Consider the following 57671-nt stretch of genomic DNA (forward strand, 5'->3'; position numbering starts at 1 on the left):
AATATGACGCTAACTGTGTTAAAAATTTCTCATTTAGAACAACTAAATAGCAAAATTTTTGCCTGGTTATCGAACATATTTTCTCGCCTCAAAATAGAACACTTAATTAAGCAAATTGGTATTAGCTATGCGCAAATCAGCCACAAAGGTACAACAATTTCGCCTATCAGGCGCAGGGTTCATGACAAAAGAGGGGTCCGTTTGACTAACGGATAACAGATACACAAAAGCCAGCATAACGCTGGCTTTTTTAAGTTTTTGTTGCGCAAAGCAATTATGCTGTTTTAGCGCGCTGCGCTTCTTTCTTTGCTTGCTTTTGCTCTTTGCGGGCACGCAACGTTTCTTGCGCTTCATGGCCAATGTGGCCTTCACCCCGTTGCTTTGCCAGTTCAATTTGCTTCTGGCGCTCGGCAAAACGGGCTTTTTGCTCTTCAGTCACGCTCTCATAACAGTGATGGCATGATACCCCTTCCATGTATTCAGGACGCTGCATTTCTTCTGCGGTAATTGGCATACGACAAGCATGGCACTGCTCGTAAGATCCCTTGTTCAGGTCATGATCAACGGCAACGCGGTTATCGAATACAAAGCACTCGCCTTCCCACATGGTCTCTTCTTTTGGCACGTCTTCCAGGTATTTAAGAATGCCGCCCTCAAGGTGATAGACTTCTTCGAAACCCTGCTCTTTCATATACGCCGTTGATTTTTCACAGCGAATACCACCGGTGCAGAACATGGCTACTTTCTTGTGTTTTGCCGGATCAAGGTTTTTCTCAGCCCACGCGGGGAACTCACGGAAAGTTTTAGTATTTGGGTCAATGGCGTTTTTGAACGTCCCGATCTCGATTTCGTAATCGTTACGGGTATCAACCAGCACCACGTCTGGGTCAGAGATCAGTGCGTTCCAATCCTGTGGCTTAACATAAGTACCCACCACTTCTTTAGGGTCAATGCCCTGCACACCCATGGTAACGATTTCTTTTTTCAGTTTAACCTTAGTGCGGTAAAACGGGCAGGTTTCGTCGTATGACTCTTTATATACAATGTTATCCAGACCAGGCTGCTTATCGAGCCAAGCCAGCAAGGCATCAATCCCTTCGCGCTTGGCCGCAACCGTGCCATTGATCCCTTCTTCTGCCAGTAATAAAGTACCACGCACTTCATTGGCTTCCATCACATCGAGTAAAGGCTGACGGATGGCTTGATAATTTGGCAAAGACACAAACTTGTACATTGCACATACAACAAAATGGTTATTCATAACTTTCTCTTCGATAAGCTTTAAAACAGCCTACACTTAAGCACGACGTGTAAGCACATAACCGGATCGTAAATCCGGCGCCAGGCGCGATATTTTACGGATTTTAAGGATAATTGCAAAACCGTTTGCCTGCGCCCGTTACAGAACCGACATTAAGCGCCGTAAAGTTATGGTTCTTAGGAGAGTTAGTTTGTTATAATGCTGCGTTTTAGAAAATAATTACTGGAGAAGAGTACCTTGAGATTTTCCGAACTGGGTCTTGACCTGCGCTTTGAAAAACAATTAGAACACCAGGGGATCACCACCCCTACCGAGATCCAGGCTCAGGCCATCCCAACCGCCCTTGCCGGGCACGATACCTTTGCTCAGTCAAAAACCGGCTCAGGAAAAACTCTGGCATTTTTGCTCCCTGCTGTTCAGCGCGTGATGAAACAAAAAGCGCTTAGCAAGCGAGACCCTCGCGTGCTGATCGTTGCACCTACGCGAGAACTGGCTACTCAGGTTTTTAACCAGTGCCGCTTGCTTATTGCCGGTACTGCTATGTCGTGCACAAAAGTACTCGGTGGTGAGAACTTTAATGACCAAGTAAAAGCGCTGCGTAAAGATCCCCACTTTGTGATTGGTACACCGGGCCGGATCACGGACCATATAGAACAACGTAGCTTGCAGCTTCATGGTCTTGAACTGCTAATTTTTGATGAAGCCGACCGTATGCTGGATCTGGGTTTTGAAAAGCAGTTGTCGACCATTAACCAGGCGGCCGATCACCGACTTCGTCAGACCTTACTCTTCTCTGCCACGCTTGAACATGCGCAGATTGAAATTACCTCAAGAGATCTGTTGAAGTCACCCAAGCGCATCTTGCTTAGTGGCAGCAACGAAAAGCATGATGATATTCGTCAGGCGATGTATTTCGCCGATCACCTGGATCACAAAGAAGCCCTGCTGAAACACTTTGTACAACAAGGGGATGTAAAGCAGTGCATTATCTTTACTGCTACGCGCCAGGACACCAACCGATTCAGCGACATGCTCAATGACATGGAGATTAAAGCCGTTGCACTGGCGGGCGATTTGCCACAAAGCAAACGGCTGGAGATTATGGATGCGTTCAGCCGCGGTCTCTATAAGGTGTTAGTTACCACAGACGTTGCGTCTCGCGGTCTGGACTTACTTAATGTTTCTCATGTCATCAATTTCGACTTGCCAAAACAAGCGGAAGAATATGTTCACCGGATCGGACGTACTGGCCGAGCCGGGTTTAAAGGCGATGCGATTTCATTTGTCGGACCCAAAGACTGGAAAAGCTACGAAGCCATTGCCGCCTATCTTAAGGAGTCAGTGCAGTTTCAGTCAGTCGAAGGGCTTGAAGCAAAATTTAAAGGCTTTAAACCCAAGGTAGCTAAACCTAAGCCTGGCACCAAGCGTAAACCTACAGAAACAAAAGCAAAGGCAAAACGGCCACTTAAACGTAAGCCACAGCAAGCGAAAAAAGCCATTCCGGCACCGTTTGATGTCGACGGGCACGCACCACTAAGAAGAAAACCTAAAAAGCCAACCGAGGAATAAACATGCTAGGTACTACTCAATTTTTAATGATCGAAGAGATTTGTGCCGAAGGTGCATACCTGGATGGCAAAGAGCATGGCGACGTTTTTTTGCCACTGAAAGAGCTGCCTGATCATCTTGAAGCCGGCGACAATGTTGAAGTGTTTGTGTACAGCGACAACCAGGGGCACCCTTGCGCGACCACCCAAAAGCCACTTGCTCAATTGGGTGACTTTGCCCTGCTGCGTGCGAAACAAATCAATAAGGTCGGTGCGTTTTTAGATCTTGGGATCAGTAAAGATGTACTAGCGCCCTATAACGAGCAGAAGCCAAAAATGCGCGAAGGCTACAGCTACCTGGTAAAGTTGTATCTGGACAACGCCAGCAAGCGTTTATGTGCCTCCAGTAACCTTGGAAAATTTTTAAACAAGACGCCAGCACAGTACAAGAAGTTTGAACAGGTTGAGTTAATTGTCGCCGCTAAAACCGATCTGGGCTATAAGGTCATCGTCAACGAACAACACTTTGGCATGGTATTTTTTAATACGGTGTTTAAACGTATGTACATAGGCCAGCGTATGACTGGCTATATAAAGCAGGTTCATGAAGACGACAAAATTGACGTGTTACTCGAAAAGCCTGGCATGGATAAGATCTCAGACTTAGGTGAACAGATCCTTAAAAAGCTTGAGGAGAACAACGGCTTTTTACCTTTGGGTGATAAGTCAGATCCGGAGCTTATCAAAAAAACCTTCTCCACCAGCAAGGCCAACTTTAAAAAGGCCATCGGTGGTTTGTTCAAGCAGGAAAAAATCCAGATTGAAGCTACATCAATTTCACTTTTAAAATCAAAAAAGTAAATTAATATAATTTTAATTTTACATTCAACTTGAATTTCCCTAATATGCAGACGCGCTTGTCATTTAGACACAAGCGCGTTTGACATACATAAGGAAATTAATAATGAAAGTTTTAAAAACATCGCTAATTCTTGCAACTCTTGCTCTTACTGGTGCAGCGCAGGCCGCTTCTTTGGGAGTCAGTATCGAAGAGCAACCTCGTCCGGGCGTACCGCAGGCACGCTGGACAACGGTTAACATTGGTGATGCTTATTCACAAAACCAGAACGCGAAGTTTAATTACAGTGTTTCTAACTACACCATTAACTTTTCGTGGACGACCAATGACGGTGCAACGGGTGGCTGCAACATCTATTACGATGTTAACAAAGATAGCTCGACCAACTTCAACGATCAGGTTGCTAAACGTCGTTATGACACAACGAAAGCGATCCTGACGAATCTTAAGCAAGGTGATGAGTTGTTCATTCAGTCAGCGTTCGGACGCGATGGCGATCCGTGTGAAGTAACGTTACGACACAGCATCAGCCTGTGATCTGGTATAATGGCGCACTGATGTGCGCCATTTCGGTTTCGATTAACCTATTTCAAATGATGTTACGCCAAATGTTTTGTCTATGGCTATCTCTGGCATCTCTTGTGTATACATACGAGCCGTATCAAACACCGGGGTCATATCGAGCTTTTGGGCAAGCTCGACCGCCGCTGAATGACATGCAGGCACATCCAGAAACACCGCACAATCATCCGCAACTTGTGAGCTCAATGCGCCAATTATAGCCTCAGCCTGCTGCGTGTTTTGGGCAAATAAAGGGCCTATTTTGTAGCCTTCCCTGCACTGCCTGATAACCCCAATCCCCTGTAATTCTCCGCCAACCAACACACCAACAGACTTTGCATTACTCTGCGTCAGCCAGGCATGCCAAAACTCGGTTCTTTGTACCGGGAAAAACGGCTTAAGAAATTGCTCTATTGTTTTGAGCGGCACAGCGTCCAGCTTAGTCAGTTCTAACGCACTTTGAACGGCCAGTTTGTGACTGCTACCCTGATAGCGACGATTTGAATAAGCCAGCAAAAAACCGGATTTTTTATAGTTTTCCTGCTGTTCAACCACACCGTCCAGGCCAATATTACATCCGGCCAGTCTGGTCATAGCAGCCTGCCAGATTTTCAATCCAAAACCCTGTCCTCTATAGTCAGGCTTTACTATGTAAAACCCGATAAATCCAAACGTGCTGTCGTACTTTACCGCCGAAATCACTGCGATTGGTTCATCATTCAACAAGCCTATTAAAAATCCTTCTGGATCGGCCTGATAGTAGCTATGTGCATCTTCAAGTCCCGGGTTCCATCCTTCCTTTGCGGCCCACTCGATTGCCAGGTCGACCTCGTCACGAGTCATAGTGCGGATTGTATAGGTGTTACTCATAAATTAGCTCCTTGATGTGAACCCACATCTGACTTACGGATATACCCGCACTATAGCGGGCCTGAAAGGAAAAAGAAGTCCGATTAGCTGGGAGTGCATTCTTTTCCAGCTCGACCAGGCTAGCAGTTCCTTAATTATGTAACCTGGTCCGCCCAATGTCTGTGCTCCTACGCCCTAGTGACTGGCCGATAACAAAATACAACCATCAAATGAGGTCATCAAGCGCTTTTGCGTATTAGCTGTGTTGCGTCCTGTTGGTTTGTAACCCAGGGCAAGGAAAGCAAAGCAACCATAAGCAGCAGGCCGAGCGTTATATTGGTCAACATGCCGCCTATGATAACAACAGCCAAACCTTGGTATATTTCAGAACTGGTCGCGCCTGGCAGTAGCAAGGGCATCATGCCCAAAATACTGGTCAGCGTACTTAACAGAATCGCTCTTTTTCGATGTGAAATAGCGCTGCTAATGGCTTCAACTCGGGATGCGGACAAAGCCAAATTATCCATAAAGGAAGACACCAATAGTATGCCATTATTGATCACTAACCCCATTAACATGATGAAGCCAATGATGGTGATCATATCCAGGTTTTGATAGCGAATTAGGCCAAATAAATACACGGCTAACAGGCCACCCGCCATTGAAATTGGCAGGCTGAGCATCACCACAAGCGTTGCTTTAGCGGACTTAATAAACCACCAAATCAGACCGAATAAGATCACGATTGAGATAGCCAGTATCTGCGCAAACTCGCTCATGAAAGTGCCCATATCATCGGTGCTGCCTCGGTATTGTACAGCGACATCAAAAACTTGTTTTTGCTCGAAAAAGTCTGCAACGTGGCCTTTTAGAATGGTGATAAACTTGCCAATTGGCATTGTCTCTGGCGCTTCAATGTACAGCGAAGCAACCTGCTCACTGTTAACACGCATAATCAAAGAATCACTGGGCTTCATCGCCCCTTGCGTTAATTCACCCAGGCTTCTTACATTGCCATCCGGGGTAATGATCTCGCGGCTCAGCAAGTCATCAACTGACGTTACTTCATGACCCTTAACATACGCTGCAACCGCCCGGCCTTCGTTAAAATAATCGCCAATGTAATAACCATAGCTCATGGCGACCAAGTAATTATTAAGTTGTTGAACACTCATGTCTACAAATGCCAGTTTCTCTTTTTCTGGCGTGAACTCAATCACCACATCGCTTTTGACAATTTCACTATTCTCAAAGACTTCGGCACCTTGCAACTTTTCAGTTAAGTACGCCATGAGCTCAACACCGACACGGGTTAAGGTTGACAGCTCAGGGCCAATTAAATCAACTTCTATGGCTCTATGGTTAGGTAAAGCAAGTTCAAGTAGCGCTTCTTTTTCCGCGCTACCACTGACCCCAACAATCGATGCGAGGATCGTGCTGTTTAACCATTCATCATAAATCTCAACGGGAATATTCTTATTTGTGGCAAAATTTAAGAAGCATCCTCTGGCAACACAGCGTTGCGTGAAATAATCAAATTCCGGTGCCGTATTATTTTCGATGGAGGTCAGAATGGCTTTGTTGATAGGGTCTGCCACTTGGCGTTCGATAGCTCTGGCCGATAAGTTTTTTTCAAATCGAACAAACGCAGTTACATCTCTCACCTGCGGGTTTGGCAGAACATCGAGTTCAGGCCTGAAAAACATCACCGAACACACAGTAAAAAGCACACCAAGTACAATATACCCCATCGCCAGAGCGGGATTGCTAAATAAGGTCACAAACCGGTATGACTTTGCCTCTTGCGATTTAATTTCATATCGATTCTCAATATTGAATGCGGTGCACAGAGCAGGCAGTACATAGAGTGAATATACCAGAGAAGCCATTAACGCGATTGAAATCACAAAAGCGAGATCTTCAAACAACTGCCCCTCTTTCGAGCTCATCAGCACGATGGGGATAAAGATTAAAACACTGGTCAATGTTGAAGAGATCAGTGCAGAGCGCACTCTCATCAAGCCTTTGTACATATATTCAAAACTGAATTTTCGCTTTAATTCTCGTTGAATGCTTTCGATGGTGATAATGGAGGCATCCACTATCAACCCCACGGATAGGGAGATCCCAGCTAACGAGATCAAATGCAATTGTTTATCCGCAATCCACATCGCAATGAAGACTATCGACAGGGAGAATGGCACACTGGCAAACACCAATCCAATCGACGGCACATTGCGAATAAACGCAAAGATAGCGATGCAAGCCAACGCCAGGCCAAGCATAGAACTGAACGAAATGAACTTGAGCGAATCGATAATAGCCAGTGAGTTATCCATGCGCAGATCCACTCTAAAGCCATTTCTTTTTTCGAGTTTTCGGTTCATTTCCACCAGCTTCTCTTTCACCAAACTGATCGTTTCAAGTACATCAACGTCGTTAGTCGGCTGGATAAAGAAAAACATGGCAGATCTGCCGTTATAAGAAGTAGGCAGCCACTCTTCGTCCTCGATGATCTCCGTGGTGGCAACGTCTTTGACGCGTACTAGCTGTTGCCCGTTTGCTTTGATGATCACTTCACCAAGTTGATTTAGTTTTTCTTCACCTTTAAACACCATCTGATAAGCGCGTTTACCAAGGTGGAGCTTGTCTCCCGACTGGTCATACAAATCATCCAGTGCGGTGATGACCTCATCGATCGTCACATTGTTGTGTACTAATTTTTTTTCATCAAACAGGATATTTAAGCGCAAGCGAGTGCTTTGGTTCGGGACCTTGACCGCTGCAACACCTTTAATTCCGATAAGTGCTGGCTCTACTTCATCTTTGAAGACTTCAATAAAGTCTACGGTAGGCACATCGTCGCGAGCATGAAGAAAAAACGACGCCAAAGTTGAACTGGCACCGTTACTAAAGTCAAAAATCAAAGGCTTAGGGGCTTCCAAAGGCCAATTGGGCACTTGGTTTACTTTAGTCTGGATCTCCGAATAGGCTTTGGTCATATCCGTGTTACTGTGAAAAGTGACGCTTGTCCAGGATTGACCCTTTTCGACCCAAGACACGGTACTCTTCACGTTCGCAATACCTGCTAACTCTCTTTCTAGTGGTATGATTAGAGATTTCTCAACTTCACTGATCGACTTTCCGGGCCAAGTGACTGCCAGGCCAATCTCTGGTAACTTCATTTCAGGCAATAGAACTTTAGAAACCCGCTGTGAGCTCATAATGCCAATGACTAAGCACAGGGCCGCAATAAATAAGATCGGCACCTGATATTTTTTTAACGCATTCATTAACTAATTAGCCCTACTACAAAGTACTGTTCACAAGTTCAACCGTTTCGCCGTCAGACAACATGTTGGCGCCCCGCACGACTAAACGCATACCATGAGTTAAGGCACCAGAAACCGTTGTCCTGGCATTAAATGACGTACCTTGGATCATGTTTACTTCAACGCGCGATGCAGACTTGTTATCGTCAATCGCCCAAACATAGGCACTGCCATCCAAGTCAAAATTCAAGGCGTCGGCTGAGATGCGAAATAACTTCTGCTGCGTGGTATGCACCATTTCAACACTTATGCGCTGACCAACATCGAGCGCTGAACCGTCTGGCTCGTTAAGGTAAATCCGCTTACTCTGGGTGTTTGTATTGACCACGTTACTTACTCTCTTGAGCGTGAGCGGTTGGCGGTTATATGAGAAGCTAGCCTGCTCATAAGAGCCATGAGCAGCAAATGAAAGGGGCATATCACATACAACTTCGTTTCCACTTAATGGACTCAATTGCGCAACTGGCTCTCCGCGACTCACAAACTGGCCCAATTTGCTTAAGTGACGTTCTACTTCGAAATCCCCAGGTGCGCGCAATTGTGCTTTTTTGCTATCCCGGGATAGCCTTGCAATTTCACTCTCTGCTAAGGCGATTTCCGACATACTGGTTCTGACCTGCCATTTAAGCCGATGTAACTCTGAAGGAGAAACATGTTCACCCTGGTTTTTACGGCGATCATACTCACTTTGGTGGAATGCCAGGTCGTGTTGTCGTTGCGCTAGTTTAATTTTGTTTTTTTGTAGTTCATTTTGTACGTAGAAATTGTCCTGGCTCGCGACCAGTTGGTTTTTTTTGACCTGGCTGCCAACGGGCAAAATTGACGTTAACTCAGCATCGACCGCAGCAGATAACACAAAGATACGCTGTGACATAAATTCACATGACAGAGACGATACCGCCCCGTTTGCAACTTCTTCTGCTTGTTCAACAAAGACAGCCACCTCCTTGCTTTCTTCGGCATAGCTATTTATTGCGCTAAACAAACAGCAAAACACTGCGATGCTTTGAAATCTCACGGTTACAACTCCTTTTAAAATAGGGCAGGTAGACATAGTTCAATTCCGTACTTTTAGTAAGTAGGCTTATCAGTCAGTCGTTGAGCAATCGTCAACATATGACTGTTAAATTAACTTCGCGCAGTCGCTTTTATATGTGAGATGACTGATCATCCGACTGCACTTCAGTTACTCGCTCTGAACAGTGGTAGCAAGTTCACTAACGCTTTGCGACTACCAACAAATAACCAAATTCAGCCATGATGGTGTAAATTGATGAAAATGGGTGAGAAAGTTTGACCATTAAATACCTCTATACTTGTTGTTTTTATACTTTAACGGTGCGTGAACTATACACAAACAAAATGATAAGTACATATTTAGACTAGTAAAAACTCGTTCCCGTAAAAAAGCTGGCACGCTTAATACCATCACGATAATTGCAGGGGCTGGAAAAGAATAAGGCTGCCCCTACATGCGATTAAGCTTTGGTCTAACATTGCAAACTTGTGTTTAACTGATAAGCACCCTAAGCCAACTTCAACCCAGAACACTGACAGGCTTAATTGCCTTATATTCAAGTCACTACTGGCTGCGTGCCCCGCTTGGTGAAATTATATAGGCAATAGAGTTTACACTATTATCTTGAGCTTTTTGGCCCATCCTAAACTCGAGCGTTGTTCCCGTTGCCTGAGCACTCAAGATGGCTGAGTAAAGAAACTCATCGGAGCTTTTAAAGCTTAGATAGTAGTGGTTCTTCGTTGTTGAAGCCAAGGTAACATCGCCAGATTTGGACGCACTGCAGCTTGCTTTGTCAAGAATGACATAATGTAGCTGGTCTTCTCCATCATAATCGGGATGGACATAAAGTCCACGCACTTTCGACATGACTGTGTTTGAAGTTGTCAGGCCGTCAAAGCAACCCGCATGCGCTGTGCCTGAGATTGCTATGAATAGCGTTAATATAGATGTTCTCATATTTCATTAGTTCCTATTTGTTAAACGGTCAATACTATCACCGAGCTGTTCAAATCACAAACAGACTACACAAAGGCCTGTTGGGGTATGTAACTTTCAACTAGCTCAATCAGCTTGGTTTTTGTCGGCACTGTCACCTCCTGAGTTAGTATGAAGTAACCTTTGTTCACTAGCCCCCTCCTCGACTACCTATATTTAGTGCCATTATCATTTTCCACTGATGTTGATATATCTTACATTGGCCACCAAATTCAAAGCTGCATACTAAAACTTTCAGCTGTAATCCCCGGTAATGGTAACTTGTTAAAATTGCTCTAGAGTTAGGGTGACCGTCTCGATATTGAAAGGAATTGTTATGCGCCCCCTAAAGTTTACTCTGCTCAGCGCAGCCATCACAACATTACTGGCCTGCTCTAGCGAGCCTTCAGGCTCAGCTGACTCAAGTAACACCGCCTCTAGCCAGGACCCGATGTTTTGCCCGGCTAATATTAATTGGGTTACTAACCCAAATAGTCCGCCCAGTGAAATTCCAGGCGGCGGGCAGAATTTGTGTCAGTTTTACCAGTTTTCCTGGCAATGGTTTATTTCTTTATTGAATGCGCCCGATGGTAAAGAGCGCACTTTTTTAAACGAAGACCGCTATGCCATCTATATTGGTGGTGGTCAGGATTCCTGTGCCCCCAATACCTTGCAGTCTAAATTGTTTGTCAGAGGCCCCAAAGACCCGCATACCACAAAGGAAGATTTCACTGCACCCCATGAGATGAATCAGGCTCTAAACAATGCCGTATTGTACGACCAGAACGGTAATATTGTTTTGTATGAAACCCGTTTTGATCGGGGCATGTGTGATGTCGCTCAAGGCTCAGCAACGCTGCCTGCGGGTACAACCGAAATTAAGACATCCTGGCGCAAGATCAGTGAAAAAGACAAACCAAACTATGTTTGGGTGCGCTCCGATACCAATAATAATGGCGAACTGGATGCTGATGAAGTGTATGGCATGGTTGGCTTTCATTTAGTGATTAGTACCCCGAGTCACCCTGAGTTTATCTGGGCCACCTTTGAGCACAAATACAATGCGCCGGATTGTCAAAAATCAAATCAGCCCGTCTCGGACTGGAGTTTTGCCAGCGAGCAATGCACAGCTTCTTTACCTTATCCGGCCACGGGTTGTAACTTTAATCAAACCTTAGATCCAGACTCGAAAGGCGACTCACCACTTGAAGGCCCTCCGACTGAGGTTTGTCAGGTATACGCGCAAGGCACCGCAGAGGGAGATAATCAGGCCGAGCACAACCGGGCCAATATTATCTCACTTAACGAGCAGCTGAATAAAGTGTTCAAGCGCATGCCTACTTATAATTCATTGCGAGTGCTGGCTAAGTATGAATTAGTCGGTGGACTATGGCTGAATGATGTGGCCCTGCCCTCCAGCAATCGCGATAATCAACGCGGCTCTATCCAGCTTGCCAACACCACCATGGAAACCAATGCTCAGCAAGGACGCAAGTTTAAGGAAGTGACCTATACAGGCCCGGAAAATCTCACACCTGCAACAAACTGCTTTGATTGCCATGCGTACTCGGGCCCAACTGAGAATGCCGGCGTTAGTCATATCTTTAACTACATACATGGTTCAAGTAAGTAGCCTGCCAAAACTGCTGGTAGCCTGAGTCATTCAGGCTACTTATGTTAAATCAAACATACTTATAAAAACATCGATTAACCTTGCGTTTTGTCTGTGTTTAAACTGAGGTTTTATGTCTAAAATAGGGTAAATCTCATAACATCCAATTGAGGAAAATCATGATTGAACAAGGACAAGCCTTACCCCAAGCGACATTAAGTGAACTGACTGCAGATGGCATGGTGACGCACCAAAGCGACACCCTGTTCGCAGGCAAGAAAGTTGTGCTGTTTGCGGTCCCCGGTGCTTTCACGCCAACCTGCTCTGCGGCTCATTTACCGGGCTTCGTAACACTGGCCGATAAAATCAAAGCCAAAGGCGTGGATATCATCGCGTGTGTGTCTGTGAATGATGCTTTCGTGATGAAAGCCTGGGGAGAGGCACACAATGCCAGCGAAATAATGATGCTGGGTGATGGCGACGCCAGCTTTACCAAAGCCCTTGGGTTGGAAATGGACACAGAAGGATTCGGCGGGATCCGCTCACAGCGCTATGCCATGATAGTCGACAATGGTGTTGTTACCACCCTGCTGGTTGAAGCGCCTAAAACCTTTGAGGTCAGCAAAGCAGAAGTGATCCTGGAAAAACTATAAGCCTGGTTTTTAACCAAGGGAGTGTGAACTCAGCGAGTATGAACTCAAAAAGTATTCTGCTCCCTCATTCTTGTCTTGCGAACAAGCCAATCTGCTGCCTCATTGTTTGTATCAGCTAATTCACATGTAAGGGAGTAACCTCGTGACAGTCAAATTTGAACGAGGATGGGATATCAAACACGCTCAGTCAATCGCCATGCTCTACGACCAAGCGTTTGGTAGTAAGTTTTCTCATGCCATCCCCGACAAAGTAAAGCGACTTGCCGTTCTGCAGAGTTGTTTTATACCCGGGTACTCGTTCGTCGCACTGAATAATGACACGCCGATTGGGATCGCGGGATTTAGTAATGGCCATGGTGCGTTAACAAGCGGTCTGGGTATAACCGGGTTAATGAAACATTTAGGTCTACCCGGTGGTATACGTGCTGGCCTGCTGTTCAGCCTGTATGAACGCCAGCCCGATTTGAATGAACTGGTTATGGACGGAATCGCCGTTCAGGAGGCCTATCATGGCCAGGGAATAGGTGCTCAGCTATTGGACTGTATTGTTACACATGCCCAGAGACACAAGTATTCGTCTGTGCGCCTGGATGTCATAGACCGTAATGCCAGGGCAAGAAAACTCTATGAAGCTAAAGGGTTTGTCGCGGTTAAAACAGAGCACTTTCCTTATTTAAACTGGTTGCTTGGTTTTTCAGGCTCAACAACAATGCAGTTGAACCTGTCATCTGGTTGATATTAACCGACTAACATTCCTTGCCAATCAAAGACAGCAGCTGCTCCCCAGCCATAATGGCATTACTTTCACCCGCAAAGACGTTATCGGCTTGTTTCTCTACAAAAACCTCATTCAGCCAGCTACTGATGTCTTTGTTAAACATCAGCAAAAATTCGATTGGAAACGAAGAGTTCGTAGCCTGAGCGTCAAGGCGTTCGGCGACTTCGTCTATCATCAAGGCACCATCGTTGAATTCAATACAAAAATAGAGGGTGTTAGCGAGCTCTTTGTATAGCCTGGCAACATTTTTAAAGCGCGCCTCTGAATAACCGTTGAGCTCTATCAGACCTGTTTCTGATTCCAGCTCACTGAGTGCTCCGACGATTGACTCAACATCATCTTCTTCAATCGGACTGTCTGCCCAAAACTCCTCTGCACTCAGCGCCTGTTTGTTAAGGCGTTGATCGGCCTCACCTGCGGACGCTTCATCCAGGTCAAAAAACAGTTCGTCAAACTTGTCTTCTTCCGGCTCCTGATAAGGAAAGGCGTCCTGAAAAAGTTCAACATTGTCTTTCAGCTTCAATCTGCCATTGAGCAATTTAGCACTTCTTTTTAGTGCTTTGAGCACCGAATCAGAGCCGCTGCCAAAGCGACTTCCTTTGCCCAAAGAATCCAGATAAAACTGTTTGAACACTTCAGTAGAGTCGCGAATTTGCCTGACCAGGCGACGCATGTTGGTCAGATCTTTCTGTAGTGAAATATAATGAGTGACCTCACCTGCGTCGTTGGTTATCGCCGAGATGTTCCACTCTACCGGATACATGGAGCCGTCTTTACGGTAATTAACCGATGAGCCGTAAAAATAGCCGTTTTTTTCCAGCGCCGGGCTTAGGCGAGCCAGTACCCTGCGGTTACTCTTTGGACCCTGTAATATTGACGTCGACTGCCCTATCAGTTCAGCAAGCTCATATCCGGTTTGTCTGCAGAACACCTGATTTGCGTACACAACGCGATAACCATGGTCTCGATCTGCATCGGTTACTACAATGGCGTGCTGAGAATTCATCAGGATTTGTTTGAGTAATTCAATTGGAGAGGAGCTCTCCATTAGCTGACCGAAAAACAAGGTTTCTTCCATTGAAGGATCATGGGTATTCATTGGCAACTCAACTCTTATTTAATCTTAGATACGTAACCCGAACTAGGGTGCTATCAGGTATTTACGATATCTGCGTGTGAGTATAACTATAGTGCACAATACGCACTGCCATGAACTTTTGATCAGACGAATAAAGGCACCACCGTTAGGGTGACTGCCAGCCTAAAAGCCGTGCCTTTATTCAAACTCCCTTTAGTTACTGCGCCTGGCAAAGCTAAAGGATTGCTCCGCTTCTAACCGACCACTGCGATCATGTGGCGTGGTATAAAAAGACACATTCAATCTGTCTTGCTGGTTATCTAATTCAATGTGCGCAAAGCCCCAGATAAAACTTTTCGACCACACCAGATCGTATTCCGGATAGCGCTTTTCTTGCTGCTGAGCAAAGGGCGTATGAGTGCCACGCATTTTTGCAGCCGCGCCGCTGATGATCAGCGGAAGTTTAGGTTTAGTATTGCCCGGCATGACGCGGCTGCAATCATCCGTCAATAATTCCAAATCATGTTCATGTCCGGCAATGTACGCATCAGCATACTGGCACAGCTCAGGTAAAATAAGCCGTCGTAACACATGGCCTTCGTCATATTTGGTGCCACCAATCGACCACAATATATGGTGTCCGTACACCAGTTTCCATTTTGCTTTGGAATTTTTCAGCCCGTTGGCCAGCCATGCCAGCTGACGATGATCCTCACCGTTAACGGGCACTTCATGACGTTCAATGTCTTCTACCTCAGCCTGGCCGGATGCCAGTGCACTGGCCAACCCCTGCTCGCTACCATCGGGCCGTAATGGCACCTCGTAGTAGTGCTGGCCTGAAAGCAGCATATTGGTATCCAGTACGAACAGCTCCACATCATTGCCCGGCTCCCCAATTGTGTAGCTGTAGTAGCCCCGGGGCGACATGGTAAAGTTTGGCTGCTTTGCCATCCATTCAGCTTGTAGCTTGACCCCTTTGCGTGAGGTTTTCCAGTCGTGGTTGCCCAGCGCAGAATACACAACCAGATCAGGCTGTTGGGCAAATAAGGGCTGTAATGGTTTTAAGATCAAATCATTCATACGTTGTTGATCATCTTTTCCATCGTTGGCGCCCGCCCCGTCAGGGTAGATGTTATCGCCCAGCTGAATGGCAAAGTCACAGCGTTTTTGCTGACACAAGGTTGCCATAGCCTTACCCGTCGCAATCGCCCCGGTCTGCTCTGTGGCAATGTCGGTATCGGGATAAACGTAGATCGGCGCATGATTAAACTCATCAAGCGGACGGTGCTCTTGCAACCAGTCGGCTTTTTCGGCGGCAATAAACTGCGCCTTATTTTTTGGCTTTTCGATATGTTTTAGTTTTGGATAATCAGGGTGATAGCCGCCATCGCCAAATGCCAGGAAAGAAATAGTGTCAGCTGACATCGCAGAGCCGCAAAGCACGCTCAGGCAGCAAAGAACAAGTGGTTTTAAAGTCATAAGATATACGCAGTGCCGGGTTACCCCGGCACACTCCGGCAAAAGTTCAAAATGAGGTATAGGTAAAGCCGAGCTCAAACGAGCGGCCGTATTGCTCATACTGGAAGTTATATTTTTGCTCACCGTGATAAATATAAAGCGGCTCGTCGGTCAGGTTAATGGCATTGAAATACAGCTGCATTTGCTCGGTAAAGTAGTATTTCACGCTCAAATCTAACTGTATGTGGTCGTCCTGATAAACACGTGCCTCATTTTCTGTACTCAGGTAGGCCTTACTTTTGTAGTTACCGCTGATACGCGCGCTGAGTTCGTTGTCTTCATAGCCAAACATCAGATTTGCCACGGTATCGGATTGGCGGGTCAACTTATCATCAGCATCTATCAAGGTGGTGTTTGCCGAAAACATCAGGCCATTTTTGAAGTTTTTACTGTAAGCCAGCTCAATCCCCGTCAGATCCGCTTCGCCACCGTTGACGTATTGCATGACTTTTTTATAGCCCGCCCACTGGGGTTTCCCTTGTACTTCCTGCTCAGTGATAAAGTTGTCGATTTGCTTGTGGAACACACCCGCAGACATAACGCCAATGTTCCCGGTGTAGTACTCAATCGACAGGTCTAGGTTTTGCGACTCATAAGGGTCCAGGTCAGGGTTACCAACCTCGCCTTCACGTTCAGTCACAACCTGACCATCGTCTTCATCCGTTTCACTTTCCAGTAGCTGATAAGCAGCCGCCTCTTCAAAGCCGGGACGAGCAAGTGTCTGGGTATAAGCAAAGCGGGAGATCAGGTCGTCTGCCAGCTCGTAACGCAAGGTCAGGTTTGGCATTAAATGGTCATAAGATTTATCCACCTCCCAAGGTGTAATGTTAACTTGCTCACTGTCTGTCAGGTTGTCTTTTTCGAGTGCCACCCGATAGCCTCTGGTGGTGTAGTCTGTATCCTCATACCGCACACCCGTGATGAGATTGAGTTTGCCAAAATCAATGTTGATCATCGCATACAGTGCACTGACCGTTTCATCAGAGCGGTAACTGCGCCCTTTTGATTCTATGCTGGTTTCCTGTTCGTTACGCTTAAAGCTGCCCTGATTTTGTGCAAAATAGGCTTGCAGCCCGTGCTGCGACAAGCCCGGACCAAAATCACCCGGATCGTATTCTGGTGCAGGCGTTTTAAACTGCTCTGCCGTAACGTCACCAAACCCGCCGTCATACACCACAGCATTAACTGAATTAAACTTCTCGCGGTCGCGGTACTTAGCACCAAACTTCAGCTCCGCGTTATGCCCCGCGATCAACAGATCTTTGCTCAGATCCAGCTTAAAGCTGGTTGCTTCGTCTTCACTGAGGTTGTTTTCGTAAACAATTTCATCCAGTTCAAAACCACTTAACTGATGCGCGGCCTCGCTACGAGACAGTACCGGGGTATCGCCCAGGCTGGCATATCCCAGCATCAGGTCTTCCCCGGCAAAGGCAATATCCAGGCGCTCCGGCTCTCGCTCATCTGATTTTGAGTACACCAAACTGTATTCAATAAACCAGTCGCTGATCAGATGCTCACCGCCAGCCACCACAGACAGAATACTTTGCTCTTCGTAGCGGTCTTTGGTGTCCCGGTCCATTTCTGCGCCGCTAAAATAGGCCATGGTATCGCCCGACTGCGCGCTCAGATACTCGCCTTTATCAAACTTGTACTCATTACGCAGGCGAAACTCATCGTCTGAGAACTCACTGTACATAGTTCTGAGGTAATATTTGTTGAACAACCCCTGATGCAGATCTAAGTTTAATGCCGCACCCAGTCGCTCTCGGGTAATGCTATAGTGACGCTGCTCAATTTCCTCAGCACCAAAAAATGCCACTTCCTCTCCTGTATTGGCATCGTCCATTTCAAGTGCCATCCAGCCACCATCGGTTTCCATATTATGCGAGCCAAACTTGCGCTCGAACCAGGAAACCGCGGTTGCAACACCCAGCTGTGTCTGGCTGCTGATCTCATAAATATCACTGTAACTTGCCGACAGTTTCGGGCTGCTCTTCTCGACCTGCTCATTGTAGGCCCCCTGCACTGTATAGCTGTAGCTCTCCCCTTCGCGGTCAAAGGCACTTAAGCTTTTCACTTCGATGCTGCCGCCAATGGCATTGGCATCCATATCCGGCGTGACCGTTTTGCTGACTTCCAGGCTCTGGATAATTTCACTCGGCAGCACATCCATCGCCACACTGCGCACACCGCCTTCTGGAGACGGCACGGCAGCACCGTTAATAGTCACATTGTTAAGGTTCGGATCTATGCCCCGAATGCCCACAAAGCGGCCTTCACCCTGGTCGCGCTCGATAAATAACCCCGGTAAACGTTGCAGCGCTTCAGCAGCATTTTGATCCGGTAACTGACCAATGCTATCAGCGCTGACCACAGATTTAATACCATCGGCATTTTTTTGTCTGTTCAGGGCACCTGCCTGCCCAGCACGCTGCCCTTTGACTATGATGTTGTCCATTTCCCCCTGATAAGCACTGAGCTGAACTCGTGTTTGAGTCACCTGGTTGTCTTTAATCACAACTTGCTGGGTAACAGATTGCGCACCAATGTAACGCACTTCCAGCGTATAGGTGCCAGCCGGTAGATTGATGAATCTGAATTCACCATTTCGCTCTGAGCTGACTTCGCGGCCCAACTCCTTGATGATGACTTTGGCGCCTTCAAAACGGGCTTTGTTTTGCTGATCGGTCAGTTCACCTTGCAACGTATTGGCAAACGCAGGTGCACTTAACACGCCAAGTGCCATAGCAACGCCAACACAGGCTTTGGATATCACGGAAGGTAGAGTATTTCTCATATTTTTCTCGCACAGAAAGAGTCGTTTATAAAATCCGCGAAGACCTTAACCGTGCTCAATGACCAAATTATTGCAGCCAGCGTCGGTACAGGGCTTAACCCCCTTGAAACCAAGCCGTTTTCACGCTGGGTGAGCCAAAATGCCCCCTTCTATAGCAGTAACCTATGGGATTCGAAGAGAAAAAAGCGCTACATACGCTCAGGAGTGCAATTATATGAGCTGTTTTGACCCCGCCTGATAAAGGAGCCAATTAAAACACTGGTGATTAAGACGTTGACTAAGGCTCTGAAAAACGAAAAAAGCCGCGGCACGGGCGTGCTCACGGCTTTAACAACCAGAATTTGTTGTTACAGGGCTTGTTCGAGCTGAGGTAATACGTCGAACAAATCAGCCACCAGACCGTAGTCAGCCACCTGGAAAATAGGCGCTTCCGGATCTTTGTTGATGGCAACGATGACTTTAGAATCTTTCATACCTGCCAGATGCTGAATCGCACCGCTAATACCAACGGCAATGTATAAGTCTGGCGCTACGATTTTACCCGTCTGACCGACCTGCATATCATTTGGTACAAAACCTGCATCAACCGCAGCACGTGATGCACCAATAGCGGCCCCTAGTTTGTCTGCAATGCCTTCCAGCAGTGAGAAGTTCTCCCCGTTTTGCATGCCGCGACCACCAGAAATAACCACAGGTGCCGCCGTCAGTTCTGGGCGCTCAGACTCAGTTTGCTCAACACCGACAAAGCTGCTGCTGGTGTTTTCAACCGATGCAGTCAGTGTTTCGACAGCAACAGGTGCTTGTTCACCGGCCGCATCAAACGCACTGGCACGCACGGTGATAACTTTTTGTGCTTCTAATGATTTAACCGTAGCAATGGCGTTACCAGCATAGATAGGACGCATAAAGGTATCCGCATCTACCACATCTACAATTTCAGAGATTTGTGATTTATCCAGCAATGCCGCAACGCGAGGCATGATATTTTTGCCTGTGGTCGATGCCGCAGCCAGAATATGGCTGTAACCTTGTGCAAGTGTGATAACCAAATCCGCAGTGCTTTCGGCCAACTGATGATCCAGCGCGCCGTCGTCCGCCAGCTTAACAGCCGTAACGCCTGCGATTTGTGCCGCGGCCTCAGCCACCGCTCCAACGTTATGACCCGCAACCAGAACATGGATCTCTGCGCCAAGCTTGCTCGCCGCATGAACCACTTTTGCAGTTTCTGGCTTTAATACACCATTTTCGTGTTCAGCAATGACTAGTACGCTCATGAGATCACCTTAGCTTCAGTTTTTAGTTTATTAACCAGTTCTTCTACACTTTCAACAACGATACCCGCTTCACGTTTGGCAGGCTCTGCCACACGGATCAGCTCAACACGCGGCGCCAGATCAACGCCCAGCGTATCTGCTGCAATCACATCAAGTGGTTTACGTTTGGCTTTCATAATGTTGGGCAAAGATGCATAGCGCGGCTCATTCAGGCGCAGATCTGTGGTTACAACCGCAGGCAGGTTAAGTGCTACCGTTTGCAGACCACCGTCTACTTCACGGGTGACAACCGCTTTACCGTCTGCAATTTCGACTTTAGACGCAAACGTGCCCTGAGGACGTTTAGTCAGTGCAGCTAACATCTGACCAGTTTGATTGTTGTCAGAATCGATAGATTGTTTGCCCAGAATAACCAACTCGGGGCTCTCTTGCTCAACCAGCTTTGCCAGTAGTTTAGCAACATGAAGCGACTCCAGTTTGGCGTCAGTTTCAATATGAATGGCTTTGTCAGCGCCCAGCGCCAGTGCGGTGCGTAGCTGCTCCTGACAGGCCTTGTCGCCTATCGACACAGCAATGACTTCGCTGGCTGTACCGGCTTCCTTAAGGCGGATTGCTTCTTCTACCGCTATCTCGCAGAACGGGTTCATTGCCATTTTCACATTGGTCAGATCAACATCACTGTTGTCGGCCTTGACTCTTGCCTTGACATTGTAGTCAATCACGCGTTTGATTGGCACAAGTACTTTCATGGTTACTCCATCATCTGGTTATTCTATAGGGCTGACGTAAACGTCAACAAAACAATTTAATGAATCCAGACTACTTCCTGTTGACGTAAACGTCAACCTAAAATAACCTTAGCTTAACCTTAACAAAACTAAAGCCTCGTTTTAGTTAAACTACCGTCAATCTATGTGAGGTAAAAATGGTCGAACGCGAAACCATGGAATTTGATGTTGTAATCGTTGGCGCGGGCCCTGCGGGCTTATCGTGCGCGATCCGACTTGCACAACAGGCACAGGAAAAACAACAAGAACTGATGATCTGTGTCGTTGAAAAAGGCTCAGAGGTCGGAGCACATATATTGTCTGGTGCTGTCTTTGAAACTAAAGCGCTGGATGAATTGATCCCGGATTGGGCTGAAAAAAATGCCCCTGTCACCACAAAAGTGACCGAGGACGAAATCTATCTGTTTAAAGATCAGGACAAGGCAACCAGTATTCCCCACTTTGCCGTGCCAAAAACCTTTAAAAACGACGGCAACTACATTGTCTCTATGGGCAATGTCTGCCGCTGGCTGGCTGAACAAGCTGAACAACTGGGTGTGGAGGTATTCCCCGGATTCAGCGCGCACTCGCTGATAATCGAAGATGATGAGGTGAAAGGCATCATCACCGGTGATATGGGTGTTGGCAAAGATGGCGAGCCAAAAGACAGTTACATGCCCGGTATGGAACTGAGAGCCAAATACACCGTATTTGCAGAGGGTTGTCGTGGCCACCTGGGTAAACAGCTGATCAGCCAGTTTGCACTGGACAAAGATGCAACCCCTCAGCACTACGGTATTGGCTTTAAAGAGATCTGGCAAATTGACCCGGCAAAACATCAGGAAGGTAAAGTTGTCCATGGTACGGGCTGGCCGCTCGATAACGAAACCCACGGTGGTTCGTTTATGTACCATGCCGAGAACAATCAGGTCGTAGTCGGATTAATCATAGATCTTAACTACAAAAACCCCTACCTGAGCCCGTTTGACGAATTTCAGCGCATGAAACATCAGCAAGTCTTTAAAGACACGCTGGAAGGCGGTGAGCGTATTGCTTACGGTGCGCGTGCGATTGCCAAGGGTGGCCTTCATGCCTTACCTAAAATGCACTTCCCTGGCGGACTGCTGGTGGGCTGTGACGCAGGCACCCTGAATTTTGCCAAAATCAAAGGTAACCACACCGCGATGAAATCGGGCATCATTGCCGCAGATACCATTGTGGCGGCCCTGAGCGAGGAAGCCCATCGCGCAGACTTAAGCGAATTTGCCGATAACTTCAAAAGCAGCTGGCTATATGACGAGCTTTATCAGTCACGTAACTTTGGCCCGGCCATGCATAAGTTTGGCCGCATCTTAGGCGGTGCTTACAACATGGTTGACCAGAACCTGTTTTCTGGCTCACTGCCCTTTACACTCAAAGATACCACGCTCGACCATGCATCTCTCAGACTGGCAAAAGACTCTCAGGAAATTAACTATCCCAAACCGGATGGTAAACTGAGCTTTGATAAGTTGTCGTCGGTGTTTTTATCCAACACCAACCACGAAGAAGAGCAGCCCTGTCATTTGCAACTTAAAGATGCCTCTATTCCTATTCAGGTAAATCTTGAGCAGTATGCAGAGCCCGCACAGCGTTACTGTCCGGCAGGTGTATATGAGGTCAACGAAGATGAAAACGGCGATAAACAGTTTGTGATCAATGGACAAAACTGTGTTCACTGTAAGACCTGTGACATCAAAGATCCGAGTCAGAATATCACCTGGGTGACGCCAGAAGGCGCAGGTGGTCCTAACTATCCCAACATGTAATTTATGCTGGCAGGTGTCCCTGACCTGCCACAAACACTTTTTATCCTAAATTGCCGGGGCAAAATGCCCCTTTTTTTCTATACTTAAGCAAACGTTTTTTGGAATATGAGGTGCCCTATGGCGCAGCAATCTGAAGTGGTGTTTCGCTTTTTAGCCGAGCCAACCGACGTAAACTTTGGTGGTAAAGTCCACGGTGGCGTTGTAATGAAATGGATAGATCAGGCGGGCTATGCCTGTGCTGCGGGCTGGAGCGGCGCCTATTGTGTTACTGTTTCTGTCGCGGGCGTGCGTTTTCATCGCCCTATTTTGGTTGGCCAGATTGTTGAAGTCTCTGCACGCATTGCCCATACCGGCAAAACCAGTATGCAGATTTTTATTCAGGTGCGCTGTGGCGACCCACAAAAGCAACACATGGTCGAAACCAATCATTGCATCATCAGCTTTATTGCCATGGACCAGGCAGGCTACCCTATTCCAGTTGCCAAGTATGAAGCGAAAACCCAGGAGCAAAAAGCGCTGGAGCAATATGCCATTAAGATGAAAGAAATTGCGATTCAGACTGAGTCGTTATTACAAAACACGCTGGATCAGGACGACTGAGCCAGCGTGGACATGAGCAAAAACAGTATGACAATTAAAATTGGTAAAGCGCACCAATAAAGGCAACATCCATGGTGTCATCACCGACCAGTGGGCTTTTGCTGATCTCATCATCCAGCTCCGTTCTGCTGATACTACCGATTAAAGTGATTTCTGGTGTCAGCTGATAATAAGCATTTAGACCAAAGGTTACGTTTAATGCATTGTCATCAGTGTGATAGGCCGTCCGCCCAACTGAAGCATTGATATTTTTGCCGCTGATCCCATAGACGGTATTTACGTAATCTGCATCCAGCCAGCGTACCTGCGCCTGTGCAGAAATGCCAAATCCATAAGCACTTTCATACAAAGGGACTTCTGCACTGAACGTAAAATTGGTGGCGTCTGATTCATCAGACAAGTCGGTATGTCCCGACAGCCCAAACCACAAAAATTTGGCCCCATAGTTTAAAACCAGCTCTCCATCCGGGGCATCGTAGCCTTCAAACACTTTACTGTTGGAGCTGTTATCGCCGAACAGGCTGTCGTAGCCCTCATTGCGATAGCCAAGACCCGCGTAGGCACTAAAAACATCCTTAATATTCAGAAACTGATAACCAATTGTCGCGTCTTCATTAGAAAACCAGTTGCCTTTTTTAATGTCGGCCATAGGTATCAATGCAAATTCGTTGTCAACGCCTTGCCAGGGCAGATCAGCCACCAATACGCCAGCCCCTACTTTGACCTCCCAGTCATCTTGCCCGGGTTCAGAGGCGTAGCTATTCACGCTTGCCAGACCCAAAAATAAGCCACCTACAGTGGCCGCTAACGTGTGTTTAGTAATCCCGATCATAATGAGCTCCTTTGTCTCTAAAAGTGTTATTGCGCTGAGATTGAAAATGCGGGAAGGTCGTGAGTAGCCATGTTGAGCAACACCGAGACTGTCCCTGAATCTGTGGCTCAATAATGCGCTGAATAAATGCAAAACTCAGTGGGAGCCTTGTGAGCAAGTGTAACTTTGCGCACCTTTTCACAACAATTACTCACATATTCAGCAGCAGCCTGTGATTAAGTCACTCATATTGGAACGGTTTAAAATTATCCAATGGAACTCTTACCTACTGGTATGAGCTGTGCTATGATTGCCGCCGGCTTAAAATGTGGTCAAATGTAGAGCAAGTAGTAGTGAGAAATGTCCGGTTTTTGGTGGTCGATGACTGTACCACTGTGCGCAATGTTGTGCGCAACATCATTAAAACGCGTCTGGGGTCTGAGCAGGTACTGATGGCCACCAATGGCAAGCAGGCGCTGCAGATCCTCGAATCACAATCGGTCGACATTATTATTTCTGACTGGCAGATGCCTGAGCTCAATGGCGAGGAGCTGCTCTATCGGGTGCGCAACAGCGCCAGATTCAAAGACATCCCTTTCATTATGATGACCTCAAATGGCGAGCGGGACTTTGTCATTACTGCTATTCAAAACGGCGTCAGTCATTTTGTTGTCAAACCGTTTCGGGCAGACAAACTGGAAGCCGCTGTTAATAAATCCTGGAATGGTGCGAGTAAGCGTGACTCTGTGCGTCACTCAGCCCTGCCTTCACACGCAATGCGGATCATTGCATCCGATGCTTTGCTTGAGGGCAAAGTGCAAAATATCAGTCACACCGGTATGCAGGTTTATACCGACTATGTCGATGCCCTAAAACTCTATAAAGTCACAGAGTTTAATCTCAGCTTTAACAATTTTGACGGGCCTCACGCACTCAGTATCTCGCCTTTGTATGGCACCATAGTACGTATTGAGGCCAATGAGGGCCCGGAACAGGACTGCTTGTTAGGGGTTAGGTTTGAGCTGGATAAATGCGCGGCACCGGTACGTCAGAACCTGGATAAACTGATGCAAAAGCTCAACAACGCTGTGCCGGATATCGTCGATAATCACTAGATTGCCTGTCTGGCAAGCTCAAACAGAGTTTTATTTGTGTGCCTAACCAGTTCATGACGCGGCATATCGCACTGCGACATGACCTTGCTGACGACCAGCTCAATTTCACACTGTAATGCCGTATTAAGCTGTGTGGCGCGAATAGTGCCGTCCCCAACACCGGCAAATAACGGCTGTAAGAACACGCGCCGTTTACGTAATTGCTCAACCACTAATGGCATGACCGGCGATTGCTCGGAAAAGACCTTGCGACAAATATGGCTGACCAGACGACTATAGGTCGGCTCTATCATGTTGGATACCATCTCGCTTTGCTGCGCAGCCTTGGGTGAACTCTCGATACTAAACATTTTACAAACCAATACATCATGTAATAACCCGATCCTAGCTACAAACCTGAGTCTGTGGAATTACACCTGATTACAGCACGTTGCAGTTGCATTTGTTCCGCAGGCATTACACCGTTACAATACGCGCAAAATTACTTGCCGGAACAACGCGTGCATTTCGACATACAGCCCATAGGGGTGATCCACTCACCCTATAAACAAAAATTTGCCATTCCAAGACAACCCCGACTGGTGCCAGAGGCCAAAGCCAAACTGGTATTTTGTGATGCGTTTAATCGCGAGGAGTTTGTTCGTGGCATCGAGGAATTCAGCCACCTTTGGCTGTTATTTCGCTTCCATGAGACCGCGGACAAAGGCTACTCCGCGTTAGTGCGCCCACCCCGTTTAGGCGGTAACGAGCGCAAGGGCGTGTTTGCAACCCGTGCAACCTTTCGGCCCAATGGTATCGGCATGAGCGCGGTAAAGCTCGAAGGAGTCGAGTACAAAAACGGTCAACTGGCCCTATTGTTATCCGGGATTGACCTGCTCGATGGCACACCAATTGTGGATATCAAGCCCTATCTGCCCTATTCCGACGCGCTCAGCGATGCTGCTGCCGGTTTTGCCGATACCCGCCCCCAGACAGCGATGACAGTGGCATTTAGTGAACAGGCTGAGGCTTTTATTAACGCCCAGCACGCCTATCCGGAACTAAAAGCCTTCATCACCAATGTGCTTAAACAAGACCCGCGCCCGGCCTATAAGAAAAAACAGGCCAATACTCAAAGTTATGGTATGAACCTGTACGATTTTAACATTCGCTGGCAAGTCGATGGCGAACACAATTATGTGCTGGAAGTCGCTCATATCCGGGCGGATTGAGTAAAAATACTCCAGCCATTTAAACAGTCGCTTTTTCGCGATAAATAAAGCTTTTTAAGCGGTTTTAGCACTGTTAAACTAACCCGACAAAAATACTACAACAACGTATGGTTGCCCGGGCAAACGGCCTGAACAATCATCAATTGAACGGAACAAGTATGCGTACCAGTCAATATATTTTAGCGACTCAAAAAGAGACGCCTGCAGATGCAGAAGTGATCAGCCATCAGCTGATGTTACGCGCGGGTATGATCCGCAAACTGGCCTCGGGTTTATACACCTGGTTACCTTCGGGCCTGAAAGTGCTGCGTAAAGTAGAAAAAATTGTCCGTGAAGAAATGGACAAAGCCGGCGCCATTGAAATGCTGATGCCCATTATCCAGCCCGCCGATCTGTGGCAGGAATCGGGTCGTTGGGAGCAATTTGGTCCTGAGCTGCTGCGCATCAATGACAGACACAGTCGTCCGTTTGCACTGGGTCCAACTCACGAAGAAGTGATCACCGATCTGGTACGCCGTGAAGTCAGCAGTTACAAGCAATTGCCTCTGACTTTGTATCAGGTTCAGACTAAAGTGCGTGATGAAGTGCGTCCGCGTTTTGGTGTAATGCGTGCCCGTGAATTCACCATGAAAGATGCTTATTCTTTCCACCTGGATGAAGCCTGTCTGGAAAAAACCTACCAGGCTATGCATCAGGCTTACTGTAATATCTTTGAGCGCCTGGGACTGGATTACCGCCCGGTTATCGCAGATACCGGCTCAATTGGTGGTAGCGTGTCACACGAGTTCCACGTTTTGGCCGAATCGGGTGAAGATGCCATCGCATTCAGCACTGAAAGTGACTACGCAGCCAACATCGAAAAAGCGGAAGCCGTTGCGCCTTCTGAGCCTCGCCCGGAGCCAGCTAAAGCACTTAACACCTTTGACACACCAGAAGCCAACACCATTGCTGAGCTAAAAGAAAAACACGGTGTTAAACCACATCGTGGCGTTAAAACGCTGATAGTTTATGGTGCACCTGACGAAAACGAACAGCGTGGTCTGGTGGCCCTGATCTTACGTGGCGACCATGAACTAAACGAGCTAAAAGCCGAGAAACTACCTTTGGTTGATGCTCCGCTGGAAATGGCCAAAGAAGAAGACATAGTCGCGGCGATTGGTGCAAAGCCTGGCTCTTTGGGTCCGGTTGGCCTGAACATGCCAATCATTGTTGATCGCAGCGCTGCGGTAATGGCTGACTTCGTTGCGGGTGCCAATAAAGATGGTGTTCACTACAGTGGCATTAACTGGGACCGCGATGTAACAGATTACACAGTTGCGGATCTGCGCAACGTGGTTGAAGGCGATCCCAGCCCTTGCGGTCAGGGCACACTTCAGATCAAACGTGGTATCGAAGTCGGTCATATCTTCCAGCTGGGCACTAAGTACTCAGAAGCGATGAATGCCGGCGTACTTGGCGAAAGCGGTAAAAACCAGGTAATGACCATGGGTTGTTACGGCATTGGCGTATCTCGTATTGTTGCCGCTGCAATTGAGCAGAACAATGATGACTACGGCATTAAGTGGCCACAAGCCATTGCCCCATTTGAGCTGGCTATTGTACCAATGAACATGCACAAGTCTCACCGTATCCCGGACATTGCACAGAAGTTTTACACTGATCTGCAAGCGGCGGGGGTTGAAGTGCTGTTTGACGACCGTAAAGAGCGCCCGGGTGTGATGTTTAACGACATGGAGCTACTTGGTGTACCTTTTACCCTGGTCATTGGCGAGCGCAACCTGGATAACAATCAGGTTGAGCTGAAAAACCGCCATACCGGTGAAAAGCTAATGCTGGACATTGATTCAGCGGTTGCAGAAATCGCCAAAGCACTGGGCAAGTAACGCCCCACAGGAGCGCCTCCGTGCGCTCCTTACTCTTTTGCAGTGTCATAATAGCTTCTCTTAACTGCCCTGCTTTTGTCATCCGCTATCTCTAACTTGGGGTTTATTACGCTCGAGAGCATGGCTATGACACACACCTACTATCCGACGATTTGGATCTCCGATGTCCACCTCGGCTATAAAGACTGTAAAGCCGAATTTCTGTTAGATTTTCTCAACAGCACCCGCTGCGATACCTTGTACCTGGTCGGTGACATTGTTGATCTTTGGTCTTTGAAGCGCCAGTTTTTCTGGCACCCGAGCCACTACCAGGTGCTGGAGTGCATTCAGCGCAAAGCAGAAAACGGTACTCGGGTCATTTATATTCCCGGCAACCATGACGAAACGTTTCGTAACTATGTCGGCAAAACCCTGTTTCATGTTGAAGTACATAAAACCTATATCCACACCACCTCGGCTGGTAAGCGGTTTTTGCTGTTGCACGGTGACGATTTTGACTCCGCCACCCGCTATAACAAACTTATCAGCATCATAGGTGATGCGGCGTATGACTTTTTACTCTTCCTCAATCGCTGGACCAACCGGGTACGCAGGTTATACGGCGGCCACTATTGGTCTTTGGCATCCTGGCTCAAAAACCGGGTGCACAAAGCCCGCGAGGCCATTCATGCCTTTGAGCAAGCCGCCGTTCACGAGGCGAAAAAGCGCGGTGTGGATGGCATTATCTGTGGCCACATACATCAGCCCAGGATCTCAGTGATGGATGGTATTGTGTACTGTAATGATGGCGACTGGATAGAAAACTGCACAGCCCTGGTAGAAAACGAACAGGGCCGCATTGAACTGCTGCATTGGTCAGATATCAAAAAAGTCCTGACGGTGGTTGAGCCAGAGGCTGTTTCTTCTGAGGACGTAAAGGCTGCCTGAATTGCCAGCATGGTTAATGCCTGAGATTAACCATGCTGTTGGCGTTATCTGAATAACACCGCTTCGCGGCTAAACCAGCGGACACAGCACGCCAACAAGGCGCCAGCAAGCAGTGTTGAAGCCAGAAAAATCAAGCCGACGGCCTGATAATCGACGGTCCCTTTGACAATTTCCTTGATGGCCAGTGCCACATTGGTGATCGGGATCCAGGCGGTTTTGGCTGTCAGTGTCATGTTAGGCAAAACCGACACCACAATCGGCACAAATACAAACATGCTCAGTGGTCCCATGTAGTTTTGTGCTTCTTTAAAGCTGCGGGCATAAATTGAAATGGCCAGCACCAGGGATGACAACATCATAGCGACCGGCAGCAACAAAGCAAAAATCAGCAGAAAATCCCACTGAGTCACCGTTGCAAAGGCACTCAGGATAGGATCCAGTGCACCAAACCCACTGGCAATCCAGATCCACACAGACATACTGGATACAGTCACCAGTGCACAGGCAATGGAGCTTATCAAAATGGTGAAAAATTTCCCAAGTACCAGCTGAGTGCGGGTCAGGGGCGTTAGCAACAAGGTTTCGAGCGTGCCACGCTCTTTTTCACCGGCCCCCAGATCAATGGCCGGGTAGCTGGCTCCCATCAGCACCAACGGGATCAACATATACGGAATAAACGCGCCAATTTTCTCGCCAATGTTTTCTCGCTGATCGGCTGTATCGACCTTTTCCATCTCCACAGGTTTCAGTATGGCTGCCTGTTTATCCACAGTCACACCAAGCTCGCCCAATGCCTGCTCGGTCAGTGTGGCCGAGTACTCATCTATTACTTTCTTGACCCGGCTGTAAATATAGTTGATAGATTGGGCATCGTTAAAGACCACCTGAAACCGCGTCTGGTTACCCTGACTCAGCTGCTTATCAGGCTCTGCCGGAATATACACCCCCACATCGATAATGCCTTGTCTTACTGCATCACGAAGCGCTTCGACACTATCAAGTTTAGCGTCGCCGTCATAGCGCTTAAAACTGCGATGATAGAACAAGGTATCAGCAAAGGGGCGCGCATAATCTTCGTTAACCACATAAAAGGTATGAACCTGTTGCTCGGCTTCCAGCGCTGCTTTAGACGTGAGAAACGCAACAAAGGCGAATAACACCGGAAAAATCACAATTGGCAGGGCTATCACAAAGAACAAGGTTTTGCGGTCTCTGAGTAACTCCCTAAGCTCCTTTAACATGACTTCAAACATCTTGTGTCTCCCGAATGATAGTCATAAACGCCTGGTTGAGCTCGTTGTTGCGCCCCAGCGTGCGAAATGCGTCCAGGTCGCCTTCAAAGCAGCTTATCCCTTTGTCAATCACACATACCTTGTCGCACAACATATCGACTTCGTCCAGATGATGGGTAGAGAAGATCACGGGTGTCCCCTGCTCTTTAAGCTGCCTGATAAAGGTCAGCACGGTCTGCTTGGTCATGATATCCAGACCTGTAGTCGGCTCGTCCAGAATCACCACCTGAGGCTGATGTACCACAGCTCTGGCGATATTGGTTTTTTGCTTCATACCGGTAGACAAGCTGTCTGAACGCTTATCGAGAAATGCGGTCATATCCAAAGTCTCAAATAACAGCTCGCAGCGGGCCTTGAGTACTTTGCCTTTGAGGCCGTGCAGCCTGGCAAAATATTCGACATTTTCTTTGGCGGTTAGTCGCCCATACAGGCCTGTCGTACCGGACAAAAAGCCGATACTCCGACGGCCATGAAGCGGGTTTTTAACGATATCCTGACCACCCACCAAGATTGCGCCGTTATCTGGCGTAAGCGCCGTGGACAGCATTCTTAATGTGGTGGTCTTTCCCGCGCCATTTGGGCCAAGCAGCCCAAGTACTTCGGCTTGCTGGCACTGAAACGACACAGACTCTACGGAATGAAAATAGCCATCCCGCTCTCTGGCGTCCTGGCTGGTTTTATTTTTGCTGTGCTCCTTGCTGAGCTTGAAGCGTTTTTGTAAACCTTCAACCTGTATCACTGTGTATCCTTGTTAGTCACTTTCTGCCGCTTGGGCCGAAAATAATCGGTGTCATTGTAAAACGCCAGGTCCTGTTGCCCCTGATACCACTGAGGTATACCCAGCAAAGGTAAAGGCGACATCTGCTTATTGTTATCGAGCAACCCCTGCTGCTCAATCATATTTACCAGTTTCTTATCAAGATGACGATACTGAAGCGCTAACGGCAGATGATAAAATGCTTCATCAACCTCAATACACACTACTTTGCCCGTTAGCCCAATAAACGGCTTAGTGAGCATTTCATAGTTGGCATGGCCAAAGACAAATGGCAGCAGGTTATGGTGCCACATCGCGCTGTATTCATAAAAAACTTCCTGCCACTGGTGTGCTCTTAACGCGGTTTGCCAACTCATATCAGGCACCGCCAGCACCACGCCACACTCATCAAACAGCGTCAGCGCATTACGCTTTTTACTACGTTGCTTTAAGCCATGCTCAGCAATTTCCTGCATATGCAGCTGATTTAACAAAGATTTAGTTTGAGGAAACAGACACCAGATCAGAGCTCCAAAGAAGTCATGCCAGTTATTTTCCCGGGTTGGAATGCGATTAGTCTTCGCGATAATCTCTTCGTAGTACAAGGTTTCGCCTTCCAGTTCGCTGTTGGGGGTAAACACCACCTGGCGGTCATGCTGCTGATCTTGCTGCGCATTCAGCCATTCAAAAGCGGGCCAGTCTGCATGCTGGCTGAGTGTAAAAAGTTCTTCAAGATGCTCGAAGGGTGCCTGAGTAAACAGGTCTGCATGCCAGTGCTCTGGCGCGGTAAATTTATTCATATTGCCGGTTAATCTTTCTCTGGCACAGTCAAAGCCGCCATTTTAACCCAGCATAGGCTCTTATCCCAGCCAACTTTGTGTAGTAAACAGCCAAACCCGTCAATTATCGCCAAAAGTCGAAATCCCCGTGCAAATAACGTTATACTAGCGGCGTATAACAACAAGCGAAGATAATAACACTATGAAACTAAAACTCGCGCTAAGCGCACTTTCTGTTGCTGTGTTAGCTGGCTGTATGGCGACACAAACCAACCAGCCTGGCGACGTAACCGCCGCTTATAACAGCATTAACGCCGAGCAACTGACTACGCACATTAAAACCCTTGCCTCTGATGAATTTGGTGGCCGCGCCCCGTCTACCAAAGGCGAAGAGCTGACACTGGCATATCTGAAGAAACATTTCACTGAGCTGGGTTTCCAGCCAGGCAATGGCGAGAGCTTCTTCCAGGAAGTGCCTCTGGTATCCATCGAAGCCGATCCTAACATGACCCTGAGCATTGGCGGCAAAGATTACGAGTATAAGAAAGATATGGTGATGGGTACCGGCCGTATCAGCAAACTGGAGTCGATTAAAGATTCAGAGCTGGTGTTTGTCGGCTATGGTGTCAATGCCCCTGAATATGGCTGGAACGATTACGAAGGCCTGGATGTACGCGGTAAAACTGTGGTCATGCTGGTTAATGACCCAGGCTTTGCACGCAAAGATCCTGCTTTGTTTACCGGTGAAGCTATGACCTACTACGGCCGCTGGACTTATAAATATGAAGAAGCGAGCCGCCAGGGTGCAGCAGGTGCCATTATCGTTCACGAAACTGCGCCAGCCTCTTACCCCTGGAGCGTTGTTGAAAACTCCTGGAGCGGCCCTCAGTTTGGCTTCCAGAAAGAAAACAACAACATGGACCGTGTTGCTGTCGAAGGTTGGGTAACCAGTGACGTGGCCAAAGAGCTATTTGCAAAAGCGGGTTTGGACTTTGCCGAAGCAAAAGAAAAAGCGGCGGCCGGTGCCTATCACGTAGACATGGGCGACTTAACTGCGTCTGTCACCGTGAAAAGTAAGATCAGCACCTCTACGTCTTATAACTTCATCGCTACCCTGCCTGGTACAAAGCACAGTGACGAGCACATCATTTACTCTGCACACTGGGATCACTTGGGCACAGATCCTAACCGTAAAGGCGATAAGATTTACAACGGCGCACACGATAATGCAACCGGTACAGGTGGCATGATTGAAGTCGCCGAAGCTTTCAGCAAGCTACCTGTTAAGCCGGATCGTTCAATCACTTTCCTGGCCGTGACCGCGGAAGAGCAAGGCCTGCTGGGCTCAAAATTTTATGCTGCCAACCCGGTTATCCCTGCGGATAAAACGGTTGCCAACATTAACATGGACAGCCTGAACTTGCTGGGCAAAGTAAAAGACATCAGTGTTGTGGGTATTGGCAAGTCATCACTGGACGAAATGCTGGAAACCGCCGCAAAAGCACAGGACCGTGTTGTCTCTGGCGACCCGCGTCCCGCAGCAGGTGGCTACTATCGTTCAGATCATTTCGCCTTTGCTAATATGGGCGTCCCGGCCATGTATGCCGGTGGCGGTACTGAAGCGCGTGACGAAGCTACAGAGCAATACCGTAAGCGTATGAGCCTGGTTTTGCGCGGTTGTTATCACCAGCCTTGTGATCGCTACCGTGAAGAATGGGACTTAAGCGGTGCAGTACAGGATCTGCAATTGTTCTTCCAGGTGGGATATGACATTTCTCAGCAAAGTGAATGGCCGACCTGGAAAGCAACCTCTGAGTTCCAACGCAACAAATAAATACAAATGATATTGATTTTCATTTAATATCATTCTAAAGTGCAACTGTGTTTTCAACCGGTTGCACTTTTTATGCTCTCACAATCCTACTCTACAACCACCAAACGCAGCTCAGCTCTCTCTTCATTACTGGCAAACAAGCGCTTGCTGCTGCCCATGTTAATTTGCCTGGCACTGCTATTTGAGCCTCTGCGCACTTTAACCATTGCCACGCTCGCCGACGCGTTTTTTCAGGTGAGTGTGTTTGTCGCCGGTACCCTGGCAATCTATTACTTTCTTATCGACAGATTGCCCCAGTTAGAGCTCAGTTATCTCAAAGCCAGGTCGCCGCTATTGGAGATCTCAATGGCCGCAATACTTGGGGCGCTACCCGGCTGCGGCGGTGCAATCATCGTGGTCACTCAGTTCACCAAAGGACAGGCAAGTTTTGCCTCCGTGGTTGCTGTATTGACGGCAACCATGGGCGATGCCGCGTTCCTGCTTCTGGCTAAGAAGCCGCTCGAAGGCCTGACTATCATCGCCCTGGGTGTGGCTGTGGGAATCGTCAGTGGTTTGGTGGTTAATATGCTGCACAAACCTGAATTTTGCCAACCCAGCAGGCACAGCAGAACCGCCATAGAGTGCAAAACGCCACCCAGCGCTATCCGCTTCAGCGAGCCTGTATGGCGCTGGGTTTTACTACCTTGTGTGGTTATCGCGCTGCTTATCGCTTTTAATACGGACCTGGGCATACTAACCAAGCCTGTTGAGCTGGCAGGCGCAGCGCTGGCCCTGTTCGCCCTGACTATCTGGGCATTGTCTTCAAAAGGCCAAAGCTACCGCGAAGTCACCGCTGAGGACGATGAACAGGATCCCCCTTCCAAACTGGCCAAGGTCATCCACGACACCCACTTTGTGACCGCATGGGTGGTGGCCAGCTTTATGCTGTATGAACTGTCCGTTGCCTTGTTTGGCCTGGACCTGGCGGCCTGGTTCTCAGAGTACGCAGTATTTGCGCCGCTGATTGCCATTGCAATTGGTATGCTGCCCGGCTGTGGGCCACAGATTGTCGTCACCAGCTTGTATATTCAGGGTGTCTTACCTTTCAGTGCATTGGCTGCGAACGCCATCGCCAACGACGGTGATGCCCTATTCCCGGCACTGGCGCTGGCCCCCGGGGCCGCCGCTCTGGCCACCCTTTACTCGGCGATACCCGCCTTGCTTGTGGGTTACGGCTTATATTACTTCAGCTAAAAACATAAAGGCCTGCTTGTGCAGGCCTTTTCAACGTCAAGTTCTGTTTGGTTTTAAGTATCATGCTTTTCAATAATAAGGATAACTTCCCCGACTTTAAAACCCCATTTAATGATTTCTGTGCGGTTAAACAAGCGTTTTTCGTTAACCAAATACATCCAGTCGTCTAGCGTCACCTCCAGCGGCTTACCCTGATATTGGATCTCCAGCTGATATCGCCAATACAAAGCCGACCCTGCCGTTTCGCCTTGCGCAACCCCAATCACATCACCGGCGGTGCCTTTATAACGATTATCCGCGGTTTTCTCGAGCTGCCAGACTCTGGTTGACTTCTCCCCGTCGTCGAAGCGAAACCACTCTTTCAGCTCACCTTTATTGCCTCGCCAGGTGCCTATCAAGTCGGCCTCAAAGCGCCGGGTAAGATTACCACTGCGATCCAGCACTATCCCGTAAGCCGTAAGCTCACCTTCAAAAAATTGCTCCAGTGCCAGCTCTGGCTTGGTGTCGCTGTAATCCGCAATCGTTTTGCTGGTGCAGCCGCTCAGAGCCAACGCCAGCAGAAAAGTTATAACTAGTTTCATTATGTTACCTTCTTCCTATGAGCTGCTTTCTTAGCTCAGGCTCTGTGGTTTTTTCAGACAGCCAGATCCCTAAAAAGGCCGGCCCAAATGCACTGTCCTTAATCGCCCCCAGAAAACGCGCCGACGCTTTAAGATCCGATTCGGACAGCGACGCACTCAGCTCAGCTGGCGGTTCAGGGCGGAAATAAAAGCGACTTTGCAGATCCTCATCGACCACCAAAATAAGCTGATTACCTTTGCGTATATCAGGCCAAAGCTGTGCAAGCTGCCGCAGCCATTGTTCACTGTTATCAAGCGAAAGCCGCTGTTTTTGCCACTGCTCTTCGGTTGCGTCAACCAGTTCCTGCGCTTCAATGTCACGCTTGTAGGTCAGACTCAGTATCTGGGGGTATTCAGTTTCCCTATAAGCCTCACCGCCGGTGTAAAGCGCAGCTGAGTAAACATCCCAGAACAGGTAGCGCAAGTCTGCCGTACCACGTAAATCAAGCTCCGACAGCTCAGTTGATGTTGATGCCTCCGCCTGCATCGATGCCACAGCGGGCGCCACAATTAATGCAGCTGACAAAATCAAGCCGTTTAACTGTTTAAACATGTTGTACTCCTGTTTTCGCGACAAAACGGCTGTTAAGGTGAACCACCAGAGGCAACACAACCGCCCAGACAGCGCCAAAGACTATAAACAAATTGAAAACGGACAACGCGCTATCAAGCGCACCGAGTTTTATGCCGCCAATGTAGCTCAGTGCACCAAACACCGCGCCGAGTAAAGACTGAACGCCCAGATGGCAACGTCCTAACCAGCTCAGACTGTGGTTGAGCGTCAAGGTAAAATGCACCCACAAAAAAGCAAGCCACACAGGAAGCCAGGGCTGATTGCCGGCAAACTGAATGACGCCCGCTGCCGCCAGAGCTTGGTCTACCAATAAACCTACCGGTAAAACCATAAGACTACTGAGATCAGCCTTGCGACTTGGCGACAACGCAAAGTGCAGCGCCAGCAACACTATGACCCCAACCAGTGCCTGGTGAGTGAACAAAGCACTCAACCACCACACTGACTGGAATATAACGAGGTTAATTAGCCAGAAATTGCTCACCATTGACCCCAACATATCTGGGTTTACGTGCAACTAAATGATGCGTACTGATCACCCGCTCCAAAAATGCGCCTTCACAATATTGCAGATAAAAGAGCCATAAACGTCTGAACTGCTCGTCAAATCCAAACGTGCGGATCTGTTGCCAGTTCTGCTCAAACTGAACCCGCCAGCGTTTAAGCGTTTGCGCATAATGCAGGCCGATGTCGTCTATATCTCGCACCACCATATCCGTCTGTGTGGCCAGGTGTTGTGACATCACAGCCACAGATGGCAAACACCCGCCTGGGAAAATATAACGCTGGATGAAATCCACGTTATTGCGGTAATGATCGTAGCGACTGTCAGAAATGGTAATAGCCTGCAGTAGCATCAGGCCATCGTCTTTTAACAAGCTGCTGCACTTGGCAAAAAAGCCCGGCATATAACTGTGCCCAACCGCCTCAATCATCTCGATGGAAACCAGCTTGTCGAACTTCCCCTCAAGTAAACGATAATCTTGCTTTAACAGGGTTATCTGCCCCTGCAAACCAGCCGCTTCAATTCTTTGCGCTGTAAAGTCGTGCTGAGCGTCGGAAATCGTCGTGGTCGTGACCTTACAGCCATAATTTTGCGCAGCAAATAATGCCAGCGCTCCCCAGCCCGTTCCAATTTCAAGTAAGTGATCATCTGCGCTCAACTCAAGTTTGTCACAAATGATTTTTAGCTTGTTATGTTGGGCCTGCTCGAGGGGCTGATCTAAGGTTTCAAAGACCGCGCTGGAATACATCATAGTCGGGTCAAGAAATGCCCGATACAGATCATTACTTAAATCATAATGGGCCAGTATGTTTTGCTTAGAGCCCGACTCACTGTTGCGATTGCCAAAGTGAAAGAGGCGATTTTTCACGGCGCTAAGCCAGGACATTTTGCCTTCCAGCTCATCCAGCTGAGATTGTGCGCGGGCAAACATGCGGATCACTTTGGTCAGGTCCGGGCTATGCCACTTCCCTTCAATAAACGCCTCAGCGGCGCCAATACCGCCTCCTTTGAGCACATCCAGGTAAAAACTAATGTCATTGACGAAAATGGTCGCCTGTAATCTGGGTTGCATCGCCCCCAGCACGACTTTCTCACTGCCCTCAATGATCTCAAGGCGGTCATGTTCCAGTTTTTCAAGCAACTTAAAAATGACGGCTCTGGCTTTATTTATCATCAACTGATGCCACCAGGATACCGTGGCAGGCTTAGAGATGGTTTGGCTATTTTGTTCCATGTATCACTTCGCTTTATTACAGTTAGAATGCGTTTCGGGGTGCGGTATGAAAGGCACACGCTTCACCCAAAGTTTGAGTGCCTGCCAGTAAATCGCCAGGCATATTTTCAATGTCATAGAGGGCAAACACAGGCCCAGCCCCAACAAGCTTTTAACCGACAAGGGAGTTGACTTGAGTGCCATGGTGGCATCAAACAGCTTGTCGTCTTGTAAAGCGCCCTTTTGCTTGTACTCATGTTCGGCCGTAGCGTGGTTTTCTATGTGCACCAGCAATCGCCCCGACCCTTGTGCGGGCGGCGCACTAACACGCCACAAATACTGCATATCCAGAGTCATAAAAGGCGACACATGAAATACCTTATCGGTTCTGTGCGCCTGACTGATATCGACCAGATAATAATGTCGCTGATTCCAGGGGGTGTTGCTTACTTCTGCCAGCATCAGGTTACACTTGCCCTGCTCGTCGTAACAAAAGTACACATTAAGCGGGCTAAAATATAATCCCAGACAACGCCCCTGAACCAATGCTTTTACGCGACCTCCGGGCCATTGCCCGCCAAGATCTATGACTTTGTTTTTTATACGTTGTTGCAGCGTGCCGGGATCACCCTTGAGATAGTCTTGTTGGCAAAACCGAATGGGCCGATACCACTGGGGACCAATGAGTCCCCGGCCTTTTTGCACAAAGGTGTCTTCACCCAGATCCAGGCACAGCATATAAAGGCGATAAGAAAAGCCATGAGTCACAGGAGTAAAACGGCGATGCCTGACCTGGCCAACATATAAAGGCGAACTGTGCTGCGTGTCATTCATTACAGGTCATCCAGGCTAATGCCGAACCGTGCTGCTACATCAACCGCACTGCGCACGCCGTCTTCGTGAAAACCGTTGTACCAATAGGCGCCCGCAAAATGAGTATGCTGAAGTCCACAAATTTCCTTGCGACGCTGTTGGGCCGCCATGCTCTGGGTATTAAATACGGGATGCGCGTATTGATATTGACCAATCACCTTGTCTTCATCGATCGGCTGGTTCAGCGTCACACAAAAGGTGCACGGCGCCTCGATACCCTGCAGTATGTTCATATTGTATGTCACTGCCGCAGGGCGGGATTCATTGTTGTCGAGCAGGTAGTTCCAGGCAGCCCAGGCTAGACGACGCTTCGGCAGCAAATCCGTATCAGTATGCAAAGTCACGCTATTTTTTGCGTAAGGAATAGCCGACAGCACACTGCGCTCTTCTGCGCTGGCATCGCCAAGCAAGTTGAGCGCCTGATCGCTATGACACGCCAGTACCACCTCATCAAACTCACTGACGGAATCAGCAAAGTGCAACTGAACACGGCCGTTCTCTCGGGTCACTTTTTTGATGTCTGCATCAAGATGGATATTGGCCTCCAGACCACTTAACAGCGGCGCAATATACTGCTTGGAGCCACCCGGGATCACATACCACTGGGGCCTGTTGCTGATATTGAGTAAGCCGTGATGATAAAAAAAGCGGACAAAAAATTTGAGCTCGAATTCCTTCATTTTCTGTAAACTGGTAGACCAGATTGCAGCGCCCATCGGCAAAATATAATGTTCAGCAAAAAATTCGCTGAAGTTTTGCTCATCAAGAAAACTGCCCAGTGTTTCTTTAGCAGAAAAGTCATCTTCCGCGAAGCGCTGTTTGGCAGTTTTATTGAAACGTACAATTTCTCGGATCAGGCGCCAAAATTTAGGGCGAACTAAGTTACGTCGTTGTGCGAACAAGGTATTTAGGTCGTGACCGTTGTATTCCAGCCCGGTGTCTTTATTGTGCACACTGAAACTCATTTCAGTGGGCTTGCCCTGGATCCCCAGCTTGTCCATTAACTTAATGAAGTTTGGATAAGTTCGGTCGTTATAAACAATAAACCCGGTATCAACCTGATAGGTTTGGCCCTGGTACTCAACCTCTTTTGTGGCAGTGTGGCCACCAAGGCGGTCTCTTTTTTCGAACAAATGTACATCGTGTTGGGTACTGAGCATGCGTGCACAGACCATACCTGAAACGCCACTACCAATGACGGCTATTTTTTTCATCTTTTTATCCATTTTGCCGCAACATGTCGCCAAACGTTATGCGGCAACCAACCAAAAAATTTAAGCAGGTAGGTAAACCTGCGGGGAAAGTGAATATCAAACTGTTTTTTTTCTACCCCTTGAAAGATACGCTCTGCGGCTTGTTCGCTGGTTACCTGACAAGGCATTGGGAAGTCATTTTTTTGGGTAAGCGGGGTATCCACAAAACCCGGGTGTACAACACTTACCTGAATACCGCTTCCGGCCAAATCCACATCCAATGTCTTGGCCAAATAGGTCAGTCCAGCCTTGGAAGCGCCGTAGGCCTCAGCACGCGGAAGTGGTAAAAAACTGGCCGATGAGCTGACAAAAACCAAAAATGCGCCGCTGTTGAGCTTGCCAAGCCAGGCATCCAGACAGTAGCCGACTGAGATCAGGTTAACGCGGATAATGCGCTCAAACAGTGCTGAATCGAATTGTTTCGCGTCGTCTATGTATTCACACCCACCGGCGTTGAGAATAATCCCATCCAACTGTGGCAGCTTATCCGCCACCTCAAAAATGGCAGCCTTGTCGTTAAGATCAAAGCATATATGCCGGATTTGTTCAGACTCAGGTAAAACCGATTGCAGCTTTTCTTTATTACGACCACAAACATGCACTCTGTAGCCGGCATCCAAATACCGTTTGGCAAGAGCAAGCCCTATCCCGGAGCTGGCACCTGTAATTAGAACTTCGGGCATGCCTGCTCCCCTCCATTGTCTGTACTAGCCGCTTGTTCCCCAGAAATGCGAGATTTAAGCCAGCGTACGCCCATCCCCATGACGGGAATGTGTTCATACAGCAAACTACCTGCATCGAAGTAGTCTCGGTGCATTATCACTTTGCCATCCTGCACTTTTAAAAAGGAGTGGCCATCTACACTTATCTCACGCCCTTTGCTCAGGCGTTTGTGTCTGTAGTGCATGGTCCAATACAATGCAGCCTGATCGCCCTGAGATAAACTGTGCTGAATATCAAACTGACAGCTGATCACATTGCTGTACATGTCGCTAAAATAAGTGCTCAGATTTTGCAACCCACTGATCCCGTGTAGCGGGTCGCTAAACTGAATATCAGGATGGTAAATTTCTTCCAACAGGTGTAAGGTTTCTTTGTCCAGCTTGTTGTAAATCCTTACAAAATTGCTGAGCCAGTCTGGTTGTTCGGTCATTACTCTGTCCTTTTTGCTACTATGCTCTGTTGTACGCGTGCAACACAGCATCAGATCAAACTCTTCCAGGTTCCAGCAACCTTTTGTCTGGGCGGCAGCCTTCCTAAGTTCGTAAACTTGCTCTTTTATTACATTAGCAGCATTTGCGATAAAACGCCTGAAATCAGCACCCTATAAACGAAAAAAGCACAAAGACGGGCTTTGTGCTCAACTCGAAGGACGAATTTGAAAGTATTATACTGCTGGGCTAGTAAATCAACTTGCCAATAGGGTTAAACAACTGACTAAGCCCCTGGCTAAAGTGCAGCGCATCGTCAGCCAGCGTAAAGCACAGGCACGACTCGGTTGCAACGGGTGAATGCTCATGCTCGCCGTCGAGCATAATGAAATCGCCCGGTACATAGCTGTCCATTTCATCTTTGAAAGTGCCCGAAAGCAGCAACGTCAGCTCAAACCCCTTGTGGGTGTGTTGTGGCACACTGCCACCTTTTTCAATGTGTAATAAACTGGCATGAAGCTTTCCATCGCCCAGATTCAACCTGGAACGAGACAGCTTGCCGAGTTTTAACCAGCCACTCAAACCAACATTTTGCAAGCTGGATGGCAGTACAAACTGCTCTCCCTTAACTTCTATTTCGAGAGGCGCCGGTGCAGGGTCTTCAGCAAGCATAGTGTCTTCTGTTATTTGGGCGATTAAATCGTCCCAGTTTTCATTTCCTTGCAGGTCCATATCTTCACCAGCAAAGCTGTGCGCACAGCTTGCTTCAAACTGACTAGTCAGCTGCTGGCATTGCGGACACATAGCCACATGCATACTCACAGCCACACTGAGTGACGCGCACAGTTCTCCCTGAACATAAGATTGAAGAATTTGTTCGGATGGGTGATATTTAATCATGGTGCTCCCCCATATGTGCTTTCAGTTTGCCCAGTGCCAGTCTCAGTCGAGATTTTACGGTGCCCAAAGGTATGCCAAGTTGATTTGCCAGCTCTTCCTGGCTCATCTCCTGAAAATAAATGCCCTTCACTACATTTTTTTGTTCTTCAGGTAGCTTTTCTACATACTCTACAAGCTGCCTGTCCAAAAGATGATCAGAGAACTCGGCACTGTCATCTCGTTCGTTGCTATGTTGCTGCCAAATGTCCTCACTGAGGTTATCCTCGCGATTGGTCTGCATCTTTCTGAGCATATCGAAGGACTGATTACGCACCAGGGTATAAATCCAGGTGGTTACCGCGCCTTTCTCTGCATTAAATAGATGCGCTTTTCGCCACACATTAGCCATGCTCTCCTGCAACAGCTCTTGCGCCTGGCTTGCATCACCAAAGCGTTGACGCCCCAAGTGCAACACCTTAGGTGCGAACCACTTGAACAAACAGGCGAATGCTTTTCTGTCCCTTTGCTTGGCAATGCGGTGCATCCAGTCGCACAACTGCGCCTGTTGTTCGGGACTGAGCAGGCGTTGCTCCGAAGTTTGTGTAGCAGCAACGTCTTTCATAACTGACCCCTGTGGCGTTTCGGTACTTTGCTGACGGCTTTTTTCTATCATTAGCTCACATCCATACATAATGGAAGTTTAAAAACGGATTTCTTATTTCTGTAAACCCTATACGTCGAACGAATAGATTTGGATCACACAATGCAGACGAATATATCAGTCGTCCTGACCCGTTAAAATGGTATCAAGGAATTTCAGTGCCTGAGGCAATGTGCCAGGCTCGCAAAAGCCCTCTTTATGCTCAGGAGAAAATGGTAAAATCTCCAGGAAACGTCCGGCTACCCAGGCGGCATCGTCAAAGCGCGGCTCAGGGTATAGCGCTGCCAGCTCTGGGTTTTGCTTGAATATACGCAGCAGCTCGTCACTGATATGCTGATATCTGGGCGCCAGCTCGCAATGCGACCAGTGTGGTCTTACATCAAAGCGGGCCTGACGTAATCCGTCCGCTTCCATCCAGACTTCGGTTACATCTAGCAAGCCCTTAGAGCGCACATCTATGGTCAGAATATCATCTTCCGCAGAGCCAAAATCAATAATCTCCACCCAGCTTGCCCAGGGGGCTGTCTGATATTCAGTCGCAGACTTATACAAGCTCAGCGCAAAGTGACGGTCGTCGCCTGCTTCTTTCACCATACGTAAATACTTTTGTTCAAATATCCGCAACCGGGTGACGCCACCGGGCAGCAGAAATACGGGTAGTGGAAAAAGTGCCATTTGCACGCTTTGCATCATAAAATCAGGCCAAACAGTTAAATCTGACTTGTAATACGCACAAGCGATTTACACGGATCAACGAAAATCTATCTCGCTAAGTCAGTACGTGCTTTTTGGTTTTTTATCGGCGGGAGCAATAAAAAAGGGCCGTAAAGGCCCTTTACAACAAGTAAGAAACTAGCAAAAAGCGATGATTAGCGCATCGCCATCATCATTTTAGCCGGCTCCTCTAAGTAAGACTTCCACAAATTGTTGAATCTTGCAATCGTTCCGCCATCAATAACCCGGTGATCGCCAGACCAGCTCACCTGCATAATCGCACGAGATACCACATTGCCCTTGTCATCAAAACGTGGCAAGTGCTGTAACTTACCCAGTGCAACAATGGCCACTTCAGGCTTATTGATGATAGGGGTTGCTGTCGTCCCGCCGATTGCGCCGATGTTCGAAATGGAGATCGTGCCGCCTTTAAGGTCATTGGGAGACACTCGCCCTTCACGCGCAGCGTCTGTAAGTTGTGTGACCGCTTGAGCAACATCGACAATCGACTTGTTCTGACACTGTTTTATATTTGGTACCAGTAATCCAAGCTTGCTGTCGACCGCCATACCTATGTTATGGTCGTCAAAGTAAGTGATTTCTGTGCACTCATCGTTCACCTGCGAATTAAGAATTGGGAATTCTTTAATCGCCAGAGACAACGCCTTGATAAAGAATGGCATCATAGTAAGTTTAATGCCCTGCTTTGCATACTGATCTTTTAGCGATTTGCGCAATGCGATCAGGTCCGTCAGATCAATCTCATCACTGTAAGTGAAATGCGGAATAGTTGAAACCGACGCGACCATCTGCTTGGCCATCGCAGCTTTCATACCACGGATAGACTCGACGCGTGTTCCACCTGATGAAACTGGTGCTGGCGTTGACTGCTCTGCCTGAGCAGGCGCAGACGACTGAGTAGCTCCAGTGTTACCTTGCGCAAAGCGCTCAAGGTCTTCTTTAAATACACGACCGTTTTTACCTGAGCCAGGTACCTGAGTGATGTCGATGTCCATTTCACGCGCGCGGCGTCTGACCGCAGGCGAAGCAACGGCTTTACCATTTACTTTAGTCACTGTGGCTGGTTGTGCAGACGGCGCTTTGTTTTCTTTAACAGGCTGTGGCTTATGGACCGCCAGCTCGTCTTGTTTCGGACTGTGATCCGCACCTAAGCGCATCTGGAATAACGGACTGTGCACCTGCGCAATATCGCCTTTTTGATAATACAGTTTTTCAACCACACCATCGTATTTAGCCGGAATTTGCACCAGCGCTTTGTCTGTCATCACATCACACACGGCCTGATCTTCTTTGATTTCATCGCCTTCTGCGACCAACCACTCGACAATTTCACACTCAACAATACCCTCACCGATATCCGGCAAAATAAAGTCTTCTAAATGCGCAGCAGCTGGCGCTGAACCGCTGTCACTGGCATTACTGGCTGGAGCAGGCGCTTCGCCGGCAACATCCATTGCAAACAAAGGCTCATGGACTTTAGCAATATCACCTTTTGCATAGTGTAACTGGGTGATCACACCGTCATGCACAGCCGGGATCTGGACCAGTGCCTTGTCTGTCATCACATCACAGATAGGCTGATCTTCTTTTACTTCATCACCAACATTCACCAGCCATTCGACCAGCTCACATTCGACGATCCCCTCGCCGATATCCGGTAAAATAAATTCTTTAGACATGATCCGTCCCTTAAAACTCTACTGACTTCTTAATTGCAGCGAATACTTTAAGTGCATCCGGTACATACTCTTTTTCCAGCGCCAGCGGATAAGGCGTATCCAGACCACAAACACGCTCGATAGGCGATTCAAGATGCAGGAAACACTCTTTCTGGATGGTCGCTGCGATTTCTGCGCCGAAGCCATTCGTGATCGGTGCTTCGTGGCTGATAACCAGGCGACCGGTTTTAGTTACAGACTTAGCGATGGTTTCAACATCCCAAGGTAAAATTGAGCGCAAGTCAATGACTTCACAACTGATCCCGGCTTCTTCTGCCTTGGCTGCTGCCTGCTCAATGATCTCCATCTGTGCGCCCCAGGCAAGTAGTGTCACGTCTTTACCTTCTTTCACTACTTCGGCTTTACCAATTTCAATGGTGTAATCGCCCTCAGGCACTTCACCCGTGGAAGCACGATACAAACGCTTTGGTTCAAAGAAAATGACCGGGTTATCGTCTTTAATACATGCGCGTAGCAGGCCTTTTGCCTGATACGGGTTACGCGGCACGACCAGCTTCAGACCTGGCGTATGAGCAAAATAAGCTTCGGGTGATTGTGAGTGATACAAACCACCGGCAATACCACCGCCGTATGGTGTACGAATGGTCAGATTGCCGACATTGAACTCATTACCTGAACGGTAACGGAACTTGGCCGATTCGTTTACTATCTGGTCGAACGCCGGGAAGATGTAGTCAGCAAACTGGATCTCAGCAAGCGCTGGGGCACCGAAAGCAGCCAGACCGTTTGCAAAACCCAGGATCCCCTGCTCAGTCAGTGGTGTATTAAACACACGGTGTTTACCGTATTTTTCCTGTAAACCAGAAGTGGCACGGAATACACCGCCAAAATAACCCACATCCTCACCAAAAATACACGCCTGAGGGTGCTCTGCCATAGTGATGTCTAGCGCCGAATTAATGGCGTGCAGCATGTTCATTTTAGCCATTATTTTATCCTCCCAGCCGTGATTGGATACGCATCCGGATGCTGTTTAATATGCTCTTTAAGTTCTTCGTATTGTTTTTGTAGTGCCGGGATAGGCGTATCGTAAACGTCAGAAACGAGCTCTTCCAGTGCCGGTTTTTGAACCTTTTCAGCCACCTTCAGCGCAGCCAAGATCTCTTCACGGATCTTGTCTTTTTGTGCTTCGTCTTCTTCTTCGTTTAGCCAGCCTTGTTTTAGCAACCAGGCCTTGAAGCGGGCAACCGGACAGTTTGACTTAAACTCGGCTTCTTCGTCTTTAGTACGGTAACCCGACGGGTCATCCGACGTAGAGTGCGCGCCTAAGCGATAAGCAATTGATTCAATCAATACCGGCTCGCCTGTCGTTACTGCAATTTCACGGGCCTTTTGCGTGGCCGCATACACCGCTAGTGTATCCGCTCCGTCGACACGAATGGTCTTAATGCCATAGCCAACACCACGAGAGGCAATCCCGTCGCCTTTAAACTGTTCATCAGCTGGCGTAGAGATGGCGTAACCATTGTTACGGGCAAAGAACAGTACCGGAGCCTTATGCACAGCGGCCATGTTCAAACCAGCGTGGAAGTCGCCTTCCGATGCGGCTCCTTCCCCGAAATAACAAATGGTGACGTTGTCAATTTCGCTGCTTAACTCACCGCTTTGCGCATCGATATGCTTCAGCTTCTGGCCGTACGCATAGCCCGTTGCTTGCGGGATCTGTGTGCCCAGTGGCGATGAAATGGTCAGGTAGTGTAATTCGTTTGAGCCATAATGAACTGGCATCTGACGACCTTTACCCAGGTCTTTTTCGTTAGAGAACAGCTGGTTCATAAACTGCTCAAGCGAGAATCCACGATAGTGCAGCGCCGCTTGCTCGCGATACTGCGCCATAATCATGTCTTCTTGTTTTAGCGCAGCCGCACTGGCGGTAATTGCAGCCTCTTCACCAAGACACTGCATATAAAAGCTGATCCGACCCTGACGCTGAGCAGCCTGCATACGTTCATCCAGCAGGCGGATAAAACGCATGGTAGAATAGATACGCAACGCCGTGTCTTTGTCTAACTCAGGTGCCGTTGCACCGTCCAAAATCTCACCGTCTTCGCTGAGAATTTTCAGCGTCGGGATGTTAAGCGCATGGCCATCGATAAATTCGAGCGCATGGCTGATATTCAACGATATGTTATTGGGGTTAGTCATAACCTACCTTCTCTTGTTGTCATAACTAATTTGCAACGCCAAAGCCGCTTAAAATGGGCCGGATCCGCGGTTAGAGATTTGAATAATTAGTGCGGTAAATGCAAATTAATTAAATTAAAGCTTTTGCCACTTTACGTTAACGTAAACGGTTATTCAACTAATCCTAGATGAATAACCGTTAATTTGCACATTTTGCGGTGGAAAGTTTTTGATACGCTTTATTAAGCGCTTTATTTACAGAGGGTTACACGAAGTTTTCGTCTACTTCCAGCGGGATCACAGTCAATAATGCACGCTGACCCAGCGCGACTTTAGCATTCGGGAAGATGATGGCTTCGCCCTCAACTTCTGCAAAGTAGTCCGTATCACCATCGGTTGCGAGCAATTCGCCTTTCGCAAAGCCGGTGAAATTTACCGCAGAATCAGGGAATGGGAATGAAAACGCCTCACAAGTGCGGTTTATCGTACGATGCACCTGGAACAACTCGAAGTCGTTTGCATTAAACTCACCAAATTCGATTCTTTCCTGGCTAATTAATGCTTTTAGTGTTTGTTTTACTGCGGCAAAACGTAACATATCATTTTGGCCAAAAGGCTTCACCTGCCCCAGCTCAACCGTAAAGGCGTCAGCACCAAACTGAAAAGATGAAAAGTAGCTGAAGGTAGTCGCTGCTGAGCGCATCATCAAAATAGTATTGACGCCGCAGGCCAGCATAAATTGCAGCTGTGATTTCTTCCATGGCTTTCCATGCAGGAATGGATACACTGCAAACTTTTCGTTCTTGGAGCCCCGAATGGCGGTATGCAGATCATAGTGACAGCGATATCGCCCCTCTGGCACGCTGGTGAAAAAGTCGCGTACATAGCCTTCAAGCTTTGCAGCGCGGATCTGCTCCGGGTTTTCGGTGCGGTTTTCGTGGGCACCGTTGAACAGTCGATTGAGGTTTTCATCCACAAAACGCTCTGCGATATTGATGGACTTGGGATTACCAAACACAAATAACACACGGTGTGCCAGTGTAATGCGCTCCAGGATCACATCCTGAATAAACTCGTCGCATATTTCGATAGGAGCGGTTTCATTGCCATGCACCGCGCTCGACAACACGATGTCTTTGTTACCATAAGTGGCAGGCGTAAACTGAATAACACCTGTGTCTTTTACTTCAACAATAGTGCCGTTGCTTAGCGTAAATTGCTCAGCGGCAAGGGAGAACTCGTTATTGCGAGTTAGAGTCAGGAAGTCTCCAGTTTGTTTTAACGTATCAAGGTACATACGAACATCACCTTTTGTGAGAGAAATGAGCGTCGCTGAGGGATCATATTTCAGCAACTAAATAGTAGGTATAAAAAAAGGCCATCACAATGTATGGCCTTTTATCACTTATAGTTAGCGGATCACGCTATCTACCAATGTCTTGGCCGCCTGTTCCAGCTCAGCAAGGTGCGCTTCGCCTTTAAACGACTCAAGATAGATTTTATAAATGTCTTCGGTGCCTGATGGACGAGCCGCAAACCAACCCGACTCGGTCACCACTTTTAACCCGCCGATGGCGGCACTATTGCCTGGTGCCTCAGTCAGAATATCTGTGATGGCGTCACCGGCAAGCGTGCTGGCCGTGACATCTTGTGGGCTCAAGGCTTTCAGTTTGGCTTTTTGCTCAGGTGATGCCGGTGCATCAATGCGCTTGTAAACTGGCGCGCCATATTGCGCTTCAAGTTCTCGGTAGTATTGTGACGGCGTTTTACCGGTCACAGCCAGGATCTCCGCAGCCAGTAAGCCCAGAATAAAGCCGTCTTTGTCTGTATTCCAGACCTCACCGTTACGGCGCAGGAAGGATGCGCCGGCGCTTTCTTCACCGCCAAATGCCAGCCATTGCTCACTCAGGCCTTCAACGAACCACTTGAAACCAACCGGTACTTCGTACACTTCGCGCTGGTTACCTTTAACCACTTTATCTATCATGGCGCTGGAAACCAGGGTTTTGCCAATTTTAATCTCACTGTCCCAGTCGCGATGCTTAAGCAGGTAGTCTATCGACACAGCCAGGAAGTGGTTCGGATTCATCAGACCGTCTTTAGTGACAATACCGTGACGATCATAATCGGGATCGTTACCAATGCCAATATCATAATCGTCTTTTATCGCTACCAGATTGGCCATGGCAAATGGCGAAGAACAATCCATACGGATTTTGCCGTCTTTGTCCAAAGGCATAAAGGCAAAGCGAGGGTCAACCTGCTCATTCACAACCGTGAGATCTAACCCGTATTGCTTGGCAATCACCGGCCAGAAGTTGATGCCAGAGCCGCCCAGCGGATCAACACCAATACGTACGCCCGCTTTTGCAATGGCTTCGAGGTCGACAATATTTGCCAGGTCTTCTACATAAGGTGTGATCAAATCGACGTATTTTACAAATCCAGAGCGGCTGGCTTTTGCAAATGGGAACAGTTCAACTTCAACTAAGTCTTCGACCAGTAGCTGATTGGCGCGATCTTCAATCCACTTGGTGACGTCTGTGTCGGCAGGTCCACCATTGGGTGGGTTATATTTAAAGCCGCCATCTTCCGGCGGGTTATGCGATGGCGTGACCACAATACCATCGGCCAGCTCATGCGGGTGTGTTTTGTTATGACACACAATGGCGTGGCTAATCACCGGGGTTGGTGTGTAGTCATCGTTTTCTTGCGTTACTACATGAACTTCGTTGGCAACCAGCACTTCGATAGCCGAGTTAAACGCAGCTTCCGACAAGGCATGGGTGTCTTTGCCTAAAAACAGCGGACCAAAGATATTGTTGGCTTTTCTGTAATCACAGATAGCCTGGGTAATAGCCAATATGTGAGATTCGTTGAATTTCACGTTATAAGAACAACCTCGGTGACCTGATGTGCCAAAAGCAACGCACTGCTCCGGGTTTTGTTCCAGATCAGGCTCATTCAAATAGTAAGCCGATACCAGTTTGGGAATATTTGCCAGCTGACTTAATGGAGCTGGTTTGCCTGCATTGGGGTGATTTGCCATCACATTTCCTTATAGGTAGTCTCGGATAGTTTCTGCTTGTTGCGCCGAATAACCAAGTATGAGCGCAACTTCGTGCAACATCATTTTTTTGCGCGTCGTGTTTGAGTTTGTCATAACCCAATACTGACTGTCTGCAATGTTTTTCGGGTTCGTACTACTACCGCTTTCGAGCAGCGCAGCTTTGCTGGTCGAAAAATAAATGCGATCTCGCCCTTTGATTTCCAGCACTTTCTGAAAATCAGCTTTGTGACTGCGATGAAACGCCGCCAGAATAAACAAGAAGCGACCGACTACGCCTTTTTGCATAGCCAGCTCTTCCTTATTAAGGATATCAAATACATTGCCTGAAGATTCGTTTGAAACCGACGCTTGCTGTTGCTCAACTTCTGGTTGAGCAGTTACCTCAGCGGTTTGCTCGGTCTCCTGAGTGGGCTGCGCCACAGAGTTCAGGTTCAATAAACGACGCAGGATCTGGGAAGCGCTTTCACCAATACTTTGCGTGTTACTGGCAATGTACTGATATAGCTCGTCATCTATTTCTATTTTTTTCATGCTTGTCCTGTCATTTTATACATCTACTGCATCTTCACGGGATTATATCTAAATTTAACTTATTCCTCTACGGCTATGATTTTGCTTTCAACACTGGCAAACTATGCGCCGGATCCGGAGGTATTATGTTGCTTAACTACAAATTATCGGGACAGCCGCTGGGCAGTGCCGAGCCAGTTGTGTTACTCCACGGCCTGTTTGGCTCGCTGGAGAACCTGAATATTATAGCCCGCGCACTGAGTGAGTCATTTACTGTTATAAACCTGGACTTACGAAATCATGGCCAGTCGTTCAAAAGTGATGTGATGGATTACCCCAGCATGGCGCAGGACGTGCTTACTCTACTCGACCACCTGGAAATAGAAAAAGCACACCTGGTTGGTCATTCCATGGGCGGTAAAGTGGCCATGCAAGTCGCGATGCTCAATGAAGATAAAATTAATAAGCTAGTGGTCATGGACATTGCACCGGTAGATTATCACCCGCGTCATGATACCATTATGCAGGCGCTCAATGCCGTCGCTTCTGTACCGGTGGCAAGCCGCAGTGAAGCTGACGCCATCATGCAAACCTATATAGAAGAGCAAGGTGTACGCGGCTTTTTACTTAAGAGCCTGGCAAAAGACGAACAAGGCGTGCTTACCTGGCGATTTAACTTAGCTGTCATCGAAGCTAACTACGATAAAATCATCTCAAATATAAATACTACTCATTCTTGTTTGTGTGATACTCTGTTCCTGAAAGGAAACAACTCAGATTATATTCTGGCAGAGCACAGAGACGCCATAATGCAAGCCTTTAGCAATGCCAGAGCGAAAATCATTCAAGGTGCCGGACATTGGCTGCACGCAGAAAAGCCGCAAGCCGTCAATCGTTCAATTATTGATTTTATTCAATAATTGCCTGAGTTTTTTCTCTGCAAACTTAATTTATCGGTTACAGGTATGCTATAGTAGCCGCCGTTTATGTTTTGAGTAGTGCAAAGATGATCAACGAATTTATGAATGAGTTTGAAACCATTGGTCTTTACTTTGCTCTCGCCGGGATTTTCTTCTTTATAGGTATGGCCATTCAGGACGTCCTAAAGAAAGGAGACGTGCCCAAGTTTGGTCGATACATTGTCTGGTTAGTGCTATTTTTAGGGTGCTCAGGCTTTATCGCCAAGGGCCTGATACAAGTATTTTGGCAAGGTGCGGGTGTTGGTTAATGGCCAAGTCTGAATTAGATAGAACCACTATCGACTTGTTTGAAAATGAAAAGCGCCCTGGTCGGCCTAAGACAAATCCTCTCCCCAGAGAGATGCAGCTAAAGATCAACAAGCGCAATCAGATTAAAAGAGACAGAGCAAGAGGGTTAAAGCGCGTCGAGTTTAAAATTTCCTCTGAACTATATCAGGCATTGAGTGATATGGCGGAAGAGCAAAACATCAGTCGTAGCGCGCTGATAGAAACCATTTTGCAAGAAAAATTAGCGATTAATAGATAAAAGGTAAGTAGTTAATGGCAAGCGTAGGTATTTTTTTCGGCAGTGACACGGGTAACACCGAACACGTTGCAAAAATGATCCAAAAAGAATTGGGCAAAAAATTAGTCGACGTAAAAGACATTGCCAAGAGCAGCAAAGCAGATATCGAAGAGTTCGACTTGATCCTTTTTGGTATCCCTACTTGGTACTACGGTGAAGCTCAGTGCGACTGGGATGACTTTTTCCCTGAGCTGGAAGAGATCAATTTTGAAGGCAAGCTGGTCGCAATCTTCGGTTGCGGTGACCAGGAAGACTATGCCGAGTACTTCCTCGATGCAATGGGTATGATCAACGACATCGTCACAGAACGTGGTGCAATCGTGATCGGTAACTGGTCGACAGAAGGCTATGACTTCGAAGCGTCTAAAGCCCTGGTAGACGACAGTCACTTTGTGGGTCTGGGTATCGACGAAGACCGTCAGCCAGAGCTCACCGAAGAGCGCGTTAAAAAGTGGTCTGCTCAGGTATATGAAGAAATGTGCCTAAGCGAGCTGGAAGACTAAGCCAGGCCTATTCGGTTTAGTATCCCAAGCGCACTATTTTTAAGTCTGTGTCGTGCTAGACTTAAGTAGTAACTGAAATTAGACAAATTGAGACAGATTAATGACTGATCACAACTTAGAGCTAAAAAAAGCGGGTTTAAAGGTTACCCTGCCACGTATTAAGATCTTAGAGATCCTGCAGTGTCCTGATAACCAGCACATCAGTGCCGAAGACGTATACAAAATCCTGCTGGATAAAGGCGAAGAAATCGGTCTTGCGACCGTTTACCGCGTGTTAAACCAGTTCGACGACGCCGGCATTGTGACCCGTCACCACTTCGAAGGTGGTAAGTCTGTATTTGAATTGTCAGGCAGTACACACCATGACCACCTGGTATGCTTAAAGTGTGGTAAAGTCGTTGAGTTTGAAGATGATGTGATTGAAACGCGTCAGGAAGAGATTGCCAAAGACAACGGCATTAAGCTGACCAACCACTCTCTTTATCTGTACGGTGAGTGCAGCGACGTGGAAGCGTGTAAAAAATACGCTGAAGAAAACGGTAACTAATAAAGTAATTGTTTTAATTGAAGAAGCCGACTATTGTCGGCTTTTTTGTGTGCATGCCTTGATATAATGGCGCTATCATATATCCAGATTCACTCTAGATATTTGGCGCGCATTTGCTTTGCTTAGTTTTGGCTGGGCCTAAAATATAGCGGCGGATAGATTGGGTTAAGCGTTTTATCCTCAATAATTTGCCCTGTTTTCAAGCCACGATTTGCAGAATCAAGCATAGACTGCTGTTGCCCATTCACCATAAATGCAACTGTCACCTGCTTGTTAGAGGCACCGACGTTGGAACAAACCTTCACACGCGCACTGTCGCTGATGTCTTGCCAGGTGCACTGAAGTAAAGAGGCTTCAACCCCGTCAAAAAGTCGCATAGCAGGGAATGGCCTGAAATAAACTGGCCCAGTATCGCAGGCGTTTGAAGCTGGCTCTTGATCAATAACTGCTTTACCGCCCTGGAAAAAATCTAATGTCAATGAGTTGAAGCTCATTACACAGCGACCTGAGTTTTCTGCTTGCAATTTGGTCGCCACTGGAAACTCCATAGACCCTCCGTCAACCTCATCACACATTAATTTGTGAAAGTTGTTGGCTTGTTTATCCCAACGGCAATTCAGAAGCAGCTCCTGAATACCATCAACAATGCGCGTCTCTGGCTCGGGGCGAAATGAAACTGAGTGACCGTAACAGGAAGATTTATCTCCCTCAACCTCAACCGTTCCTTTAAGCTCAGTGCGATAACCGTCAAACCAACTAACACTGCAAAAGTTTTCGCTGCGCAGAATTCCCCTGCTTGCGACAAACACGTCTGGTAAACTGGCATCCTGTGGATTGCTACAGAGCTGGCGCTCCCAAATACCAAGTTCATTTTGACTCTCTACCTGCCAGTAACAAGACATAGGTGAACTGTCTTGTGCATATACCGTTGTCATAGCGCTGGATGCGATAAGTGAAGATACTTTTACGAGTGTTTTTATTCTATTTCTCATACTGATTGTCCTTTCTAGTAATTGAATATTTATTGCCATCCAAAGGCAAACCAACATTAACACTTATATTTTAATTAAAAAGACAATAAAACAATTACTTACAATCAGTGACCCAACTTCACGAAAACCAGCTTTTGCACTACACAATACTTTGGTTTCCCTACTTTGCATTCATTGCAGGTACATACTTGAGGATTTCACAACAAAAAAATATCGATGTATTTGAAAACACGCCAAGCTACGACTGGTAAATATGAGACATCATCAAACTGACCAGCCTCTTCTTCGCTGTTGATACCGCTTTATTAAACAAATAGCAAAGTAGCGATGTGGCAAAAGTACAGAGAATAAAGCCGACGGCTGTCGGCTTAGCTGCTAACTTATATCCATTCCCAGCGTTTGTACCTCTTTAAGCCAACTCATTCGCTGACTCTCATCAGATAGGATAACTGACCCAAATAAAGTCACTTCAGCTTTGTTTATACCGCAAAATTCAAACGTATAAAGGCCCAACTGCTCTAAGACCGGCCTGGATTGTTGTGCAGCAAACTCTTGCGGCGCATCCATAGTTAATATGACTCTCGCCGTTTTACCAGTCAACAATTGTACAACGCTGGCACTGTCATCTTGGTAAGAAAACGCCGCTCCGGGTAAAAGGCTCCTATCAAATAGCCCTTTGAGTTTTGCAGGCAATCCGCCCCACCAGACAGGTGTAATGATTACAATATGTTCGGCCCAAACTAGGGCTTCAATAAAATCGCTCAGGCAGGTTTCCAACGCCTGAACTTCATCGTAGCCGTAAGCCAAATTTGGGTCAAAATTCATATCTGACAAATTGAAGCGACGGACCATTGCCGATTTTTCAGCCTGGTGTTGATACTCAGAGCTCAGACTGTGAGTAAAGCTGCTTTGTTTTGGGTTGCCATTTAACAGTAAGACTTTTTTCATTATTTTCCTCTTTAATTTAGGTAAACAATGAACATCTTAGAGTCTCCCGTTAGGGGAAGAGTCAAGCGGTTTTTTGACAAGAATTGATTGAACCTATGCAAACATCTAGCTTGGCTATTTTTTCAGAAAGAACATGCAGCTCGTTTTCAAGTCTTTGCCTTATAACTACCAGGAATGCGTTAATCTCCGTCCAATTTGCGCTGCCATTGTGATATTTAATTACTCCCTTCAGCTCTGCCAGGGTCACTCCCAGCTCCGTCGCTTCTGAGATCAGTTTCAACACTTCAATATGTTCTGGGGTATAAACCCGATACACCCCTTTTCTCTTCGGCGCTATGATCAAGCCTTTCTCTTCATAAAACCGGATTGCTTTAACGGATAAACCGGTCTTCTTTGCCACTTCACCTATATACACTGTTATTTCCTTGAAAATACGACGCCTGCGTCAATTAAAACCAAAATAATAGTAAATGGTTAAGTAGTGCCAGGCAAGAATGTTAGGAAAGGCCAACCCCCCATATACCATCAGCTTTCAAGCACTTTTTCAATCGCGGCGAGTAGTTTTTCGGGCTCGTTAGTGCCCAAGCTAACGGTGGTGCCATCTTTCAGTTTGAGCTCTACGGCGTTTGAACCGGAAACATTGTATAACCAACCAGTGGATAGCAAGCGAATACCCAGGCCATAATACCATTTGGTTGTTATAATACGGGCTGACTGAATTTGGCTATAATCGAGTGATTTGCACCAGAAGCCGGGGCCGAAAAACCAGCGGATCTGGCCTTCTCCTACTGTAATGGTTAATGAGCAAAATAATATGGCGATGATGCCTACAATCACAAAAGCGAAGCCAATTGGCTCCTCGGGTTTAGCAATGCTGGCGTAGGCTAACACCAATGCAGATGTACCCATAATCGCCAATATGGCGATACCAATCTGAGTATGCTTATAATCCATTTTGCTTGCTCCTTAAGGCTTTTCTTAACGGTGTTTCCTGACTCAGCTTTTTTTGTACAACACTTAATTGATCAAGGGCCGACCTTGATAGTCTAGCCTGCCCTTAAGTTTAGTTTATATTTAGCAGCGATATCCGTTTACAGACACAGGACATGAATAGTTTGGATCTGAAATTGGAGCGCATCCCATCGCAGAAATCGCTCCGCCAGTCAGGTGTGTTTTATAAGCGTTGAGGGCCTCTGATCAGACAGTTTTTTTTACCTTCTTCTTGTAGAGTACTAATGTCATTATTTTCACCTTTACATGATTGCACCAATATTGGTAACAAACAGTGTGTTGGTGTTTTGTTCGAAAATCAATCACAAAAGACTAATACATAAACACTTCATGGAAATACCATAATTAAGAAGAGCGTCCGCGATGTTGAATTTCGCGTGCAAACCGAGTAAAGTCAGCAAGTGCGGCATTATGATCTGTACCGTGTGCACTAACACTTCGACCACATTGATCTCGTCCCTCAGCAAGATATTGACCTGGGCCCACTTCCCGGCATCTGAAATGCCAGCCTGTAACGGCACAGAAAATCGGATAGTCTTTTACCAAGTCATTTACAGACAGTGCTGTCGAACGTTTTTTCACAGTAGTGTACGCCTCCACTTATTGTCGGTTTTAAGCGCAAGCTGGTGACGTGCTAGCTTGCAACTCACACATCAAAGTACGATGCGACTTGCTTTAGTGAAGGGTGCGATCCCGATCTGATCGAAGATAGCTTCCGGTTTAAATACTTGCGTGCCTTTGATCACCAGCGCAAGCTTGCGTAGTGCTTTGATATCCTGACTCGGATCGCCGTCGACCAGGATCAGATCAGCCACTTTGCCTTCACTTACAGAGCCGGTCTGGTGTGCAACCCCCATCAATCTGGCGCTGTCGATGGTGGCCATTTTCAGCACCTCTGGCGCAGGGATCCCGGCCAGCGTGTACAGTTCAAGCTCCCGCAGTAAGGTAAACCCGGGTACGCTATCTGTGCCTGCAACCATAGGTACACCGGCGTCATAAAGAATTTTGACCATTTTTAGCATAGCTTCGCCCGAATTCTGATAGGCACTTCGGTGCGCGTCGTCTACCTGCATCTGCGCTCCTTTCAAG

57 protein-coding genes and 1 pseudogene (1 of these 58 running past the window's edge) are annotated in these 57671 nt (G+C 47.6%); 20 read left to right on the plus strand and 38 right to left on the minus strand.

Going from position 1 to position 57671, the window contains the following annotated elements:
* Positions 1 to 216, plus strand: a pseudogene (locus tag C3B51_RS23775) (hypothetical protein); the annotation flags it as partial.
* Between the two features lie 58 nt (positions 217 to 274).
* Here the strand turns inward: C3B51_RS23775 and C3B51_RS06750 are convergent.
* Positions 275 to 1261, minus strand: a complete 987-nt coding sequence (locus tag C3B51_RS06750; protein ID WP_125717519.1) for a rhodanese-related sulfurtransferase — start codon at positions 1259 to 1261, stop codon at positions 275 to 277.
* Positions 1262 to 1498: 237 nt separating this feature from the next.
* Here C3B51_RS06750 and C3B51_RS06755 point away from each other — a divergent pair, with 237 nt between their 5' ends.
* The 3 genes from C3B51_RS06755 (at position 1499) to C3B51_RS06765 (ending at position 4204) form a co-directional block, all read left to right on the plus strand.
* A complete protein-coding gene (locus tag C3B51_RS06755) occupies positions 1499 to 2830 on the plus strand; it encodes a DEAD/DEAH box helicase (RefSeq protein WP_125717518.1) in 1332 nt (443 codons plus the stop codon).
* Between the two features lie 2 nt (positions 2831 to 2832).
* A complete protein-coding gene (locus C3B51_RS06760) occupies positions 2833 to 3669 on the plus strand; it encodes a CvfB family protein (protein WP_125717517.1) in 837 nt (278 codons plus the stop codon).
* Between the two features lie 103 nt (positions 3670 to 3772).
* Entirely contained in the window at positions 3773 to 4204 is a 432-nt protein-coding gene (locus C3B51_RS06765; protein ID WP_125717516.1) for a hypothetical protein, read from the plus strand.
* Positions 4205 to 4246: 42 nt separating this feature from the next.
* Here C3B51_RS06765 and C3B51_RS06770 read toward each other — a convergent pair whose 3' ends face one another.
* The 4 genes from C3B51_RS06770 to C3B51_RS06785 all read right to left on the minus strand — a co-directional run bounded on the left by C3B51_RS06770 (position 4247) and on the right by C3B51_RS06785 (position 10384).
* A complete protein-coding gene (locus C3B51_RS06770) occupies positions 4247 to 5098 on the minus strand; it encodes a GNAT family N-acetyltransferase (RefSeq protein ID WP_206076606.1) in 852 nt (283 codons plus the stop codon).
* Positions 5099 to 5316: 218 nt separating this feature from the next.
* On the minus strand, positions 5317 to 8370 hold the full coding sequence (locus tag C3B51_RS06775) for an efflux RND transporter permease subunit (protein WP_130244551.1): 3054 nt from the start codon (positions 8368 to 8370) through the stop codon (positions 5317 to 5319).
* A gap of 16 nt (positions 8371 to 8386) precedes the next feature.
* Positions 8387 to 9427 carry an efflux RND transporter periplasmic adaptor subunit gene (locus C3B51_RS06780; RefSeq protein ID WP_165389119.1) on the minus strand — a complete coding sequence of 347 codons (1041 nt, stop codon included), beginning with the start codon at positions 9425 to 9427 and terminating at the stop codon, positions 8387 to 8389.
* 564 nt (positions 9428 to 9991) lie between these two features.
* A complete protein-coding gene (locus tag C3B51_RS06785) occupies positions 9992 to 10384 on the minus strand; it encodes a hypothetical protein (protein WP_130244553.1) in 393 nt (130 codons plus the stop codon).
* A gap of 355 nt (positions 10385 to 10739) precedes the next feature.
* Between C3B51_RS06785 and C3B51_RS06790 the strand changes: the two genes are divergently transcribed.
* The 3 genes from C3B51_RS06790 (at position 10740) to C3B51_RS06800 (ending at position 13403) form a co-directional block, all read left to right on the plus strand.
* Positions 10740 to 12035: a hypothetical protein gene (locus C3B51_RS06790; RefSeq protein WP_130244554.1), complete on the plus strand. Its 1296-nt coding sequence runs from the start codon at positions 10740 to 10742 to the stop codon at positions 12033 to 12035.
* 158 nt (positions 12036 to 12193) lie between these two features.
* Positions 12194 to 12667 (plus strand): peroxiredoxin, encoded by a 474-nt coding sequence (locus C3B51_RS06795; RefSeq protein ID WP_130244555.1) that lies wholly within the window; start codon positions 12194 to 12196, stop codon positions 12665 to 12667.
* Between the two features lie 142 nt (positions 12668 to 12809).
* Positions 12810 to 13403, plus strand: a complete 594-nt coding sequence (locus tag C3B51_RS06800) for a GNAT family N-acetyltransferase (protein WP_130244556.1) — start codon at positions 12810 to 12812, stop codon at positions 13401 to 13403.
* A gap of 10 nt (positions 13404 to 13413) precedes the next feature.
* Here C3B51_RS06800 and C3B51_RS06805 read toward each other — a convergent pair whose 3' ends face one another.
* From C3B51_RS06805 to C3B51_RS06825, 5 genes are all read right to left on the minus strand, one after another.
* Positions 13414 to 14544 carry a PAS domain-containing protein gene (locus C3B51_RS06805; protein ID WP_240701861.1) on the minus strand — a complete coding sequence of 377 codons (1131 nt, stop codon included), beginning with the start codon at positions 14542 to 14544 and terminating at the stop codon, positions 13414 to 13416.
* A gap of 192 nt (positions 14545 to 14736) precedes the next feature.
* Positions 14737 to 15948, minus strand: coding sequence for a metallophosphoesterase (locus C3B51_RS06810; protein ID WP_240701862.1), 1212 nt, complete (start codon positions 15946 to 15948; stop codon positions 14737 to 14739).
* A gap of 100 nt (positions 15949 to 16048) precedes the next feature.
* Positions 16049 to 18838, minus strand: coding sequence for a TonB-dependent receptor (locus tag C3B51_RS06815; protein WP_130244558.1), 2790 nt, complete (start codon positions 18836 to 18838; stop codon positions 16049 to 16051).
* 347 nt (positions 18839 to 19185) lie between these two features.
* Positions 19186 to 20112, minus strand: coding sequence for an electron transfer flavoprotein subunit alpha/FixB family protein (locus C3B51_RS06820; protein WP_130244559.1), 927 nt, complete (start codon positions 20110 to 20112; stop codon positions 19186 to 19188).
* A complete protein-coding gene (locus C3B51_RS06825; RefSeq protein WP_130244560.1) occupies positions 20109 to 20861 on the minus strand; it encodes an electron transfer flavoprotein subunit beta/FixA family protein in 753 nt (250 codons plus the stop codon). The genes C3B51_RS06820 and C3B51_RS06825 overlap by 4 nt, the downstream gene beginning before the upstream one ends.
* A gap of 176 nt (positions 20862 to 21037) precedes the next feature.
* Between C3B51_RS06825 and C3B51_RS06830 the strand changes: the two genes are divergently transcribed.
* Positions 21038 to 22687, plus strand: coding sequence for an electron transfer flavoprotein-ubiquinone oxidoreductase (locus C3B51_RS06830; RefSeq protein ID WP_125717505.1), 1650 nt, complete (start codon positions 21038 to 21040; stop codon positions 22685 to 22687).
* Between the two features lie 117 nt (positions 22688 to 22804).
* Positions 22805 to 23287, plus strand: coding sequence for an acyl-CoA thioesterase (locus C3B51_RS06835; protein WP_125779823.1), 483 nt, complete (start codon positions 22805 to 22807; stop codon positions 23285 to 23287).
* Positions 23288 to 23321: 34 nt separating this feature from the next.
* Here C3B51_RS06835 and C3B51_RS06840 read toward each other — a convergent pair whose 3' ends face one another.
* Positions 23322 to 24119 (minus strand): MipA/OmpV family protein, encoded by a 798-nt coding sequence (locus tag C3B51_RS06840; RefSeq protein WP_130244561.1) that lies wholly within the window; start codon positions 24117 to 24119, stop codon positions 23322 to 23324.
* A 305-nt stretch (positions 24120 to 24424) separates the two neighbouring features.
* Here C3B51_RS06840 and C3B51_RS06845 point away from each other — a divergent pair, with 305 nt between their 5' ends.
* Entirely contained in the window at positions 24425 to 25213 is a 789-nt protein-coding gene (locus C3B51_RS06845; protein ID WP_130244562.1) for a response regulator, read from the plus strand.
* Here C3B51_RS06845 and C3B51_RS06850 read toward each other — a convergent pair.
* Positions 25210 to 25563 carry a hypothetical protein gene (locus C3B51_RS06850; protein WP_130244563.1) on the minus strand — a complete coding sequence of 118 codons (354 nt, stop codon included), beginning with the start codon at positions 25561 to 25563 and terminating at the stop codon, positions 25210 to 25212. The two genes, C3B51_RS06845 and C3B51_RS06850, sit on opposite strands and share 4 nt — an antisense overlap.
* A gap of 150 nt (positions 25564 to 25713) precedes the next feature.
* Here C3B51_RS06850 and tsaA point away from each other — a divergent pair, with 150 nt between their 5' ends.
* The 3 genes from tsaA to C3B51_RS06865 all read left to right on the plus strand — a co-directional run bounded on the left by tsaA (position 25714) and on the right by C3B51_RS06865 (position 29234).
* A complete protein-coding gene (tsaA, locus tag C3B51_RS06855) occupies positions 25714 to 26424 on the plus strand; it encodes a tRNA (N6-threonylcarbamoyladenosine(37)-N6)-methyltransferase TrmO (RefSeq protein WP_130244564.1) in 711 nt (236 codons plus the stop codon).
* A 158-nt stretch (positions 26425 to 26582) separates the two neighbouring features.
* On the plus strand, positions 26583 to 28307 hold the full coding sequence (locus C3B51_RS06860; RefSeq protein WP_130244565.1) for a proline--tRNA ligase: 1725 nt from the start codon (positions 26583 to 26585) through the stop codon (positions 28305 to 28307).
* A 126-nt stretch (positions 28308 to 28433) separates the two neighbouring features.
* Positions 28434 to 29234, plus strand: coding sequence for a UDP-2,3-diacylglucosamine diphosphatase (locus C3B51_RS06865; RefSeq protein WP_046004480.1), 801 nt, complete (start codon positions 28434 to 28436; stop codon positions 29232 to 29234).
* A 44-nt stretch (positions 29235 to 29278) separates the two neighbouring features.
* Here the strand turns inward: C3B51_RS06865 and C3B51_RS06870 are convergent, their stop codons facing one another.
* Genes C3B51_RS06870 through C3B51_RS06880 form a run of 3 tightly spaced genes read right to left on the minus strand, consistent with a single transcriptional unit; the run spans position 29279 to position 32083 of the window.
* Positions 29279 to 30487, minus strand: coding sequence for an ABC transporter permease (locus tag C3B51_RS06870; RefSeq protein WP_130244566.1), 1209 nt, complete (start codon positions 30485 to 30487; stop codon positions 29279 to 29281).
* Positions 30480 to 31265, minus strand: a complete 786-nt coding sequence (locus tag C3B51_RS06875) for an ATP-binding cassette domain-containing protein (RefSeq protein WP_125717498.1) — start codon at positions 31263 to 31265, stop codon at positions 30480 to 30482. Before C3B51_RS06875 ends, C3B51_RS06870 begins: the two co-directional genes overlap by 8 nt.
* Entirely contained in the window at positions 31262 to 32083 is an 822-nt protein-coding gene (locus C3B51_RS06880; RefSeq protein WP_130244567.1) for a DUF3025 domain-containing protein, read from the minus strand. The genes C3B51_RS06875 and C3B51_RS06880 overlap by 4 nt, the downstream gene beginning before the upstream one ends.
* A 181-nt stretch (positions 32084 to 32264) precedes the next feature.
* On the opposite strand from C3B51_RS06880, the gene C3B51_RS06885 reads away from it, so the two are divergent.
* Together C3B51_RS06885 and C3B51_RS06890 are read left to right on the plus strand one after the other, a co-directional pair.
* Entirely contained in the window at positions 32265 to 33896 is a 1632-nt protein-coding gene (locus C3B51_RS06885) for a M28 family metallopeptidase (RefSeq protein WP_130244568.1), read from the plus strand.
* Between the two features lie 72 nt (positions 33897 to 33968).
* Positions 33969 to 35129, plus strand: coding sequence for a putative manganese transporter (locus C3B51_RS06890; protein ID WP_206074709.1), 1161 nt, complete (start codon positions 33969 to 33971; stop codon positions 35127 to 35129).
* A gap of 53 nt (positions 35130 to 35182) precedes the next feature.
* Here the strand turns inward: C3B51_RS06890 and C3B51_RS06895 are convergent, their stop codons facing one another.
* The 17 genes from C3B51_RS06895 to seqA form a co-directional block, all read right to left on the minus strand.
* Entirely contained in the window at positions 35183 to 35710 is a 528-nt protein-coding gene (locus tag C3B51_RS06895; RefSeq protein WP_125779806.1) for a DUF3833 domain-containing protein, read from the minus strand.
* A gap of 4 nt (positions 35711 to 35714) precedes the next feature.
* On the minus strand, positions 35715 to 36302 hold the full coding sequence (locus C3B51_RS06900; protein WP_130244569.1) for a chalcone isomerase family protein: 588 nt from the start codon (positions 36300 to 36302) through the stop codon (positions 35715 to 35717).
* Complete coding sequence (locus tag C3B51_RS06905) at positions 36295 to 36756, minus strand: DUF2878 domain-containing protein (RefSeq protein WP_165389120.1); 462 nt, start codon at positions 36754 to 36756, stop codon at positions 36295 to 36297. Before C3B51_RS06905 ends, C3B51_RS06900 begins: the two co-directional genes overlap by 8 nt.
* 28 nt (positions 36757 to 36784) lie before the next feature.
* Positions 36785 to 38062 carry an SAM-dependent methyltransferase gene (locus C3B51_RS06910; RefSeq protein WP_130244571.1) on the minus strand — a complete coding sequence of 426 codons (1278 nt, stop codon included), beginning with the start codon at positions 38060 to 38062 and terminating at the stop codon, positions 36785 to 36787.
* 3 nt (positions 38063 to 38065) lie between these two features.
* Positions 38066 to 38875 carry a DUF1365 domain-containing protein gene (locus C3B51_RS06915; RefSeq protein WP_130244572.1) on the minus strand — a complete coding sequence of 270 codons (810 nt, stop codon included), beginning with the start codon at positions 38873 to 38875 and terminating at the stop codon, positions 38066 to 38068.
* The gene (locus tag C3B51_RS06920; RefSeq protein ID WP_125717490.1) at positions 38875 to 40128 is read right to left on the minus strand and encodes an NAD(P)/FAD-dependent oxidoreductase; all 1254 of its coding nucleotides are present in this window, start codon (positions 40126 to 40128) and stop codon (positions 38875 to 38877) included. Before C3B51_RS06920 ends, C3B51_RS06915 begins: the two co-directional genes overlap by 1 nt.
* A complete protein-coding gene (locus C3B51_RS06925; protein ID WP_130244573.1) occupies positions 40125 to 40850 on the minus strand; it encodes an SDR family NAD(P)-dependent oxidoreductase in 726 nt (241 codons plus the stop codon). The genes C3B51_RS06920 and C3B51_RS06925 overlap by 4 nt, the downstream gene beginning before the upstream one ends.
* Entirely contained in the window at positions 40835 to 41320 is a 486-nt protein-coding gene (locus tag C3B51_RS06930; RefSeq protein WP_130244574.1) for a nuclear transport factor 2 family protein, read from the minus strand. Before C3B51_RS06930 ends, C3B51_RS06925 begins: the two co-directional genes overlap by 16 nt.
* A 247-nt stretch (positions 41321 to 41567) precedes the next feature.
* A complete protein-coding gene (locus C3B51_RS06935; RefSeq protein WP_130244575.1) occupies positions 41568 to 42218 on the minus strand; it encodes a ChrR family anti-sigma-E factor in 651 nt (216 codons plus the stop codon).
* Complete coding sequence (locus C3B51_RS06940) at positions 42211 to 42870, minus strand: sigma-70 family RNA polymerase sigma factor (RefSeq protein ID WP_125717486.1); 660 nt, start codon at positions 42868 to 42870, stop codon at positions 42211 to 42213. Before C3B51_RS06940 ends, C3B51_RS06935 begins: the two co-directional genes overlap by 8 nt.
* A gap of 105 nt (positions 42871 to 42975) precedes the next feature.
* A complete protein-coding gene (locus tag C3B51_RS06945) occupies positions 42976 to 43533 on the minus strand; it encodes an LON peptidase substrate-binding domain-containing protein (RefSeq protein WP_125717485.1) in 558 nt (185 codons plus the stop codon).
* A 194-nt stretch (positions 43534 to 43727) separates the two neighbouring features.
* On the minus strand, positions 43728 to 45272 hold the full coding sequence (locus tag C3B51_RS06950; protein ID WP_130244576.1) for a dihydrolipoyllysine-residue acetyltransferase: 1545 nt from the start codon (positions 45270 to 45272) through the stop codon (positions 43728 to 43730).
* A gap of 10 nt (positions 45273 to 45282) precedes the next feature.
* On the minus strand, positions 45283 to 46260 hold the full coding sequence (locus tag C3B51_RS06955) for an alpha-ketoacid dehydrogenase subunit beta (RefSeq protein WP_046004494.1): 978 nt from the start codon (positions 46258 to 46260) through the stop codon (positions 45283 to 45285).
* Positions 46260 to 47477 (minus strand): thiamine pyrophosphate-dependent dehydrogenase E1 component subunit alpha, encoded by a 1218-nt coding sequence (locus C3B51_RS06960; RefSeq protein ID WP_125717483.1) that lies wholly within the window; start codon positions 47475 to 47477, stop codon positions 46260 to 46262. Before C3B51_RS06960 ends, C3B51_RS06955 begins: the two co-directional genes overlap by 1 nt.
* 244 nt (positions 47478 to 47721) lie before the next feature.
* On the minus strand, positions 47722 to 48753 hold the full coding sequence (gene astE / locus C3B51_RS06965) for a succinylglutamate desuccinylase (protein WP_130244577.1): 1032 nt from the start codon (positions 48751 to 48753) through the stop codon (positions 47722 to 47724).
* A 114-nt stretch (positions 48754 to 48867) separates the two neighbouring features.
* Complete coding sequence (gene pgm / locus C3B51_RS06970) at positions 48868 to 50505, minus strand: phosphoglucomutase (alpha-D-glucose-1,6-bisphosphate-dependent) (RefSeq protein WP_130244578.1); 1638 nt, start codon at positions 50503 to 50505, stop codon at positions 48868 to 48870.
* A gap of 9 nt (positions 50506 to 50514) precedes the next feature.
* Entirely contained in the window at positions 50515 to 51057 is a 543-nt protein-coding gene (seqA, locus tag C3B51_RS06975; protein WP_130244579.1) for a replication initiation negative regulator SeqA, read from the minus strand.
* 125 nt (positions 51058 to 51182) lie between these two features.
* Here seqA and C3B51_RS06980 point away from each other — a divergent pair, with 125 nt between their 5' ends.
* The 5 genes from C3B51_RS06980 to fur all read left to right on the plus strand — a co-directional run bounded on the left by C3B51_RS06980 (position 51183) and on the right by fur (position 53631).
* Entirely contained in the window at positions 51183 to 51956 is a 774-nt protein-coding gene (locus C3B51_RS06980) for an alpha/beta fold hydrolase (RefSeq protein ID WP_130244580.1), read from the plus strand.
* 86 nt (positions 51957 to 52042) lie between these two features.
* A complete protein-coding gene (locus tag C3B51_RS06985; RefSeq protein WP_046004500.1) occupies positions 52043 to 52264 on the plus strand; it encodes a DUF2788 domain-containing protein in 222 nt (73 codons plus the stop codon).
* A complete protein-coding gene (gene ybfE, locus C3B51_RS06990; RefSeq protein WP_010384731.1) occupies positions 52264 to 52542 on the plus strand; it encodes a LexA regulated protein in 279 nt (92 codons plus the stop codon). Before C3B51_RS06985 ends, ybfE begins: the two co-directional genes overlap by 1 nt.
* Before the next feature lie 14 nt (positions 52543 to 52556).
* Positions 52557 to 53084, plus strand: a complete 528-nt coding sequence (gene fldA / locus C3B51_RS06995; RefSeq protein ID WP_125779772.1) for a flavodoxin FldA — start codon at positions 52557 to 52559, stop codon at positions 53082 to 53084.
* A gap of 100 nt (positions 53085 to 53184) precedes the next feature.
* A complete protein-coding gene (gene fur, locus C3B51_RS07000; RefSeq protein WP_054015203.1) occupies positions 53185 to 53631 on the plus strand; it encodes a ferric iron uptake transcriptional regulator in 447 nt (148 codons plus the stop codon).
* Positions 53632 to 53753: 122 nt separating this feature from the next.
* Here fur and C3B51_RS07005 read toward each other — a convergent pair whose 3' ends face one another.
* The 6 genes from C3B51_RS07005 to C3B51_RS07030 all read right to left on the minus strand — a co-directional run.
* The gene (locus C3B51_RS07005; protein WP_130244581.1) at positions 53754 to 54686 is read right to left on the minus strand and encodes a hypothetical protein; all 933 of its coding nucleotides are present in this window, start codon (positions 54684 to 54686) and stop codon (positions 53754 to 53756) included.
* Positions 54687 to 54998: 312 nt separating this feature from the next.
* Positions 54999 to 55571 (minus strand): NAD(P)H-dependent oxidoreductase, encoded by a 573-nt coding sequence (locus C3B51_RS07010; protein WP_130244582.1) that lies wholly within the window; start codon positions 55569 to 55571, stop codon positions 54999 to 55001.
* Positions 55572 to 55632: 61 nt separating this feature from the next.
* A complete protein-coding gene (locus tag C3B51_RS07015) occupies positions 55633 to 55986 on the minus strand; it encodes a MerR family transcriptional regulator (RefSeq protein WP_130244583.1) in 354 nt (117 codons plus the stop codon).
* 110 nt (positions 55987 to 56096) lie between these two features.
* A complete protein-coding gene (locus C3B51_RS07020; RefSeq protein ID WP_130244584.1) occupies positions 56097 to 56525 on the minus strand; it encodes a hypothetical protein in 429 nt (142 codons plus the stop codon).
* Between the two features lie 402 nt (positions 56526 to 56927).
* On the minus strand, positions 56928 to 57164 hold the full coding sequence (locus C3B51_RS07025; protein WP_130244585.1) for a hypothetical protein: 237 nt from the start codon (positions 57162 to 57164) through the stop codon (positions 56928 to 56930).
* A 71-nt stretch (positions 57165 to 57235) separates the two neighbouring features.
* On the minus strand, positions 57236 to 57671 hold the 3' portion of the coding sequence (locus tag C3B51_RS07030; protein ID WP_240701863.1) for an amidohydrolase family protein. Its footprint extends 1592 nt past the window's final position; only the last 436 of its 2028 coding nucleotides appear in the window; its start codon lies off the right edge, out of view — the gene reads right to left on this strand; it ends in the stop codon at positions 57236 to 57238.

It is taken from the genome of Pseudoalteromonas rubra (genome assembly GCF_004212645.1).
Lineage (GTDB): Bacteria > Pseudomonadota > Gammaproteobacteria > Enterobacterales > Alteromonadaceae > Pseudoalteromonas > Pseudoalteromonas rubra_G.

Excerpts from the sequence above, each read along its gene's own strand:
- C3B51_RS06750 (WP_125717519.1), bottom strand. The coding sequence starts at position 1,261 with ATGAATAACCATTTTGTTGTATGTGCAATGTACAAGTTTGTGTCTTTG.
- C3B51_RS06760 (WP_125717517.1), top strand. The coding sequence starts at position 2,833 with ATGCTAGGTACTACTCAATTTTTAATGATCGAAGAGATTTGTGCCGAA.
- C3B51_RS06765 (WP_125717516.1), top strand. The coding sequence starts at position 3,773 with ATGAAAGTTTTAAAAACATCGCTAATTCTTGCAACTCTTGCTCTTACT.
- C3B51_RS06770 (WP_206076606.1), bottom strand. The coding sequence starts at position 5,098 with ATGAGTAACACCTATACAATCCGCACTATGACTCGTGACGAGGTCGAC.
- C3B51_RS06775 (WP_130244551.1), bottom strand. The coding sequence starts at position 8,370 with ATGAATGCGTTAAAAAAATATCAGGTGCCGATCTTATTTATTGCGGCC.
- C3B51_RS06785 (WP_130244553.1), bottom strand. The coding sequence starts at position 10,384 with ATGAGAACATCTATATTAACGCTATTCATAGCAATCTCAGGCACAGCG.
- C3B51_RS06790 (WP_130244554.1), top strand. The coding sequence starts at position 10,740 with ATGCGCCCCCTAAAGTTTACTCTGCTCAGCGCAGCCATCACAACATTA.
- C3B51_RS06795 (WP_130244555.1), top strand. The coding sequence starts at position 12,194 with ATGATTGAACAAGGACAAGCCTTACCCCAAGCGACATTAAGTGAACTG.
- C3B51_RS06805 (WP_240701861.1), bottom strand. The coding sequence starts at position 14,544 with ATGAATACCCATGATCCTTCAATGGAAGAAACCTTGTTTTTCGGTCAG.
- C3B51_RS06810 (WP_240701862.1), bottom strand. The coding sequence starts at position 15,948 with ATGTCAGCTGACACTATTTCTTTCCTGGCATTTGGCGATGGCGGCTAT.
- C3B51_RS06815 (WP_130244558.1), bottom strand. The coding sequence starts at position 18,838 with ATGAGAAATACTCTACCTTCCGTGATATCCAAAGCCTGTGTTGGCGTT.
- C3B51_RS06820 (WP_130244559.1), bottom strand. The coding sequence starts at position 20,112 with ATGAGCGTACTAGTCATTGCTGAACACGAAAATGGTGTATTAAAGCCA.
- C3B51_RS06825 (WP_130244560.1), bottom strand. The coding sequence starts at position 20,861 with ATGAAAGTACTTGTGCCAATCAAACGCGTGATTGACTACAATGTCAAG.
- C3B51_RS06830 (WP_125717505.1), top strand. The coding sequence starts at position 21,038 with ATGGTCGAACGCGAAACCATGGAATTTGATGTTGTAATCGTTGGCGCG.
- C3B51_RS06835 (WP_125779823.1), top strand. The coding sequence starts at position 22,805 with ATGGCGCAGCAATCTGAAGTGGTGTTTCGCTTTTTAGCCGAGCCAACC.
- C3B51_RS06840 (WP_130244561.1), bottom strand. The coding sequence starts at position 24,119 with ATGATCGGGATTACTAAACACACGTTAGCGGCCACTGTAGGTGGCTTA.
- C3B51_RS06845 (WP_130244562.1), top strand. The coding sequence starts at position 24,425 with ATGTGGTCAAATGTAGAGCAAGTAGTAGTGAGAAATGTCCGGTTTTTG.
- C3B51_RS06850 (WP_130244563.1), bottom strand. The coding sequence starts at position 25,563 with ATGTTTAGTATCGAGAGTTCACCCAAGGCTGCGCAGCAAAGCGAGATG.
- C3B51_RS06860 (WP_130244565.1), top strand. The coding sequence starts at position 26,583 with ATGCGTACCAGTCAATATATTTTAGCGACTCAAAAAGAGACGCCTGCA.
- C3B51_RS06865 (WP_046004480.1), top strand. The coding sequence starts at position 28,434 with ATGACACACACCTACTATCCGACGATTTGGATCTCCGATGTCCACCTC.
- C3B51_RS06870 (WP_130244566.1), bottom strand. The coding sequence starts at position 30,487 with ATGTTTGAAGTCATGTTAAAGGAGCTTAGGGAGTTACTCAGAGACCGC.
- C3B51_RS06880 (WP_130244567.1), bottom strand. The coding sequence starts at position 32,083 with ATGAATAAATTTACCGCGCCAGAGCACTGGCATGCAGACCTGTTTACT.
- C3B51_RS06885 (WP_130244568.1), top strand. The coding sequence starts at position 32,265 with ATGAAACTAAAACTCGCGCTAAGCGCACTTTCTGTTGCTGTGTTAGCT.
- C3B51_RS06890 (WP_206074709.1), top strand. The coding sequence starts at position 33,969 with ATGCTCTCACAATCCTACTCTACAACCACCAAACGCAGCTCAGCTCTC.
- C3B51_RS06895 (WP_125779806.1), bottom strand. The coding sequence starts at position 35,710 with ATGAAACTAGTTATAACTTTTCTGCTGGCGTTGGCTCTGAGCGGCTGC.
- C3B51_RS06900 (WP_130244569.1), bottom strand. The coding sequence starts at position 36,302 with ATGTTTAAACAGTTAAACGGCTTGATTTTGTCAGCTGCATTAATTGTG.
- C3B51_RS06910 (WP_130244571.1), bottom strand. The coding sequence starts at position 38,062 with ATGGAACAAAATAGCCAAACCATCTCTAAGCCTGCCACGGTATCCTGG.
- C3B51_RS06915 (WP_130244572.1), bottom strand. The coding sequence starts at position 38,875 with ATGAATGACACGCAGCACAGTTCGCCTTTATATGTTGGCCAGGTCAGG.
- C3B51_RS06920 (WP_125717490.1), bottom strand. The coding sequence starts at position 40,128 with ATGAAAAAAATAGCCGTCATTGGTAGTGGCGTTTCAGGTATGGTCTGT.
- C3B51_RS06925 (WP_130244573.1), bottom strand. The coding sequence starts at position 40,850 with ATGCCCGAAGTTCTAATTACAGGTGCCAGCTCCGGGATAGGGCTTGCT.
- C3B51_RS06930 (WP_130244574.1), bottom strand. The coding sequence starts at position 41,320 with ATGACCGAACAACCAGACTGGCTCAGCAATTTTGTAAGGATTTACAAC.
- C3B51_RS06935 (WP_130244575.1), bottom strand. The coding sequence starts at position 42,218 with ATGATTAAATATCACCCATCCGAACAAATTCTTCAATCTTATGTTCAG.
- C3B51_RS06940 (WP_125717486.1), bottom strand. The coding sequence starts at position 42,870 with ATGATAGAAAAAAGCCGTCAGCAAAGTACCGAAACGCCACAGGGGTCA.
- C3B51_RS06945 (WP_125717485.1), bottom strand. The coding sequence starts at position 43,533 with ATGGCACTTTTTCCACTACCCGTATTTCTGCTGCCCGGTGGCGTCACC.
- C3B51_RS06950 (WP_130244576.1), bottom strand. The coding sequence starts at position 45,272 with ATGTCTAAAGAATTTATTTTACCGGATATCGGCGAGGGGATCGTCGAA.
- C3B51_RS06955 (WP_046004494.1), bottom strand. The coding sequence starts at position 46,260 with ATGGCTAAAATGAACATGCTGCACGCCATTAATTCGGCGCTAGACATC.
- C3B51_RS06960 (WP_125717483.1), bottom strand. The coding sequence starts at position 47,477 with ATGACTAACCCCAATAACATATCGTTGAATATCAGCCATGCGCTCGAA.
- astE (WP_130244577.1), bottom strand. The coding sequence starts at position 48,753 with ATGTACCTTGATACGTTAAAACAAACTGGAGACTTCCTGACTCTAACT.
- pgm (WP_130244578.1), bottom strand. The coding sequence starts at position 50,505 with ATGGCAAATCACCCCAATGCAGGCAAACCAGCTCCATTAAGTCAGCTG.
- seqA (WP_130244579.1), bottom strand. The coding sequence starts at position 51,057 with ATGAAAAAAATAGAAATAGATGACGAGCTATATCAGTACATTGCCAGT.
- C3B51_RS06980 (WP_130244580.1), top strand. The coding sequence starts at position 51,183 with ATGTTGCTTAACTACAAATTATCGGGACAGCCGCTGGGCAGTGCCGAG.
- C3B51_RS06985 (WP_046004500.1), top strand. The coding sequence starts at position 52,043 with ATGATCAACGAATTTATGAATGAGTTTGAAACCATTGGTCTTTACTTT.
- ybfE (WP_010384731.1), top strand. The coding sequence starts at position 52,264 with ATGGCCAAGTCTGAATTAGATAGAACCACTATCGACTTGTTTGAAAAT.
- fldA (WP_125779772.1), top strand. The coding sequence starts at position 52,557 with ATGGCAAGCGTAGGTATTTTTTTCGGCAGTGACACGGGTAACACCGAA.
- fur (WP_054015203.1), top strand. The coding sequence starts at position 53,185 with ATGACTGATCACAACTTAGAGCTAAAAAAAGCGGGTTTAAAGGTTACC.
- C3B51_RS07010 (WP_130244582.1), bottom strand. The coding sequence starts at position 55,571 with ATGAAAAAAGTCTTACTGTTAAATGGCAACCCAAAACAAAGCAGCTTT.
- C3B51_RS07020 (WP_130244584.1), bottom strand. The coding sequence starts at position 56,525 with ATGGATTATAAGCATACTCAGATTGGTATCGCCATATTGGCGATTATG.